Below are 56,416 nucleotides of genomic sequence, written 5' to 3' on the forward strand. Positions count from 1 at the left end.
TCGCCGCAGCCTGGCTCCAGGCAACGCGCCACGGCGCACCGTAGGCACAGCGGACCTCGAGCTGGCCGGTAACGGTGATGATTTGCAAGAGATGGCTTAGCCAATCGACTTCGGACATAGGGACCTCGAATCTCGAAACGCACAAGTATCCTATCCTAGTTGCACACCGGCTGGACCGCACATGGACTTGTGTACGATCTGGTCGGATACACGTCGGGGACGTCTGATAGCGAGACTATACGACTGACTCCATACTTATACGTAAGGCGTGAAATGTAATGGCTATCAACGGCTATTGAAGAGAATTGCAGTGGCTATTGGCGGGGAGGTCGATGCTCTGATTGCAGAATCGGCGGAAGAAGGGAGCAAGCACCCTGTCCCGAAAACAATTGGCGACTTCATCTCGCGTCGTGCATAAAGGGTGCGAAGGCTTGCTGAGCAGGGAGTCTAACGTACCTTTGAAGGTCGGCATTTAGCGCCAAACGACCGGGCAAGGATTCGTATCCGTTCAAAGCGAACACCAATTGAAAAATACTCGGCCATGTTTCGAGGCACACTTTTATATGTGCAAGCTAAAGCAGCTACGGTTCGGTACCTAGATACGTTGAAGATAAAAAGCAGGAATTTTCAATGGGGCGAAGGCGAGCCGTCCGGAAATCTGTCCGGGTGACGCGATCGGGCCATGGTTTAAATCGTTGAAACGTTTTGGATAGCGGCCTCGTCGAGGCTGAAGGCTGCGCACGCTTGGACATCCGGATTGAGGAGCCGATCAAGCGTCTCTCGCTCTAGCAGCTGCTTTTCGAGGACGATCTCGTAGACGCCACGCCCAGTCGCGAGCGCCTCGGTGGCGACCGCCGTGGCGGCAGCGTAGCCGATATGCGGATTGAGCGCGGTCGCAATACCGATGGATCGCTCCAGTGCGGCACGCATCACCTCGCGGTTGGCGCGAATGTCGCGAACGCAGTTGTCAGCGAGCGAAACGCAGGCCGCCCGCAGATGCCGCAGGCTGTTGAACAGGCTGTAGGCGATGATCGGTTCGAAGGCGTTGAGCTGCAACTGACCGGCCTCGGCGGCGAAGCTTATCGTGACATCGTTGCCGATCACCTCAAACGCCACCTGATTGACCAGTTCGGGAATTACGGGATTAACCTTGCCGGGCATGATCGGCGAGCCCACCTGCCGGGCAGGCAGGCAGATTTCGGCAAAGCCGGCGCGAGGACCACTGGAAAGAAGCCGCAGATCGTTGCAGATCTTCGAAAGCTTGACAGCGATTCGTTTCAGGACGCCTGACAAATGGACGAAAGCTCCACAGTCCTGGGTCGCCTCGATGAGATTGACGGCCGTCGTGACCGGAACGTCGGTGATCTCCGCGATATAGGTGCGAACGAGCGAAGCATAACCTGGCGGAGCGTTGATTCCAGTGCCGATTGCCGTCGCTCCCATATTGATCTCGCATAAGAGCGATGCGGCCTCCCTAAGGCGAAACTGGTCCTCGGCGAGCATATGGGCGAAAGCACCGAATTCCTGTCCGAGCGTCATCGGCACGGCGTCCTGCAGCTGGGTTCGCCCGATCTTCACGATGTCCGCAAACTCATCGGCCTTGCCGGCAAAGGCGATCCGCAAGAGGTCGAGCGCCTGGTCAAGGCGTGTGGCTCCGTTCCAGGCGGCAATCTTCAAAGCCGACGGATAGACGTCGTTGGTGCTCTGACTCATGTTGACGTGCTCGTTGGGATGCAGGACATGGTAGTCGCCACGGTCATGCCCCATTATTTAGAGGGCGCGGTTGGCGATCACCTCATTGGCATTCATGTTGGTCGATGTTCCGGCACCGCCCTGGATGAGGTCGACGACAAACTGACCGTGCAGACTGCCGGCCCTGATCTCACGGCAGGCTGCCACAATCGCCTGCGTGCGTTCTTCGTCCAGTCGTCCCGACGTGTAGTTTGTGAGCGCCGCCGCCTCCTTGATCGCTGCTAGCGCGAAGATAAGATCAGGGCAGGACGAAATCGGTTGGTCGGTGATCTTGAAGTTCTCGGTCGCCCGCAATGTGTGGATACCGAAATATGCCTCGCGAGGAATACCCCGTTCTCCCAATAGATCGTGCTCGCGCCGCATCTCTCGACCTGACATGCAAATCCCTCCTGTAATCGCAGTCTCTTAGCGCGGCACCTACAGCTGGCCAATTCATATCCGGTCTGATCTATTCCGATGTCGCATAGTCTGGCTTGTCAAAGGTCCCAGCGGCACGCCACACTCTCTCCAAAAACGCACGTGAGCGATTGCGGCTGCGATAGAGGCGGATTTCCATCGGCATGTCGGGACCGACGATCATAAGATCCCCTGCCGCGACCTCGCGCCTGACGAGGCTGCGTGGTAGCCAGGCAAGGCCATGCCCCCCCAACCGCCATGGACCTCAAGCCTTCCGCCATAGAATTCTCGTTCCGATGGGCAGGAAAAGTTTCCGGAGCTCCCTCGTGGTTCTGCGCGACCGAGGCCATCAAGCCAAGAAACGAGCCTCTGGAATATTGGAGAAGCGGAAAGGCGCCGCTTTCCTTACCCCATCGGCGGCGATCTGGCGGCGAGGCGACTGCCGACAATGCGTCATGACCGACGACCTGATGGAGATGCTCTGAAGGATCAAGCGGCATCACCACGCTGGGATTGTGGTAGGTCAAAAGGACATCATATCCGCCATCGATGAGAGCTTGCACGCAGATGTCGAGATTGTCCGGAAGTACCCTGCTGCGTGTCGGCCCGAATGTGGTCTCCACTTCAGCGAGCCAGGTCGGAAGGAACGTAAGACATAGCGTATGCAGACCCGTTACTGCGATGCCCTGGCCGTCTGAGACATTGTTGCGGCTTCGAAGATCGGATCGCGCGAGCGCCAGCATGCGGACCATCTCTTCCGCGGTCTCTCGAAATTGACGCCCCTCCTCAGTCAAGGAAACCGGATAGGTGCTGCGATCGAGGAGTGGCACACCCAACCACACTTCGAGCGAGCGGATCCTGCGGCTGAACGCCGACTGGGTGACGTGGCGGGAGATGGCGGACTTCGAAAAATTTCTTGTCTCCGCCAGGACGAGGAAATCCTCGAGCCACTTCATTTCCATCGCGCAGCAACCATCCGAGAAGAAGATCGGGCGATGGGTGGGATCAAGCGGTCGTAAGCGATGCTGGCCGAGCGGCTTGCTCTAGACTTTGCGCCGGGCCGGCCGCGCCATCGCATGGCATCGCCTCTTCAGTTGTCTGCCGAGAGATGCCCACGCCGATACTCGCAGGGTGTCATCCCGATAATGTCGCGAAACGCATTTCCGAAGGAGCTTTGTCCCGCATAGCCGACTTCCTGTGCAATGCTGGTCAATGAGGCCTGCGTCGTCGACAGAAGTCGGCATGCCACTTCCATACGCTTTGACAGCTGCCATTGGACGGGAGGCTTGCCGGTGGCACGATGGAAGCCGCGACAGAGGTGCTCCTTGCTGACGCCGAGCAGATCGGCGAGCTCCTCGAGCCGAACGACGCGATCGAAATTCTCCTCGAGATAGGTGCAAATGCGACGCACCTGCCAGGGAGCAAGTTCCCCTTTGGCCGACGTGGGGTCATCATGCCGCAACCCAAGGCTATGTTGGAGCAGTCGCAAAGCAATGAGATTTGCCCGGCTTTCCATCTCGAATTTCGTTGGTCGGTCGGTGGCTTCGAAGGCGCGGCGGACATAGGATTCGAGATTGAACATCATCTCGGAATCCTCATACATGACGCGGTCGTTTTCCCCGAGATCGCCTTCATCAGGCGCGGGGTAGGCGGCCAGCCCCGCAACGTCCCGAAGAAATGCTTCGCTGACATAGATGTGGGCAAACCGGATGGCGGAGGGAGCAACAAATCGCAGGTCGCGTCGAGCTGGATGCACTGAAAACCCGCGCGGCCGCAAGCGCTCGCGCCTTTCTCTGGCCGAACCCACCCTATGAACCAGCGAGCCCGACAGTCTGAGTGCGATGACGCAGCATGGTTGGTGGTCCGGTTGGGCGCTGGTGTCAAACCCCTGAGGCGCGTTCCAGATCGCCACGGGCATTGGCCACGAGGCGTTGATACCGGCCATGTCGACAAGATCAACGCCTTCTCTTTTTGAAAGTTCGTTCAACGAGACCATGCCATCCTCCCGACTTATGCTCTCCTCCAATGTTTCTTATCGGTTACATTAACATGTCATAATTCTGCAGCAATCCCTCGGCGTCGCGCCATCCTCCGTGCCGCGATTAAGCGAGCACGGAAGCGGTCGGTTCATTGGGTCACGAGTGGGCAAGTGCTTTCGGCGAGGGGGCGAACCGCCTGATCACCGGGAATGGTTCTGATAATATTGTAGTAATCCCAGGGATAGCGCACTTCGCTCGGCTTTTTGACCTGGGCCAGATACATGTCATGGACCAGACGCCCGTCCGCCCGGATATATCCGTCATCTGCGAAAATATCGTGGACGCGCGTTTCGCGCATTTTTTGGGCGACCCGTTCTGGATTGTCGTCCTTCAGCGCTTCGACGGCCTGAAGATAGTGTGTGACGGCAGAGTAGACGCCGGCTTGCGCCATCGAAGGCATTGCGCCGTGCTTTGCAAAGAAGCGTTTAGACCATTCCCGCGTCTTATCGGTTCGGTCCCAGTAGAAACCTGTCGTCAGCACCAGGCCCTGGGCGCTTTCGAGGCCAATTCCGTGGATATCAGTGATGAACACCGCGAGGCCGGCCAGCTTGGTTCCACTGGCGCCGACGCCGAATTCCGCAAACTGCTTGACCGCGTTGACAGTATCCGAGCCGCCATTGGCAAGGGCAACGACGTCGGGATTCGCCCCCTGGGCCTGCAGGATGAAGGAGGAGAGGTCCGGCGTGTTGATGGGGTGCTTGGTGACGCCGACGACGGTACCGCCGCCAGCCGTGACGACCTTGCTGATGTCGGCCGCCATCGTCTGTCCGAAGGCGTAGTCAGCGGCGATAATGAACCATTTCTTCGAACCCTCGTCGAGCAGTGCCCGACCGGTCGAAGCAGCGACCGAGTACGTGTCCCAGACCCATTGGAAGCTGGTCGGTATGCAGCCCTTACCGGTGAGGTCGGCCGTCCCGGCGGCCGCGTAGATCACCAGTTTTTTCCGTTCCTTGGCAATCGCTTGAACTGCTAGCGCAACCGATGAATTCGGAACATCAAGGACGAGATCGACACCATCTTCGTCATACCATTTGCGCACGATGGTGGACCCTAGGTCGGGCTTGTTCTGATGGTCCGCTGTGATGACATCGATCGGTATACCGGCGACCTTTCCTCCGAAATCCTCGACGGCCAAGCGTGCCGCGACCGCGCCGCCCGGCCCGGAGAGCGCGGAGAACATGCCGGAATAGTCCGTCATAACGCCGATCCGCACGACACCGTCGGTGATTTCCGCATTGGCGCTGGTGGCGCCGAGAAGGCCGCATACCAGCAAAGTCAGCGTGAGTTTTTTCATGTCCGTTCCCCAACTGTATTTGTTGCCGCCATTATGAAGGCAGCAGCGAACGTGTTGCGCAACAGGCCGTGGGGACGTTTGCGGCTCCTCCAGCCATTTCGTGTCAATCGCGCGAAAAACGCATCAATCCGGCGCAAACGGCCTTCAGGGTTATCAATAGCATTGGCCGCCATCGAACGATCCGCACGAAGGGGAGAAGAGATGATCAACGACGATGGCCTTCCAACCGGAACACATAAACCGGCACTCATGAACCATCTGGAGCGGCTTGTCGCTTTTATCGGCGGCAGTCCGTTGAACGAAGAACTCGAGAAGCGTTTGAACCGCGACTATGGGCCGGAAACCGCCCGTTTCCAGGAAATGAAGCAACTGCTGCGAAGCGGTATCGAAGAGAACTGGGCCTGCTATCAGGTTATCGACGGAGCGGACTACCGGCGCGGGCGCCTCGGCATTGCGGCCGATGGTGTCCACGATTTCGTGATCGAGAGCGCCAGGCTCAAGGACGTCAAGGGCAAGTATCACAAGCATCCCCTCGGCGAGATCAATATGATCCAGCCCGTCGATCCGCAAAGCCGGTTCTGCGACACGGGCGAGGGGTGGAAGGTCTTCCCGCCGGGAACGAGCCACTATCCGACAGTCTCGGGCGGCACCTGCACCTTCATATTCCTGCTTCCGAAGGGCGAGATCGAATATCATGAAGATTGAGATGTTGGAGCAACGGTCCGATCGACCGCTCGCCGGAAACGTGCTGGCGATTTGCGGAAGTGTTCGGCGGGGTTCATGGAATGGACTGTTGCTGCGCTTCATGTCCGACCTCTTGCGCATACAGGGCGTCGCTGTTCAGACGATCTCGCTTCGCGACTACGTGCTACCGTTTTACGATGGCGACCTCGAGGCTGAAGACGGCGTGCCTGCCGCGGCGATCGAACTACGTGAGCTGATCGACGAACATGACGGTCTCTTGATTGCCTGCCCGGAATATAACGGATCGGTCACGCCGATCCTGAAGAATATGATCGATTGGTGCTCGCGTCCAACCGAGGGCCTCGGCGGCTTGGCGCCATTCCAACTCAAGCCGGTTTTGATCGTCGGCACTTCGATTGGGCCTTTCGGCGCTCTGCGGGCCATCAGTCATCTGAGGGCCATTCTTAGCAAAATGGGCGCTCTGGTGATGCCAGAGGATCTGGCGGTGCCCAATGCACCAGCCGCCTTATCCGAGGAGGGCTTTTCCGATCAGAATTTGTCGATTGCCGCAACGCGGTTGTCGGCGATGATGGTCACCCAGTTGGGACGGATCAGAGAGGCAAGAGCATGACCGACTTCGCAATGGCTGATCTGAGCTTACGCGAACGCTATTGGCTTATCACTGGAAGCGTGGGGCCTCGTCCGATCGCGCTTGTCACGAGCCTTCGGGCGGATGGCAAATGCAATGCGGCGCCTTTCAGCGCCTTCAACTATATGTGCGAGGAACCGCCGCTTTTTGCCATCGGCATCGATCTGTATGGCGACGAGAGCCATCGCTGCGGCGAGCGTAAAGACACCTTCAACAATATCGAGGCGGGCGGTGAGTTCGTCGTCAATATGGTCGACGAAGCTATCCTTGGCCCCGCCGTCCACTGCGGGACGGATCATCCGGCCGAGGTATCCGAGGTCGAGGCAGTGGGGCTGACGCTCGCGCCATCCCTGACGGTTGCAGTGCCACGAATAAAGGAAGCCCCGATTGCCTGGGAATGCAAGCTCTTCAAAGTACTGGAGGTTGGCCGTTTCAGAAGCATCGTGCTTGGCGAGATCGTCAGCATGCATTTCCGCGACGACCTCGTCGACGAGGAGAAGGTCCGCGTCCGGGTTGATCGATATCACCCGATCGGACGCCTTGGCGGGCCGACCTATTGCCGGACGGAAGACCGCATGATCGTGCCGGTTCCTCCCTTTAATCAAGAAGGCAAGCCGCGCGTTTGAGGTCCGCTTCCCAAGATCGACGTGGGATTGACAGGGTTATTTTTGGTCGGCGTCCGAGGACACGCCGAGCTTGAGCGTTTCCTCGCCTGTCCCCGACGGAGCAGGCGCCAGCCGCCTGGCGCAGCGCCTCACCACCGTTTCGAATGCCAACAATGCCGGTGACTTCGATCTATCGCTCGGACGAATCATGATGATATCGCGGACAATCGACGGATGAAGCAACGGCTTTGCAAGCACCGTGTCCATCTCGACGGCACGCGCGTAGGTAGGAAGAACGGCGACGCCGAGGCCTGCACGCACCAGCGCGAGCGCGGTGGTGATCTGCGTGACTTCATAAGCTGGTTCCAATGCCACCCGGACATGTTCGAAGCCGACTTCGACGAGCAGCCGAATGCCGCTATCGCGCGTGAGCGTGATCAAGGGTTGACCGGCGAGCTCCTCCCAGTCGACGCTTTGGCGGTCGGCAAAGCTGCTGGTGTGGTTGCAAAACACCATAAGTTGGTCATGCGTCAGGGTCGATCGTTCGATGTTTCGTTCGAGAGCGGAGAAGGTCCCAATACCGCAGTCAACCTGACCGTTGCGAACGGCTTCGACGATAATGTCGCTGCGCGCATCCATGATGCCGATCTTCAAGCCTGGATAGTCACGGTGGAGCTCGGCGATCGCCTGCGGCAACATCACCGCTGCCAGCAAAGGCGGAGCGGCAACCAGAAGACGGCCGCGTTTGCGCTGGGCGATCTCCCCGGCATTGGCGATCGCCGCCTGCAGATCCTCGATGATCTTCGCGCTCGCGCCCTGGAATTCCCGACCCGCCTCGGTGAGTTCAACCCGCCGGGTGGTCCTGTCGAGCAGCCGCAATCCGAGCTCGGCCTCGAGATCGCGCACAAGGGCGGACAGTGCAGGCTGGGCAACCCGCAACGCCTCGGCGGCCTTGGTAAAATTGCCCCATTCGACGACTGCCAGGAATGCCTCGATCTGACGAAGGGAAACGGCCATGTCCACTCCAATTCATAAGAAAATCCTCTTAATTAATATCAATACCCCGCATTGTTGTATAGCTGCAAGGATGAGAACATCATCTCGTTCGAAAGCGGGGAGGAGCAACGCGCGATGAACGAAACCGTTGCCGACGCGGCTCTCGAAGCCCAATCGCAATCTCTCGACGGTCATTGCCCGGCTCCGACAAATGCCGGCGAGTGCCGCCAATGCCGCCGGCCATGCCCCCAGTTCCTGGCCGGCGGCGCGGACACGGCCAATCCAGTGGTCTCGATAAGAAACGAAGGTAGGTTCAATGAAATATGCCAAGAAAGATGCCAAGGCTTATGCCCGCCAGAACATGCGAGGGATCTGGGCTGCCGCGTTGATGCCCTTCACGTCGACGCTGTCGATCGATGAAGACGGGTTCCGCGACAATATCCGTCACTGGACCCAGGATCTGAAAATCGACGGCCTGTTCATTGCCGGCAAGCAGGGCGAGTTTTTCTCGATGTCCCTCGACGAACGTAAGCGGGCGTTTAAGCTCGCTGTCGACGCCGTCGGACCCAATGCCTCGACGATCATGTCATGTTCCGATCAGAACATGGACGTGGTCATCGAACTTGCACGGCACGCCCAGGAGGTCGGAGCCGACTATATCGTCGTTCACGCGCCGACGCTGCACTTCTTCAAGGCCCAGGACGAGACCGTCTACAATTACTACCGGACGATCGCAGACAGCGTGGATATCGGTATCGCGCTGTGGAGTCATCCAGACAGTGGCTATCTCATGTCTCCGCAACTGTGCAATCGCCTTGCCGATATCGAGAACGTCGTCGCGATCAAGTACAGCGTGGCGCGCCCGATGTATGCGGAGCTCACCCGGCTTGCCGGCGACCGCATCCTTGTCAGCACGGCTTCGGAGGAAGAGTGGCTGGACAATATATTGGAGCTCGGTTGGCAACTCTATCTCTGCTCGTCGCCGCCTTATCTGCTGCAAACCGCAAACGATCTCCGGATGCGCGAATATACCGATCTCGCCTTTGCCGGCGATGCGGATAAGGCACGTGCCATTCGCGATAGCCTGCGGCCCGTTCGAGACGCATTGCGCAACACCCGGCCTCCGGAAAAGCCGCATGCCCATCAGAAATACTGGCAGGAGCTGCTCGGCCAGGTCGGCGGCCGGGTCAGGCCGCCGCTCCTGGAGCTGACCGATCAGGAAAAGGCAATCACGCGTGCGGCGTTCGAAGCATGCGGACTGAAATTGTAAGCGCACCGGCGCCAGGAACGAAGAGAGGTTGAGCAATGTCTATTACAGGTCGTCTCAAGGCATTCAATTTCGCGAAATGGATCGAGGAACACCAGCATCTGCTGAAGCCGCCCGTCGGCAACCAGCAGGTCTGGACCGATGCCGATCTGATGGTGACGGTCGTCGGCGGCCCGAACAAGCGAACCGACTTCCACGACGATCCCGTCGAGGAATTCTTCTACCAGTTGAAGGGCGACATGGTCCTCAAGGTGGTGGACGACGGCAATCACTACGACGTACCGGTCCGCGAAGGGGAGATATTTCTGCTTCCTGCGCATGTGCGTCACTCGCCCCAGCGGCCCCAGGAGGGCTCGATCGGGCTGGTGGTCGAACCGAAGCGACCGGAAGGCTGGCTCGATGCATTCGAGTGGTATTGCTTCGAATGCTCCAACCTCGTCCACCGGGTCGAAGTCGACCTCGTGAGCATTGTCGACGATCTGCCGCCGCTTTACAGGGAATTCTACGGCAACGAGCAGGCGCGAACCTGCAAGCATTGCGGCACGCTCCATCCCGGCAAGGAACCGCCCGCCGGCTGGGTTTGCCTGTAAGGCCAGCCGGCCGGTAGGCCTGTTCACCAACTCATTCCAGACATCACCGCATCATCTGCGGGACGAACTCATGCGGGGTAGATCCAATGAGCGCGCTGAATCGCGTCCGAATGCCGCTTCGCCTATGTTTTGTAGGCTGGGGCGCCATCAATCGCCGTGTGGCGGAACTTCTGAAAGAACGGCACGGCGACGATGTGGTCTTCGCCGCCGTCGCACTCGCAGACATTGCCGACGCCATCGGGGTACCTGACAGCATTCCCGTTATCACTGACCCGTCGGTACTTTGGCAACTCGAGCTGGACCTTGTGGTAGAAGCTGCGGGTCGCGGCGCCGTTGCGCAATGGGGTGAGCACGCTTTGCGCCACTCCGGCGGTTTCGTGGTCGCCTCCGCGAGTGCATTTTGTGATGATGGGCTGTTCGAACGCCTGCAAAAAGCGGCGCGGGAACATGGCAGCCAGTTGATCGTGCCTCCGGGTGCGCTTGCGGGCATCGACGCCATTGCCGCCGCCGCCGCCCTGCCGCTTGAAGCAGTGACGCATCGGATCATCAAGCCGCCGCGTGCCTGGGCCGGCACCGCGGCGGAACAGATTATCACGCTCGACGGTGTCGCCGGCCCGACGACGTTCTTTTCGGGAAGTGCACGCGAGGCTGCGTCGCGCTTTCCGCAAAACGCCAATGTCTCGGCGGTAGCGGCACTATCGGGCATCGGCCTCGACCGCACGCAGGTCGAGCTCGTCGCCGATCCGGCTGCGGAGACCAATCGCCATGAGCTTGCCGTCAGTGGCGAATTCGGTCGCTTGAACGTTGTCATTGAGAACCGGCCTCTCGCTGCAAATCCGAAATCATCGGAGATGGCCGCCCTGTCGCTGGTCCGTCTGGTCGAGAACAGGTTCGTTCCTCTCGTCAGATGACCTTCCCTATCGTCTCGCGCCTCCGACAAAGACCTGAGACCATCTTCTAAGCCACCATCCGCTGTCATTCGCATGGACGCGATGCGGATCTCGACAATCATCAGGAGCGGTTCATGACCAGCCATTCTTACCCCGATCTTAAGCTTTACATCGATGGCGCCTGGCGCAAGACCAAGAGCGACCAGCCCGTCATCAACCCCGCCGATGAATCAATTCTGGGTGCGCTCCCGAAGGCCGAAACATCCGATCTGGACGACGCGCTCGAGGCGGCTCGCCAGGGCTTCCGGATCTGGAGCAAGACCGCACCAAGACGGCGTGCCGAAGTGTTGCTCAAGGCTGCGGCCCTGATGCGCGAGCGCGTCGAAGAGATCGCCACTGCAATCACGCTTGAGCAGGGGAAGCCCCTGTCAGAATCACGCCTCGAAGTCATCAGGGGCTGCGAATTCTTCGAATGGGATGCGGGCGAGGCGCAGCGCACTTATGGTCGTGTTATTCCAAGCGAACCGGGCATTTCCTACATCGTCCACCATCAGCCGATCGGCATGGTTGCCGCCTTCTCGCCATGGAATTTCCCGATGAGCCAGCCATCCAGAAAAATTGCCGGGGCATTGGCGGCCGGGTGTTCCATCATCATCAAGGCAGCCGAAGAGACGCCGGCTGGAGCGCTTCATATCGCGAGGGCCTTGCATGATGCCGGCCTCCCACGCGGCGTGTTCAACCTCGTCTTCGGCGTACCGGCAGAAATATCGAACTATCTTATTCCGCAAGAGGAGACCCGCCTGATTGCCTTTACCGGCTCGACCGCGGTTGGCAAGCATTTGACCGAGATCGCTGCGCGGAACATGAAGCCGGTGCTGATGGAGCTAGGCGGACACGCCCCGGTCATCGTCTGCGACGATGTCGACCCGGTTGCCGCCGCCCATATCTCGGTCACTCGCAAGGCCAGAAATTGCGGACAGGTCTGCACGTCGCCGACGCGCTTTTTCGTGCACCAGTCGCTGTATGACCGGTTCGTCCAGGCTTTTGCAGAACGGGCGCGCGCTTTCGCCATCGGCAACGGTCTTGATCCATCTGTGCAGATGGGCCCGCTCGCTAACAGCCGCCGGATCGATGCCATGCGGGCTCTGGTCGAGGATGCGACCGCCAAGGGCGCGCGATTGCTGGCCGGTGGAGAGACGCTCGGTCGCCGTGGTTACTTTTTCCCGGTAACCGTCCTTGCTGACCTGCCTTCGGACGCCCGGGTGATGCACGAAGAACCATTCGGACCGCTCGCCGTGATCAACCCGGTCTCGTCTCTCGATGACGCGATCGAAAAGGCAAACAGCCTGCCCTTCGGGCTCGCAGCCTATGGCTTCACCCATTCGGCCGAAAATGTCGACCGGCTCTCTCGCGAGATTGAAGCTGGAAACGTCTCCATCAACACCCTCGAAGCCTCCGTTGCCGAGACACCCTTCGGCGGTGTCAAGGATAGCGGCTACGGCCGCGAGGGCGGAGCGGAAGGGTTGTTGCACTACACGCAGATCAAGACGGTGTCGCATCGGATCGCACTGTCCTGAGGCACCGTCTCGTTTGGAGCTGCAGTCATAGGGACTGCTTGCCCATCAAGCGCCGCCGGCGTCCCGTTTCCGTTTCGATGGAGTCGTTCCCATGAGTGACATTATTCTATCCACCTCTGGCCTGACGAAACACTTTGGTGGTTTTACCGCTGTCAATAACGTTGATCTTCAGGTCAAGCGAGGTTCGATCCATGCGTTGATTGGACCGAACGGGGCCGGCAAGACGACCTGCTTCAATCTCCTGACGAAGTTCTTTGCCCCGAGCCGCGGCAGGATTGTCTATAACGGGCGCGATGTCACTGGGCGCAAGCCTGCGGAGGTCGCTCGTCTTGGCCTCGTACGCTCGTTTCAGATTTCGGCGGTCTTTCCCAAGCTGACGGCTCGCAACAATATCCGGATCGCGCTGCAGCGCAAGCGCGGCAGTTGCTTCGATTTCTGGCGGTCGGAGCGGGTGCTCCATGCACTGGATCAAGAGGCGATGCATCTCATTCAAGCCGTCGGCCTGACCGGTTACGCGGAGGTCCCGGCCGGCGAGCTTTCCTACGGACGAAAACGCGCGCTCGAAATCGCAACAACGCTTGCCCTCGATCCAGAGCTGCTGCTGCTCGACGAGCCGATGGCGGGTCTCGGGCAGGAAGATGTCCATCGGATCGAAGCTCTGATCCGGACGGTCTCGGCGCAGCGCACGATCCTGATGGTCGAGCACAATCTTTCGGTCGTCGCCTCTCTTTCCGACAGGATCACGGTTCTTGCAAGAGGGCAGGTGCTGGCCGAGGGGGATTACGCCTCAGTCTCCAAGGATCCCCGCGTGATCGAGGCCTATATCGGTTCGGGGGGTCATCATGTCCATTGATACCGCAGCTATTCTCGCCACCTCGGCATCCGCGGATCCTCTGCTAAAGGTCGAAAATCTGCACGGCTGGTATGGCGATAGCCATGTCTTGCATGGCATGAATTTCGAGGTGGCCCCGGGCGAAGTGATCACTCTTCTCGGCCGGAACGGCGCGGGAAAGAGCACGACATTGAAAGCCATTATGGGCATACTTGCCCGGCGTCGCGGCTCGATCCTCTTCGAGGGTAAGGAAATGGCGAAGATGTCGTCGTGCTTGATCGGCAGGCACGGCATCGGCTATGTCCCCGAAGACCGGGGCATTTTTGCCTCGCTCTCGGTTAAGGAAAATCTTCTTCTGCCGCCTATCGTGCGGGCAGGGGGTATGAGCCTCGAGCGCATCTACGAACTGTTCCCCAATCTTCTGGAGCGGATCGCAAGTCAGGGCACGAAGCTCTCCGGCGGCGAGCAGCAGATGCTCGCAATCGGCCGCGTTCTTCGCACCGGCGCGCGGCTCCTGCTTCTCGATGAACCGACGGAAGGACTTGCGCCAGTCATCGTCGATCAGATCGGCGCCATCATCGCCCACCTCAAAGAAGACGGGTTCACGATCGTGCTCGTCGAACAGAATTTCCGTTTCGCGGCGAGCCTCGCCGACCGGCATTACGTCGTCGAACAGGGTCGTGTCATCGACGTGATCGATGCCGATGCGGTCGCGGCAAACAGCGACAAACTTCACGCCTATCTGGGAGTTTAGGCCATGCTGGATTTCCTCGGTGTTCCAACGCAGGTGTTGCTCGGACAGGTCCTTCTTGGCCTGATCAACGGGGCGTTCTATGCGACCCTCAGTCTCGGTCTCGCAATCATCTTCGGACTGCTGAACATCATCAATTTCGCCCACGGAGCACTCTATATGATGGGCGCCTTCATCGCGTGGATCGGGCTTAATTACCTCGGAATTAACTATTGGTATGCGCTCCTGCTCGCACCCGTCCTGGTCGGCGCGATCGGCATCCTCGTCCAGCGAACATTGATTGTCCGCATTGCCCATCTCGATCATCTCTACGGATTGCTCTTGACCTTCGGCATTGCACTGATCGTGCAGGGGCTGTTTCGGAACGGCTTCGGATCAACCGGTCTGCCCTACCAGATCCCCAATGCCCTGCAGGGCGCAAGGAATCTCGGCTTCATGATCCTGCCGATCTATCGAGGATGGGTGATCTGCGCATCCTTTGTCGTCTGTCTTGCGACCTGGTTCCTCATCGAGAAGACCAAGCTCGGAGCCTATCTGCGCGCGGCAACGGAAGATCCCGTCCTGACCCAGGCTTTCGGCATTAACGTGCCGCTTCTCGTGACACTGACTTACGGTTTCGGCGTGGCGCTCGCCGCCTTCGCCGGCGTGCTCGCCGCTCCGATCTACTCTGTGGACGCCAATTTGGGTGGCGATCTGATCATCGTCGTCTTTGCCGTTGTGGTCATTGGCGGCATGGGATCGATCATGGGTTCGATCGTGACCGGTTTTGGCCTGGGTGTCGTCGAGGGCCTCACCAAGGTCTTTTATCCCGAGGCGTCGTCTACGGTGATTTTCGCGATCATGGTGCTCGTACTCCTCATCAAGCCGGCCGGTCTGTTCGGACGGATCGCTTAGGCCGCTGCCATGTTCGAAAGGGAGGACTCGGCAATGACAACAATCACGACCACACTCTTGCCCATGGCGAATCCGTCAAACAGAGACACCGAAAGGGCGGTCGCAAGACTACATCGCAGGGTTATTCTCGGGCTCGTGGCGTTCCTGGCAGTTGCACCGTTCTTCTTGTACCCAGTCTTCATCATGAAGGTCTTATGCTTTGCGCTGTTTGCGCTGGCATTCAATCTGCTGCTTGGCTTTGGCGGCCTTCTCTCCTTCGGTCACGCCGCCTTCTTCGGCATAGCGAGCTATACGACCGCCTATGCCGCCAAACATTGGCATTTCACCCCGGAATGCGCGATTCTGGCCGGAACCGTTGTTGCTGCGGTCGTCGGTTTGATATTTGGCGCTATCGCCATTCGCAGACAGGGTATCTATTTTGCGATGATCACGCTGGCCCTGGCACAGATGCTCTACTTCTTCGCGCTGCAGGCGCCGGAGTTCACGGGCGGCGAAGATGGAATTCAGGCCGTTCCCCGAGGCGCGCTGTTTTCCTTGATCGATCTTTCGAGCGACATGACGCTTTATGTGATGACGACTGTGATTTTCGTCGGCGGCCTGCTGCTCCTTTACCGCGTCATCCATTCGCCGTTCGGGCAGGTCTGCAAGGCGATCCGGGATGACGAACAGCGCGCGACGTCGCTCGGTTATGACATCGATCGTTACAAGCTGCTGATCTTTGTTCTGTCGGCCACACTTGCAGGCGTTGCCGGCTCCACCAAGGCAATCGTCTTCCAGCTGGCTTCTCTTACCGACATCCACTGGTCGATGTCGGGCGAGGTCATCTTGATGACGCTGGTCGGCGGCCTCGGGTCCATCTTCGGTCCGATCCTGGGAGCGGCAGTGATCGTCTCGATGCAGAGCTACCTGGCCCCGCTCGGCGCTTGGGTGACGGTGGCGCAGGGAACCATTTTCGTGGTCTGCGTCCTCAGTTTCCGCCAAGGTCTCATTGGGTTCGCGAAAAATTTCACGAACAGGCCATTGTAGCTGCCCCCCACGGTATCGTCGCTGCCTGCGGTGTGGGCCACGACTATCAAATTAGGTAGGTGACGTATTTTCCGATGCCTTGGATCTCCATGACTTCTTGATGGACATCCAGAGAGCTCTCTCCGAGCGCCTCGTACGTGCTTTGCGATATCTGAATTCGTCCGGGGATGCCGCAAGATTCCATGCGGCTCGCAACGTTTACCGTATGGCCCCAGACATCGTAGACGAAGCGTTTTCGGCCGATCAGGCCGGCAATGACCGGCCCGCTGTTTATGCCAATGCGCAAGCTGAGCGGCGGTTCCGGACCGGTCTCCTTGGTCATTTCCGCCAGCAACGCCTTGCCGAAAGCAACCGCTGCCGCGGCATGATCCGGGCGAGGGTCCGGTAACCCGGCCGCCGCCATATAGGCATCGCCAATAGTCTTGATCTTCTCCATTCCATACTCGTCGGCAAGTTCATCGAAACGCGAGAACAGCGCGCTAAGCCTCCCCACCAAAACAGCTGCCGGGGTTCGCGCTGCAAACTCGGTAAAATTGACGATGTCAGCGAAGAGGATCGTCGCCATTTCAACGCGGTCTGCGATCACCTCCTCGCCTTCTGCCAGGCGCTTGACGACCTGCCCCGGAAGAATGGCATGAAGCAGCGCATCGGCCCGCTCCTTCTCGAACTCGATCTCGGAGAGATATCGCTTTTCACGTTCACGCCAGCGGCTGCGCTCAAGGCACGCCTTGATACGCGCACGCAGGAGAACCGGATCGATCGGCTTTGGAAGGTAGTCTTCAGCTCCAGCCTCGATGCAGCGGACGACGGCATCATACTCCTTGAGGCCCGAAATCATGACCACCGGGATCTCGCGCCAACGCCGGTCCGATTTGAGATGGCCGAGAAGCTCGATGCCATTCATGTCAGGCATCAGGATGTCGGCCAAAGCAAGATCGAATTTCTGCGTCTCCAGAATCCGCAGCGCCTCTGCGCCTGAACCTGCGGCGACCACTGTATGTCCGTCGCGTCCAAGGCGCCTGGCGAGGAGATCACGGCTCGACATCGTATCGTCGACGACCAGGATGTGGCCGACCTCCCCGGGCGATGCCGGCGACCGCGCTGCCATGGTTCGTGCGAAGTCGGCCGCGAGGATCGCGTCCGCCTCGTCCGCGGACCTCCCATCCGAATAGAAAGAGGAGGGATCTCTCGCTCTGTCGAGCTGTGCGAGGAGAGCGCGGGTTTCGTCAATGATCCTTGATATGTCCGCCACGAGGCGTTGGGAGAGCGAACCATTGAAGTCCTCCATGACCATTTCAGAGTAACCGAGAATCGCGTTCATCGGCGTTCTGAGGTCATGCCGCAACAGCGAGAGGCTCCGGCTCTCGGAAGGCTCCGCGTCGAGGAACCGCTCAATCTGCGCATTCAATTCCCGAGCGGCGAAGAGCACCTTTTCCAGATCGGGCAACGCCCCGCTTGGTCCCTGCCGGCGAACCTCTTCGAGGATCAATTCCTGATAGCCGAGAATCGCCTGCGCCGGATCGGCGAACTTTTGCGCGATTCTGGCGATCTGTACGCGATGACCGATGTCAGCAGATTGGGCCACGGCCATCACCCTCCGGTCAAACGGGAAATCTTTTCGAGCAGTCCCGGGAATTCGATGGGTTTCGTATCATAGTCATCGCAGCCGGCATCCATCGCTTTTTGACGGTCGCCGACCATGGCATGTGCCGTGAGGGCGATAACAGGGATATCGGCGGTGGCAGGATTCTCCTTGATGCGCCGTGTTGCTTCCCAACCATCGATCTCCGGCAGGCTCATGTCCATTAACACCAGATCGGGCTTCGCGCTCGCCGCCGCCTCTACGCCGGCAAGACCGTCGGTCGCGACGACCACTTCATATCCCCGACGTTCCAGCCGGCGGGAAAGCATGTCGCGGTTCATCTCATTGTCTTCCACGAGAAGAATCTTGACCATCCTGTTCGCGCTCCTCAGGCATCCTCGCTCAGCGGCACGTGCCGCTTCAAAGCCGCTATCAGTTCGGCGCGGCCTTTCGCTCCTTTTCTGATGACATCCTTCGCCCGCACGCCAAGCCAATCCAGCTCATCGCGGCTCAGATCCTTCGATGTGACGACAACGATCGGAAGGTCAGACAGGTCCTGTCTTTCCTGAATGACGTTCAGCAACTCGAAGCCGTCCATGTTCGGCATCATGAGATCGAGAACCATGATTGACGGGCGCCCGGCGTCGAGCTGCTCCAGGCCGCGCCGCCCGTCGGCAGCCTCCCGAACACGCCAGCCTTCGCGAATGAGCACCCTGCGAAAGAGTTCGCGGGTCGCCGGGTCGTCGTCGACCACAAGCACGTCATGTCGCCGATCGCCTGCGACAGCGTTCAAGGTGTCGATGAGCTGTTGCGGATCGATCGGTTTGATCAGGTGATCGGTGGCACCGAATGCGAGACCCATCTCACGATCCCCCACAACTGTGGCGAGGATGACCGGTATATTGCGAAGCGCTGCATCCGATTTCATTTCGCGCAGCACCGACCAACCATCCTGTCCGGGCATGATGACGTCCAGGATAACGGCATCCGGGCGCAATTTCCGTACTTTTTCGAGGCCCTCCTCACCGCCCTTGGCCTCCACAACCTTAAATCCTGCGCCGCGGACCACGTCAGAGACAAACCTGCGCGCCTTGGCTTCGTCGTCGATGACGAGAACCGTTCCGTGGGTTTGCACCTCCTCCCGCGCCTCAATTGGCAACAGGATCTCCTCGACCTCATGCGTCTTGCAGATCGCCGGTATCTTGAAGCGAAAGGTCGAGCCCTTTCCGAGTTCACTCTCGACCTCTATAGTTCCACCCATCATCCGGACAAAATGCTGGGTAATCGCCAGGCCGAGACCGGTTCCGCCATAGTTTCGCGTTGTCGAGGAATCGACCTGCACGAACGCCTGGAAGAGCTTTGCCTGCTGCTGCTCGGTCATTCCGATCCCGTCGTCGCGGACACTGAACTCCAGCCAATCACCGTGCCGGTCGGACTTGCGTTTCGCGCTGAGCAGGATCTCGCCGTGGTTGGTGAACTTTGCAGCATTCGATAGCAAGTTGAAAAGGTTCTGTCGGAGCTTGGTCTTGTCGATCTCGACCTCGTCTGGTTCGACCGAGACCTTGAGCGTCAACCGATTGCCCTTTTTCGCGACCAGTGGTGTGACGGTGCTTTCCACATCGCTGATGAGTTGCATCAGACTGAAACGCTCGACATAGAGTTCCATCTTCCCCGCCTCGATTTTCGACAGATCGAGAATATCGTTGATCAGTGCGAGCAGATGGCGTCCTGACCCCATGATTTTTCCAAGGTCGGCAACGAGGCCCGGCTGCGTCAGCTCGTTTGCGTCTTCGATGAGCATCTCGCTGTAGCCGATGATGGCATTGAGGGGCGTACGCAGCTCGTGGCTCATGGAGGCGAGAAAGCGGCTCTTTTCTTCACTTGCGACCTCTGCGCCGCGTCTGGCGTCTTCCAACTCGGCCTGGCGCAGTTTCAAGTCGGTAATGTCGGTGTAAACGGCAATCGTGCCTCCTTCGGGCGTCTTGCGCTTGGCGATGCGAAGCCATGTTCCATTGTCGAATTGCCGCTCGATCATGCCCTGCGGCTCCCGGTGGCGCCGGATCGCCTCCTTCACCCAGGCTTCCGAGCCGCCGGCGCCGATCTCGGCGGTGGCGCGCTTCGCCTGTGCGCGCGCAATATCCTCGAAGGACCTTCCGGGCGTCATGAGTTCCGCAATATCCGGGAATATCTCGAGGTAACGCTGATTGACAAGGACCAGCCTATCCTGCGCATCGAAGAACGCGAAGCCATCCGGGATGGTCTCGATTGCCGTCATGACGGTATTTCGCTGCCGTACGGCGGCCGCTTCGAGGATGCGCCGCTCGGCTTGGCTTTCCCGCAGCAGTCGCAGCGTCGTTGAAAGCCTGCCGAACTCGTCGCTTCCGTCCGGCGGCAATTCGACATCCTGCTGCTCCTCCATCAGCTGGATCATCGCTTTGTCGATACGGGCGAGGGGAACCAGTATCGACCGCAGCACCAGCCAGGTCATGATGGCGCCCGTTATCGTTATCAATGCGACCGCAATCAGGGCGCGAGTGTAGGTATTCTTCGCTGCCGCGGCAGCTGCGTCACGTGCCCCATCGGCCTCTGTCCTGAGGCGGGCTTCGAGCCCCTTGAGCACGGTGTCGATGTCGTCGCTGAATTTCTTGGCGGCGGCCAACTGCGTGTTTCCGATGACCCGATTGCCCGCCGTATAGGCGTCGACTGCCTGCATCGCCTTTGCATAATAGGCCTTTGAGCCTTGCTCGATGGTGTTGGCGGCATCCGGCGCAAAACCCCGGATATTCGCTAGATTTTCCTCCAGCGCGTCGCGAGCGGTTTCGGCTCGTCGCTCCGAGAGTGTCAGCAGACTGACCGACAAGTCGGTGAGCCAGTAGCGCATCTCGCCAAAATGCCGGTACGCCTGCACGGCTTCATCGAACATATGAAAGCGCGTATTCGCTTCCTCGACGCGCCGCTGGTTCTCAAGAAGGTCATGCGCCATGAAAGCAACGCTCACCAACAGGGCGCCGAGCAGCCCAGCGGAGAGACAAACGAGGCGGATCGAGATTTTCCGATCCATCAGGCGGCCGAGCCTGATGCGAAAGAGATCCAAAGCGCTCATTGGAAGAGCGTGATGCTGATCGCGCCCCCCAAATCCCCCTCGGCTGCGCCCTCTTTCGGATAGCCTGAGATATCAATCTCGCCCTTGGGCTGGCCATGGCACGTCAGGCAGGAGGGGGAATAGTATTCAGGAATGAGCATACGAAATGCCCGGCGGCCGTCCATTTCGCTCTCCTCGACAAAAGGTTTGCCCTTCGGCCAATCCGCTGACTGGAATTTACTCTCGATGACCTGCCGTTCCCAATCGTCCGGAAGCGCCTTTCTATTGCGTACCAGGTCCTCTGGGGCGGTGACCTTTATCTTTGCCGTTTCACCGACTTTTTTCTCCAGACGCTCGTTGACCAGGCGGGCAAAAATCGCGGGAATGAATCCTTTAAAGCCCACGCCCTTAGCATTGATGACCTCCTGGTTTTCGTCGACGACTTCCCGTATCGCCGCAATTTGAGCATCGAACAATTGCTGCTCCGCCGGTGTAAAGGTCTGGTCCGGCAACGATTGTTTGTTGTTCTTGCTGTAAAGGGCGAGCGACTCTTCGACCACACGTCCGCCCGTCAGATGCTTGTCTCCGATCGACGCATCGTTGATCAGACCCTGATAGCTTGAGATGACGCTGCGACTGGCACGCACCAAGGCCGCAAGCCGCTCCCCCGTGGCCACGTCGTCCTGGTTCGCAGCACCGTAGGCTATGGGTGCACAGAAGGCGGCCATTGCCAGAAGGACGCCGCATTTTAGGCCGCGCTGCATAGTACGCCTCATATTACCGCTATGATTCGGCGAGTATATCAAAAGTACCTAAAATTCAAAAATCGTTTTCAGCCTATACTTCAGCGGGCATTGTAAACTCATCGGAAGCCGGCAGGACAGGGCGGGGAACCTCCGCGAAGACGGCCTGAAGATGGGAGATCTCATTCCACATTTGCATGGCAGCTGCTCGCAGCTCGCGATGATGATGAGATAGTATGTCATGTCGGGGTATGTGGAAGAGGTTGGCGGCTGGATCGTGGACGGAGACGAAACGCTGGCATAGTGCTGGTGACTTGAACCGGATTATACCCGCTCTCGTCGTCGCGCTCGCCGCGCAGCTCGAGATCCTCGCCAAATGACCAGGGGACGCGAGGTGTTTCGTATCCTCAATGCAAGTTTGTGACGGAACCAGATCCCTTGCCTTGCATTCGGCGGGGCCGTTCTCAGCAACTCGATGATACGCGCAAGCCTCTCAGCTCATCTCTTCCAGTACAGATTGACGGACCTCATATTCTATGAGGTTCCAAATGCGCTCGACCAAGGCCACGAATTCCGGTGTGCGCTTGATCGCGAGGGAACGGGGGCGGGGCAGGTTGATCTCTATCACCTCTTGCAGGCGCCCTGGGCGACGAGCGAAGACGAATACCCGATCGGAAAGATAGACCGCCTCATCGATCTGGTGAGTAACGAAGAGGACGGTCTTACGCCCTTCTTCCCAGATGCGCATCAGCTCGGTCTGCATGATCTCGCGTGTCTGGGCATCGAGCGCTGAAAAGGGCTCGTCCATCAACAGGATTTCCGGGTCGACCGCCAAGGCGCGGGCGAGATTGACTCGCTGGCGCATGCCGCCGGAAAGCTGTTTTGGATAATAGTTCTCGAAACCTTCGAGCCCCACCAGCTTCAGCAACTGACGTGTCGCCTGGACGCGAGCCTTGTCACCGAAGCCGCCGATCTCCGGCCCGATCATGGCGTTGGCCAGAATGGTCCGCCAGGGCAGCAGATTGTCCTGTTGGAAGACGAAGCCACGGTCGCTGCCGGGCTTGGTGATTGGCCTTCCATCAAGCCGGATCTCGCCGCTGCTGGCCTGTTCGAGTCCGGCGACGATGCGCAGGAAGGTCGTCTTGCCGCAGCCTGAAGGGCCAACGATCGAAATGAATTCGCCGGCAGCGATCTCCGTATCGATATGACTGAGGGCTTCCAGATCGTTAAATCGCTTGGTGAGGCCGCGAACGGCAAGTTTCGGTGAATTCGTCATGCTGTTACTTCCGCCAGTGCAACAGCCGGCCTTCCAGCCAACTGAATGCTGAGGTCATACCGACACCCGCAATTGCCAGCAGGACAACGCCAGCGAAGAGCTGCGGCATGTTGAAAGCGTCGGCCGCTTGGGAAATCAATTGGCCGATACCAGCCCGCGAGCCGAATAACTCGGCTACGACCACGCCGATCAGGCCGCGACCGATGCCCAGCTTGAGACCGGCGAAGATGAATGGCAGAGCCGAAGGCAGCGATACCTTCATGAACACCTGCGCCGGGTTTGCCCCGAAACAGCGGACCATTTCGATCAGATTGACGCTCGTGGTGCGCAGGCCGGCTTCGGTGTTGATGATGACCGGGAAGATCACGAGGGTCGCGACCATCACCACTTTCGACCAGATGCCGACACCCATCCACAAGATGAAAAGTGGGGCAAGCGCGATGGTCGGGGTGGCGTAAAGGCCGGAGATCCAAGGCTGCAATGTCTGCTTGGCTGCATGGGAGTGCGCGCCGTCAGCGTCGATGTCTTGAAGCGGATGAGATTGGGTCCACCATTCTATTTTCTTCGCAGCAGCTTTGGGTAGGCGAAGCGCTGTTTTTATCTGCATTCTTTTTTGGGCGACGTATACCGGTAACGCTGCGGCGTTCGGGACTGATGCCTCTCCACGGGGCGGCTGTTGTCGCGTTTTGGTCCGCCTTGCTGTTTTTGCCCATTTATCTTTTGGTTCCGATGCCGCGCGGGATAGTAGAGGCCAGTTATGGCAGCATAGCATTCGCAGTGTTCTTCCAGGGGATTCTGACGAGCGTCGTTTCTTTGATCGCGTTCAACCGAGCAGTTGCAATGCTTGGCGCATCAAGCGGGGCAGTTTTCGCGTGATTGGTACCAGTCTTATCGACGTTGTTGGCCGCGCCGATCTTAGGTGAGATTCCGACTATGTCCGAATGCGGAGGCGTGGCTCTCGTTTCTCTTGGGGTCCTCTTTGGTTCAGGAGCTCTTTCACGGGCCTTCCAGGGAAGAACGCGTTGTTACGTTTTCCAGCCCCTCGAAAAGTTCCATAAATCAACGATAGCGACACGAGGGAAATCGCTGGTCGATGGTTCGAACCCTTTCAAGAGCTTGCTCTAGAACTTTCGCTCGCAAAGGCGCCGCGCATGGGACGCATCGTTGTGTGACCACGAAGCGTGTCGTGCCACCTATGTCCGCTCGGTTTTTGTGTCCGCTGCGATACCATCTGCAAGATGTACGATCGCAGACACGCCATTTTTTCCAAGCAATTCCTCGGCTTTTAGTTGCGCAGAGCGCCAGCCCGAGGCAGCCGAAACTAAAAGTTCGCTTCCGGATCGTGAGATGACGATCGGCCGGCTTCGCCCCCCTTCGGCGGAGGGAATCTCCTCGATCCATCCCTCACTCAAAAGCAAGCCGAGATTCCGACTGAGCGTGGAGCGATCCTGGTAATTGGCACGCCCGATTTCGGCACGAGTGGCTCCTCCCAGCCGGGCGACAAGAACCAGCAGCGAGAATTGAGGTGCGTTCACGCCGTAAGGTCGTAACTGCTCGTCATAGATGCTGGTGATGATGCGCGAGATTCGCCGCGTGCGGGTTAGAACGCAATAGCGATTGACCTCGCGGGCAACGTCGGAATGACTTTTTTTTAAAGAGCGGTTTATCTTGGTCATACATTTCACATGGTGCATATGCATCGATACGTCAAGGTTCAGTTCCTTGAGGTATCGACGCAGTGATTTGCTTCCCTACGAGACGTTCTGCTGCAGTACTTCGGTGACCCCTTCAAAATGGGATGCCGCGGCTCCGAGATGTGCAGATCGCTCATGGACGTGCGCAGTGGGGGTGCGGTCGATCAGCAAGCTCAGCAGTTCGGGACGGCTGTAGTGGCCACGCGAATCCATCAACTGCTTGCGTTTGTCGATAAGACCAAAATCGAGATCGGCGATCGCCTCACCTTCGCCAGCGCGGAGCGGTTCGCCGATCAACATGCCTTCCGGCGAAACAATCGCCGTGAAGCAGCCGCCCGAGATCGGACCGATATGGCAACCCGTGTCTTCAACGATCTGGGCCTGCTGATCAGGATCGAGCCATGCCGTGGCATTCACGACAAAGCAAGCGGACTCGAGCGCGTGCTGGCGAATGTTGACCGCCATTTGTTCGGCAAAAATCTCTCCGGCGAAGGAGCCGGGATACATCGCCGAATGAATCTGCTCGCCGTCGGCCATCAGGGCATAGCGGGCCAGAGGATTGTAATGCTCCCAGCATGCCAACTGGCCTATGCGGCCCACCGCGCTGTCGACGGCGCGCAGGCCCGAACCGTCGCCTTGTCCCCAGATCATCTTTTCATGAAAGGTCGGGGTGATCTTGCGGCGACGCTGAATGAGCGTGCCATCGGCATCGAACAGCAATTGAGTGTTGTAGATCGTGCCGCCGTCGCGCTCGTTGACGCCGATCGATACGACCATCCCGGCCTGCCTGCAGGCGTTGCCGATCGCCTGCGTGGCGGCCGACGGCACCGTCACCGACTGATCAAGCAAACGCTGATATGCCTTGCCGACCTTTATGTCATAGGCCGATTGCACGAAGGAGAAATATGGATAATACGGGATCACGGTCTCAGGGAACGTAGCGAACCGAACGCCCCGTTCGCCGAGTTCTGCAATTTTCCTGACGACTTTTTCGACTGTGCCTTCACGGCTATAGAGCACCGGGCTGATCTGAACAGCGGCGGCCTTTACGAGCATGCTCATTACGATTTCCTTTCCGGATATAGGTGTTGCATATGCAACATAGGCTGGCCAGTTTCTGATGCTCGGTGCGAAGCCGAGATAGCCCGGTACACTTCCAGCGTTCCGATACACTCACATCTATGGTGCATATACACTATATTCAATGGGATTGAGAGAATGAACAATGTTTTTGCTGGATCCACTGGACGGCTGATGGTCGTAGCGGCATGGGCGCTCGGCGCCGGCGACCTAAATTTCCCGTCGCAGGCAGGCAAGAAAATCGGCGACCGCTTTCTCATTGCGGCTGTAAAAGACCCATTGGCCTACTCGCCTGGTGGAGACGAGGCCGGCGCGTTGAAGCACGCCGAGGTGAGAGGAGACAGTCGATTGCGGAAGGCCGGAGCGTTCGAATTCGCCAGCGCAAATACCTGGCTCTAATGGGAATTCCCGCACCGGAAAGTGCTTTTCGGGCTTTTTCAGCCAGGTCAGCATTTCAAGTCTCACGGGATTGGAAAGCGCCTTGAGTATTCGATTTTTGTCCATGCTGCACCTGTGGCGGATACTTCTTCATGCCGGCGAAAGCCACTCACTAACTGCCGCGTGGGGGACTTGGCGGCTTTGCCGGCGAGGCGAGATCTTCCTTATGCGCGGGGATGCGCGTGAACTGCGCCACTGGGATCTCGGGCGGCCGGAAGCGCTGGCGGTATTCGACCGGCGTTACATTGATCCGCCGCACGAAGGCCCGGCGAAGCGCCCCTTGATCGGTAAAGCCGCACAACCGTGCCACCTTCTTCAAAGGTGTGTCGCCTTCCTCGATCATACGGCGGGCGGCCTCCACCCGCACGGATTCGACATAGTCGCCCGGTGTCATGTCGGTTTCACGCTTGAACAGCCGCGCGAAATTGCGGCTGCTCATGGCGAGCCGTGCGGCCAGCGTTCCCACCGAGAGATCCTCCGAGATGTTGTCGAGAATCCATTCGTGAATGTCGCGGATCGGGCCGATCTCGGCGACCTGCGCATCGAGATGAATGCTGAACTGCGATTGGCCGCCGGGACGCTTGAGGAACAGGATCAATTCCTTGGCGATCCGCAGGGCCGTGCTGCGCCCAAAATCCTCTTCGACGAGGGCCAGTGCAAGATCCATGCTCGCGGTGACGCCGGCGGTCGTATAGATCGGCCCGTCCTTCACGTAGATGGTGTTCGGCTCCAATCGGACCGCCGGAAACAATTCCGCAAGCCGTCCTGTCGAGTTCCAATGCGTTGTTGCGCGGCGGCCGTTCAGCAATCCCGCATGACCCAGTAAAAACGCCCCTGTACAGACGGAGCCGACGCGCCGCACATGCCGGGATTCGCGATGCACCCATTGCACCAGTGCCGGATGGTTCTCGTATTTGCGGATGCCCGGGCTTCCCGCGATCAGCAGCGTATCGAAGCCTTCAAGCGAGGATTCAATCGTCGCATCGGGCAGGAAACGCGTTCCGTTGAGGGCGGTCACCGGTGGTTCCGTCGCAAACTTGGATTGGGGATACGAAATACGATCCGGTCTATGCTCATCCAACAAGGATTTCGAACTGGGCGGCGAGCGATGGCGATAGATCGTAGGCGAACCTCGCCTGTTGTTTCCGCATCATGTGGATCATCTCGATGCCTGACAAAATGGTGGCGGCTGTGGCCGTGGACTTGAAGCCGAGCATCGAGCGAACCCGATGCTTGATGCTCCGGTGATCCTGCTCGATCCGATTGTTGAGATATTGGCTCTGCCGGATGCGGATCGGCCTCAGTGGCCGCGGTGATCGATCCTGCAATCGGCTCTCGGCATCGCAGGCAATGATTGCCTCGCGGTTGGTATGACTGCCGTCGATAACGATGCGTTGCGGACGTCCATGACGCTTCATGGCCTTCCGGACAAAACGCTTGGCCGCCAACAGATCGCGGTGCGCGCTGAAGAAGAACTCCACCGTGTCGCCAACATTGTCTATGGCGCGGTAGAGATACATCCAGCGACCGCGAACCTTGATATAGGTTTCATCCATATGCCACTTGCCGCTGACGGCCCGCTTTCGCTGATTGAACTGCTCGAGCAACAGGGGCGCGAAGTGGATGATCCAGCGGTGGATCGTAGAATGATCGACGCTCAATCCGCGCTCGATCATCATCTCCTCCAGATCGCGCAGGCTGAGATTGTAAGCCAGGTACCAGCGGACACAGAGCAGAATCACTGAGCGGTCAAAATGGCGGCCTTTGAACATGAATCCTCTCCTCCGTTGAAAGGCTTTCATTCTCCAACCACCGTTACTGCGCGGTTTGCGACAGAGCCCTCTCAAGCCGAAGTCGCAGTGGCGGCCAGGTGTGACGACCGACAGCTTGAAGCAGGAGATGGACGCCCGCCCTGCAGTTTCCCGGGGTCTCAAACGCCTGGACGATGCCGATCCGCGCCCGTATCGACATGCTGTCGACCGGTACGAGGACCCCTGTAGGTGTCAAAGTCTACGGTGCCGACCTTGGCGAGACAGAAAAGGTTGCTCGCCAAATCGAAAGCGTCCTGAAAATATCCCTGGCACCTCCAGCGCCTACGCTGAACGGGTCATCGGGGGCTACTATCTCGACATCGTTCCCGACAGAAATGCTCTTGGCCGCTATGGCTTAACAGTTAACGACGTTCAGGATGTCATCAGCATGGCCCTCGGCTCTGAAGTCGTCACTTCGACAGTCGAGGGACGGGAGCGCTACGGGGTGGCCATCCGATATCCACGAGCCTACCGAAGTGATCCTCAATCCATTGCCCGCGACGTGCAGGTATCGCTGCCTGGTGGTGGCACTGTCCCTCTGGGAGAGATAGCCGATGTCAAGCTCACGCGCGGAGCCACCACGATCCGCACGGAGAATGGTCAGCTTGCCGTCTACATCTTCGTCGATATCGCCAATCGTGATTTGGGTGGCTACGTCGCTGAAGCCCAACAGGCGGTCGCCAAGAACGTGAAGATGCCAGCAGGCTATTCCGTCGCCTGGAGCGGGCAGTTCGAGTATCTCGAACGTGCGAAAGCCCGGTTGATGATCGTCGTGCCGCTGACCTTGGCGCTGATCTTCCTGCTGCTCTACCTGGACTTCAGGGCGTTGACCGAGACGATGATTGTCATGCTGTCTCTGCCGTTCGCGCTAGTCGGCGGCATCTGGCTGATGTGGTGGCTCGGTTTCAACGCCTCCGTGGCGGTTGCCGTCGGCTTCATTGCGTTAGCTGGGGTCGCGGCCGAAACAGGCGTAGTCATGCTGATCTATCTGAGAGAACGGCTAACGATGTGCGAGACGGAGAGACGCGAGTTCAGCAAAACCGACCTTCATCAGGCGATTATGATCGGGGCGGTCGAACGCGTCCGGCCGAAGATGATGACGGTTGTCGCATCATGGCGGGACTGGTGCCGATCCTCTGGAGCACTGGGACCGGATCGGAAATCATGCAGCGCATCGCCGTGCCGATGATCGGCGGCATGATCTCCTCGACGCTCCTCACCTTGGTGGTGATCCCGGCGATCTATGGGCTGGTGAACGGCTGGCAGCTACGCGCCAACGCAGGACTTCCGCTCCTCGACGTTGAGGCTGGCTCCGACGCCCTGAGGGAAGCGGCCGAGTGAAAGGAGGTGTCATGATGAATGATATGATGGGCAGCGGGATGATGTGGGGAATGGGTCTTGCGGCGCTTATCGGAACCGCAATCATGGTTTTGGTGATCGCAGCGCTTGTAAAATATGTGTTCTTCCGCTGAGACAGATGCTTGTCCCGTAAGCGGGGCAAGCGCTCTCCGAAACGTGGTTTGACGACCCACAAACTTAACTCCGATAATACCATTCTGACGTCGAGAAGTCCGGCACGATGGTCGCCTTTGGCTCTGCTTCCGTCTCCGGACACCTCCCAAAAGGACAACCAAGTCGAAACGAAGACAGTTCCTCTGTTCCGTCGTTGCCGCTGGATCGATGTCGTGGATCGGAACAGCGCGGGCGGCGGGTGAAAGCATGACCGTGTACAAGGACCCGAACTGCGGCTGCTGCGAAGCCTGGGCGAACGCGATGGCCAGCGCTGGCTTCATTGTCACAGTGAAAGCTGCCGACGACCTTACCGCCATCAAGGCGAAATACAAGATTCCTTCGGAGTTGCAGGGCTGCCATACAGCCGTCTCCGGTCCTTATTTCTTCGATGGGCACGTTCCGTTGCAGGCAGTCAAAACAGTTTTGAGCAAGCGCCTGGATATTGCAGGCGTAATGGTTCCAAGGATGCCAGCAGGATCACTTGGAATGGGAAACGATCCCCAAGCATCATACGATGTCTACCGTCTGTCGAAGGACGGGAAGGCGGAGATTTTCATGAGCGTCCGGCCGTCTTAGTCGCGGAGCCTGCCCACGGCGAGGGGACAGAGGAAGAGCAGAACCGCGTCGTGTGAAAACGCTTCTTCTTTCCTGACGTGCCTGTCTCTCTTTAAATCTAAAGGAGCTTCAGTTTCTCGGCAGACGATTTACCTGATCGGCGATCCTGAACAACCTCGTAGCTGACCTTCTGGCCTTCGCTTAAGGTGGTAAGACCCGACCGCTCGACGGCGGAGATATGAACAAACGTATCGGTCGATCCATCATCCGGCTGGATGAAGCCAAAGCCCTTGGTCTGGTTGAAGAACTTCACTGTCCCGTTCGGCATTTCCGATTCCTTTTTTTAGCGTTGGCTCAAACATAGGAGGAATAACAGTGGGATGGCAAGCGGCTACATCATCAGCCAGTGTCGTCGTCGCGATGCGCATGTTGTCGGCGGCCTGCAGAAGGGTGTGTCCCACCCGCCCCGATCTGATCTTGCAACCGGATCAGCCGGTCAGATCGGGGCTGCTCGTCGTGCCGTGTAGCGGCCGAAAGTGACATTTCTACTTTGCACAAAAGCGGACATTCCAACTTCCACGCCACAGAATCGAATTTATAGGCCTGCGGTTCGACTCTCTTCAAAGCGAGCACCATCCTTTCAAAGGATCGCGAGCAGAAGCGCCGGATTGCTGATACGCAAATGGTATACAGTTGGCGATATCATGGTGTGCACCGGCTTTGCCCCAACCCCTGCCTTGACCCTGCGCCCGATCGTTTCCAGCAATTCATCGAGAGTCGCACGACGCAACCTGCGTAACCCAATAGATATTCACAAATTTGCTCACGCTACCTGCGAAGTTGTTCTACAATCTCTGGGTAGGCCCTATGACAAGGACGGCGAAGTCGCCTCCAAGGGCAAGGTCGCCGACATGCTGATGGCGAGATTGAAAGAGCACAGTTCTTCAAGCGACCGATCCCGCGGAGCGCCTGGCGTCTCGACCTCGGCTCCTCCTATCTCGACCGCCAGATGGAGGAGTTCAGTCATCTTTCGGCAGGGGATTTGCTGGCGACTTTGACCGAGTTTGCCGCGTACGCGATCACGCGTTCGATCACCGACAACGTCAAAATGCTGAGCGAAATATCGGTGATCATGGCCAGCGGCAGAGGCACCCGGAATCATTACCTGATGAGTAGGCTGCGGGAATACATGCCGAAAGGTCGGCGCCTGACGACATCTGACGAGTTTGGCGTTCCGGCGCAGTTCAGGGAGCGATCAAGTTTGCGACGCTTGCCTACGCCACGGTCAACCAGCTCGCCAACAACATACCCGCTGCTTCCGGCGCGACCCGGTTCGGAATCCTTGGCAAGCTGGTGCAGCTGCCCCGCCTTGCAAAGGGAGTAACCGAATATGCGGCTTAACGAGTCGAGCCAACCTGGCCTTGATGGAGGATCGGCGAAAGGACAGGCTTACGGCTCGAAGACCACAACTGTCAGGAGGGGAACCGCCAGGCGAAAGACACGGCTAGCCTAACCATATCGAGGCCCGACGGTATCTAGGCCCGTGAAAAGGCATTGGCGTAGGAATCAATGACATCAGGGCGAGCGAACCAACAAAGGGAGGTAACGAATGAACCACGTTGGAAGACTTTTGAGCCCACTCCTTCTCGGTGCAATGGCCATGGCCGGTGTCGCGGTGAGCGGGCCTGCGGCAGCGCAGAAAATGTATGACGGCGTCACGGTCAGGATCATGACCCGGCCCGGACCGGTTATTGCCCAGCGTCTTGTCGAGCGCGGCAAGGAATTCACCGAGATGACCGGGGCAAAGATCGAGGTCGCCGAGGTCCCGTTCGCGGAGCTGTTCCAGAAACTTCTCACCGACTGGGCGACCGGCACCAACTCCGTCGACGTCGGCGTCTTTGCTTCGAGCTGGGCGCCCGAATATGTCGACGCCGGTCTACTCCAGGATCTGACCGACTATGTCGCGAAGGACACCAAGATCGACATCAACGACATTGCTCCATTCTTCCGCGAGTATAACCAGAAGGTCGGCGGCAAGACCTATCTGATCACGGTCGATGGCGACTTCCAGATGGTCTATTACCGCAAGGACATTCTGGATCAGATGGGCTTGAAGCCGCCGCGCACCTGGGACGAGTATCATGCGGTTGCTGCAGCGACCAACGGCAAGGACCTGAACGGCGACGGCAAGCCGGATTTCGGCTCCTGCATGTTCAAGAAGCGGAACGCGCAGTCATACTTTGCCATTATGTCGATCGCTGCCGCCTACGTTCAGACTCAGGGCACCGGTGAGGGCATGTTCTTCGATCCCGCGACCATGAAGCCCTTGGTCAAAAACGAAGCCTGGGCTGAGGCCTTCAAGATCTACAAGAAGAACGGCGAATTCGGACCACCCGATGAGCTCAACCACGACATCGGTGACACCCGGGCGCTCGTCACGACTGGTCGCTGTGCATTGGCCATCGACTGGGGCGACATCGGCCCCCTTTCTCTCGACCCGGGCGGCAAGGCGATCAAGAACAAGATGGGCGCTACCGTCATGATGGGCACCAAGAAGGTGCTCGACAAGGCCACCGGCAAGCTCGTCGACTGCGATGCCACCCGTTGCCCGCATGCGATCGACGGCATCAACTACTCGCCGTTCGCGGCGTTCGGTGGCTGGACCGGCGGTATCAACGCCAAGGCTGACGACAAGGTGAAACAGGCCGGCTATGACTTCCTGTCCTACATGAACCAGGCGGCCCAATCGAATGTCGACGTGACGATAGGCTGGACTGGTTACAACCCGTACCGCAACTCGCAGCTCGACAATCTCGAGCCGTGGATCAAGGCCGGGTTCACAGAGGAGTCAGCCAAGAACTATCTTGGCGCCATCAAGGACAGCCTGAACAACCCGAACATGGCCTCGGACCTCAAGATCCCGGGGACCGCCGAGTATCAGGGTGTCGTGCTTGACCGCGAGCTCGCTCGATTCCTTGCCGGCGAGATCACTGCTGAAGAGGCGGTGACGAACGTCGAGACCGGCTGGGAAGAGATCACCGAGCGTTTGGGCCGGGACAAGCAGAAAAACCTGTACAAGTCCTCGCTCGGCATCACCAACTGAGGGTTGAGAGTCAGTGACCTCCGGTACTGGACCAACGACAACTAGTCAGCTGGGGCGTGTCGCCCCGGCCGGCCTCAATGCTTCCGTCACGACGAGGGCGAGGCTGAACGAGTGGCTCGACCGCCATTCGCGCCAGCTTTTCATCGCCCCCGCTGTGATCATGATTCTCATCTTCTCGGTATTCCCGACGATAGCGTCGCTGGTACTCGCCTTCTCCAACATTCGCCTCAGGGCCGGTTCCTATCAGGTCCAGTTCGCCGGCCTGAGGAACTTCCGGAAGCAGTTGTTCGGCACCGAGCAGTTCCATTTCCTCGGGACCTTCACCAGCATCAGCTTGCTTGGCTGGATCGTCACGATCGCGAGCGCGGCCGGCCTCATCTGGTGGCTCTACCGCTACGCCAGGCGCGGCTTCGCGATCCTCGGCTTTATTGGCCGGCTGATCACCGCCAGCGTGGGATTCGGATTGGCGCTTCTTTTTTCCGCGACGCTGTTCAGCGGCAATCCGTTCGGCACGCTCGGCGTGACCATCTTTTACGTGCTCGTCGGGTGCACCATCCAGTTCCTGATCGGCCTTGGCCTCGCCGTTCTTTGCGCCCAGCCGATTAAGGGCCGGACCTTCTTCCGCGTCGTCTTCTTCATCCCCTTGATGATAACGCCGATCGGCATCGGCTACAGCTTCCGCATGCTGGCGGACACGACCAAGGGTCCTTTCTCGCCGGTTTGGCACTGGATCGGCCTCGGTGACTTCGGCTGGGCTAACCATGCCTGGACTGCTCGCTTGTTCATCGTGATCGGCGATTCCTGGCAATGGATCCCGTTCATCTTCGTCATCCTGCTTGCGGCGCTTGAGAATGTTTCCCGTGATCAGGTGGAGGCCGGCCAGGTCGACGGTGCCAGCGGTTGGCAGGTGTTCAAGGAAATAACCTGGCCGCAAATTGCACCGGTTGCCGCCACGGTGATGTTGATCAGGATCATCGAGGCCTTCAAGCTGGTCGACCTCCCCAACATCATGACATCCGGAGGCCCCGGCATCGCGACCGAGTCAATGACGCTTCATTCATTCTTTGCATGGCGGGCGCTGAATCTCGGGGATTCTGCGGCGATCGCCTACCTACTTCTGTTCGTGTCGGTGGTGTTGTGCGTCTCCTTCTTCAACCTCCTCGTCGTCAAGCAATTGAGGCCGGCATGATCACGCAAGACATCCGGATGTCACCCCGCAGATCCCTGCTCAGGCGGTGGTTCGAGCCGAAGTCGATCAAGGAGATGGCGCCGGCCACGGCCGTCATCGTCTACGGCCTCCTGATCCTTTGGGCGGTGTTCGTCCTGTTTCCACTCTATTGGCTTCTGATCACGTCGTTCAAGTTGCCAGCCGACGTCAACGCCGGCCCAGTCTACCTGCCCTGGGTCGACTTCACGCCGAGCCTGCATGCATGGCGCGAGTTGTTCGTCTTCGACTACGAGGACACGCTGAGGGCCTACATCAACTCGATCATCATCGCGCTTCTCGCCACAGCCCTTTGCGTCACCATCGGCTCGATGGCCGCCTATGCCTTGGAGCGGATTCAGTACAAGCCCAAATTCGCAACGATCGTTCTCTTCGTTCTCTCCTTGGTCGCGATGGCGGTCGTGGTCGGCCGTTGGGGGGTCGACTGGCGCCTGTCGCTTGCCGTTGCGCTCGCGGTCTTCTTCGTTCTCGTCCGCGCCGTTGGTCGCCATTTCAGGGCCACGCTGGGGAATGGAGATATCCTGTTCTGGATGATCTCGCAGCGCATTCTGCCGCCGATCGTCGCCGTCATTCCGATCTACATGATGTTTCAGAGCGTTCGGCTGCTCGACACCCACATCGCGCAGATCCTCGCCTACACGGTAGTCAACCTGCCGATCGTCGTTTGGCTGATGTACGACTTCTTCGCCACCATCCCGACCGACCTCGACGAGAGCGCGCAGCTCGACGGCGCCACCCGCTTTACCACCTTTGTCGAGATCATCCTGCCCTTGGCGAAGCCCGGTCTGGCGGCGACGACGCTGCTGGTGCTGATCCTGTGCTGGAACGAGTATCTGCTGTCGCTGTTCCTTTCGACGTCCAATGCGCAGACCATGCCTATCCTGGTCGCCGCCATGAATGCGGGCGAGCGCGGCATCCTGTGGTGGAGCATGGCGGTGGTCATCATCGTCATGATCATTCCGGTCGTACTGATGGCGCTCGTGCTTCAGCGCTTCATTTCCAAGGGGATACTGTTGGGGGCGGTGAAGGGATGAACGCGGAAGCGAGGGGCATCGACACCGGTCATCGAGCGCAGCGGCTGTCGCTGCGCAGCCTGAACAAATCGTTCGGTGCGGTTCATGTCGTCAAGGATCTCAGCATCGACGTCGCGCCGGGTGAGTTTCTGGTGCTGCTCGGGCCCTCCGGTTGCGGCAAGACTACCGGGCTTCGGATCATAGCCGGCCTGGAAACCGCCGATTCGGGGCAGGTAGTGCTCGGCGATACCGACGTCACCAACATACTGCCGAAGTACCGCGACGTGGCGATGGTGTTCCAGTCCTATGCCCTCTATCCGCACAAGACCGTCGCCGAGAACATCGATTTTCCGCTGAAGGTCCGTGGTGTGTCGAAGCAGGAGCGGGAGCTCGCTGTCCGCGACGCTGCTGCGCAGGTCCATATGGAGGATCTCCTCGACCGGTACCCGCGCCAGCTGTCCGGCGGCCAGCGTCAGCGCGTGGCCCTGGCAAGGGCCATCGTGCGGCGGCCCTCGGCCTTCCTGATGGACGAGCCGCTTTCCAACCTCGATGCGAAGCTCCGCGGCTTCATGCGCGCCGAGCTCAAGCGCATGCAGCACCAGCTCGGGGTGACCACCGTCTACGTCACCCACGATCAGGTCGAGGCCATGACCCTTGCGCATCGCGTTGCGATCATGGACCGCGGTGCGCTGCAGCAGATCGGCACCCCCCGCGAGGTCTATGATCGCCCGGCGAACCTGTTCGTCGCCGGCTTCATGGGCTCGCCGCCGATGAATTTCCTGCGCGGGCGGATCGAGAACAATCGCTTCGAGAGCCACGTTGTGAGCCTGCCGGTGGCAGCAGATAAGGGAACCATGGCCAAGGATGTGGTCATGGGCTTCCGCGCGGAAGACGCCGACATCATCAAGCCCGGCGCTGGTCTGTTCGATGCTACGGTCTACGCCGCTGAACCTACCGGCGACGTGACGTTGGTCACGCTCGTGGTGGGCAAGGAGAGCCTGTCAGTCAAGATGCCAAGGTATTACGACATCGACTTCGACAAGGCCGTTGCCGTGCAGTTTCCGCTCGATCGAGGCTTTCTGTTCGACGCCCATTCGGGTGTGCGCCTGGCGGCCCGGCTCGTGTCCGTATCCTGACCGATTCCTGCAGGGCTGCAAGCCTGCATCTGGTGAGCTGGAGATCGTGTCCCCGGAAGCGTTGGTGCGGGGATCGGGACTTGGGCGGATGCCGGTCTTTGGTGGGGCTGTCTATGTGGTCGTTCCATTGCGGCGGACGGATTTCGGGCGTGCGCAGGCAAGCATGCGGTTGATGACGGCGCAGCAGATGGCTTCTTCCGTCTGCCGAGCGGTAAGCGATCTGGCCCGCAGACGCCGGCCGATGATGGCCTGTATCGCGCGATGGCGGTCGACCAGCGCGCGTTTGTCGTAGCCGGTGGAAGCCTGCCATTTCATTTGACCGTCTCTGTTGATTGCGGCGACATGCTGATCCCTTTGGCCGGGACGGCTATCGCCGGCCGGTTCGACCGCCTTAGCACGCGGCGGAATGACAATGGCCGCAGCGAATTCAAGGCCTCACGTCAACGCGTATCATCACCGACAAACCGCGCTCATACCGCGGGGCAAAGCGAGACATCTTGCCAGCTGCCGAGCATCGATCGCACAACGGCCTCGACGGCCGGGCGGAAAACTCTCACCTACGCTTGCGAAAATGATTGTCTCTTTCTTCTCGGCACTTCGGAATCTCTTCTTCCTCACCGCATCACAAACGTTCCACTCTCGCCACCCACGTCCATTATATCCACGCCATGGCGCAACTGGAAGGCCGTGACCGACCCCGAAAGCGGTGGCGCTTATAACGATGAGGTGCGAGATCGGTCGGCGGGAACTTGGTCATGCCAGCAACTACCACCGCATCCGTTAAGGCGACGCTTCCGTTCGAAAACCTGGCCGGCGCCTTCAGAGCAGCCGTGACCATCGGCTGACTTCGCGGCCGCCTCAAATTTGCAACAAAACCCGCGACATTCGTCCGCACGCTGGACAAGCCGCGGTCGCACTGCCTCCGGAAAGCAGGATGCAGGTCTCATGATCAATGCACGTAATGCGTTCGGCGATGAAGCCAGCCGGTACCGGATCGGGCAGCGGGAGACCGCAAGGTCCGCCTGTGCGCAGATCCGCGCTGCGCCCCGCACCTTCGCCGCATATTGAACGGTTGGAACGCGAGAGCCCGTGACGTGTTATAAGACGGCTGAGAATTGTGAGGCGCAAGCATGGGGCCTCACAATGGAAGGTCTCGCCCGGAGGGTGGGATTGTGACCATTGCATTGACACTCCAGGCATATCTCGATCGCAAGGGCGTCGAGTACGATCTGGTCGAGCACAGGCCGACCAGATCATCGATGGCCACCGCGCGCGCCTGCCACATCGCGGCCCGCTGCCTGGCCAAAGGCGTCGTGCTGCGCAGACGCGACGGCTATCTTCTGGTGATTCTGCCGGCCCCTCACCATGTGCGGCTCAGGAAACTTAAAGCAGCACTAGGCGAGGAGGTGACACTCGTCACAGAGCATGAGCTCGATCAGCTGATCCCGGATTGCGCACACGGCGCTGTTCCCCCGATCGGCGAGTGCTACGGGCTGGACGTTGTCATCGACGACCACGTCTGCGCCCAACCGGAGGTATACTTCGAGGGCGGCGATCACACCACCCTCGTCCATATGAGCCAGGCACAGTTCGGGCGGCTCATGCGGGAGCCGCTTCGTGTGAATTTCAGCGCTCGCAACCGAGGCCCCACGCCCACGGGCAGCTGATCGAGTGATGCTGCACCCGATCGGCGGAAGAAGGGTCGACGGCGCAATCTCGGTCCGGCCTCGGGTCGACGGATGGATATGAGGAAGGGAGGCGGCGATGTCTTCCAATAGCTACGCCAGCCCGGATGACATTCTCCGGACGATCAAGGACGGCGAGATCGCGATGATCGATCTGCGGTTCGCAGACCTTCCCGGTCTGTGGCAGCATTTTTCCGTGCCGCCGGGCGCCATCAGAGCGGACAGCTTCACCGATGGCATCGGCTTCGACGGCTCGTCCATCCGGGGCTTCCAGGAAATACAGGAAAGCGACATGCTCGTCGTGCCGGATCCGACCACCGCGTTCCTGGACCCGTTCACGGAGGCGCCGACACTCGTCCTGATCTGCAATATTCTCGACCCGGTCAGCGCCCAACCCCATAGCCGGGACCCCCGCTTTATCGCACAGAAGGCCGAAACCTATCTCAAGGCGACGGGTATCGGCGATACGGCCTATTTCGGCCCGGAACTCGAGCACTTCGTCTTCAACGAGGTCCATTACGATCAGGGCACCAACTACGGTTACTACGAGATCGACGCCGTCGAGGCGAACTGGAAGTCGAGGGGTGGAACTGGCCTCGGGCACAAGCTGCGCCCGAGAGAGGGCTACTTCCCCGTCCCGCCTGCCGACACCCTTCAGGACGCCCGCACCAAAATGGTGACGCTCCTCGAGCGAATTGGCATCGAGGTCGAGGCACACCACCACGAGGTCGCGAGCGGCGGCCAGGGCGAGATCGATATGCGCTTTGCGACGCTGACGCGCATGGCCGACAGCGTGATGATCTACAAATATGTCGTCAAGAATGTCGCGCGCAGCCGCGGCATGACCGCAACCTTCATGCCGAAACCCCTGTTTGGCGACAACGGCTCGGGCATGCACGTCCACCAGAGCATCTGGCAGGATGATCGCCCGATCTTTGCCGGCGACGGCTATGCCGGCTCCAGCGAAGTGATGCGCTACTATATCGGCGGGCTGCTCAAGCACGCGCCGGCACTGCTCGCCATCTGCGCTCCGACCGTCAATTCCTACCGGCGGCTCGTGCCGGGTTTCGAAGCGCCGGTTAATCTCAGCTATTCGCGGCGCAACCGCTCCGCGGCATGCCGGATCCCGATGTACTCGCTCAACCCCGGGAGCAAGCGGGTGGAATTCCGCTGCCCGGATCCCTCCTGCAATCCGTATCTGGCCTTCGCCGCCATGCTCCTGGCCGGCCTCGACGGCACCCGCAGCCGCATCGATCCGGGAGATCCGATCGACAAGGACCTCTACGATCTGCCGCCGATAGAACGCGCCGCAATCCCGTCGACACCGGCCTCGCTCGGCGAGGCTCTCGATGCGCTGCAGGCGGACTGCAAGTTCTTGCTTGCGGGAGACGTGTTCACCACGGACGTCGTCGAGACCTATGTGGACTACAAGCGCTCGCACGAGATCACGGAGATACGCATGCGCCCGCATCCATACGAGTTTGTTCTCTATTATGACGTTTAGGCCTTGGGGATTTGACTGTTTGACTTTGCCCCCGCCGGACACGCACAGGAATCGCAAATAAGCGCGCCTCGCCGAGTATCAATATGCCTAACATCTGTTGTATTTCAGTGCCTTACTTGCATACGCGCATCTTATCAGGTATCGATTGATCTCGCCAAATCGCACCCGTAAAGGTGGATGGATGGGTAAAATAGGCTGACAGCTGTTTCAGTGAGGAAATTGAGACCAAGCAAGTCCGCCGACGGCGGCGATCTCTGATATCGATGGCGGGAAGCGGTTCACCCGTAGCCGAGGTGACCAATATGCGCCAATTCGCCCGGCTGCTGATCTCCAAGCCGAATTCGGCAACTCAGCCAGAGTAGCACAAGGCCGGCGCCAAAGATCAAATGCAGGATCTTGCTGATCCATGCTATAATACGTGCGTATCATTGCATGCGTTACAGGTTAAATGGCCCTGAGCGGCGACGACGGAACGTTGCGGCGCTATCATTGAAGAGACTTATCGAGTGGACACAATCAAACGCTCGGCTTCCTGCAATCAGCGATAAGCGCTTCAAACCATGCAGCATTGCAACGGATTCCTCCGTCTGATTTTCGCCGCCAAGGGCAGTCGAAGGGAGGAGAGAAAAATGCTGCGGAAACAAGCAGTGTTTGCAGTCGCGGCTGCACTGGCTCTGGCCATTGCGTCACACGGCGCCCACGCTGCCGCGAAAATCAAGATCGGCTTCCTTCCGGGTGTCGTCGATCCATTCTATCAGGTCATGCAGATCGGGGTTGAGGCTGCCGCGAAGGACCTCGGGGTTGACGTCGTCACGCAGGTCCCGCCGACTTGGGGCGTCGATGTTCAGACGCCGATCCTCGATGCGATGGTTGCCCGCGGCGACCTGAACTACATCGTTACCGCGCCGACCGACAAGGATCAGATGGTCGGCCCATTGAAGGCAGCTGTCGACGCGGGCATCAAAGTCATCACCGTTGACACCTTTCTCGGCGATGGAGACTATGTCAACGGCCCGGTGAAGTTCCCGATCAGTTACATTGGTTCGGACAATACGGAGGGCGGCCGTATCTCAGCGCGCGGGCTCGCGAAGGCAATCGGTGGGAAAGGCACTGTTTATATCAATTCGACGAACCCCAACGTCAGCTCCGTTGAAGGCCGCGAAAAGGGCTTTAAAGAGGTGATGGAGAAGGAGTTCCCGAATATCAAGGTGCTCGGACCAGACTACAATCTCGACGACCCCAACAAAGCCACGCAGCAGACCGCCGCGGTGCTCGAACGCGAACCCGGACTCGGCGGCGTGTTCGGCACCAACGTCTTCAGCGCGCAGGGGGCGGGCGCTGCGGTCGTAAATGCGGGCCTCGGCGGTCATGTCCAGGTCGTTGCTTATGACGCAACAAAGCTGGCCATCGAGTTGATGAACAAGGGCGTGGTTACGCTGGTGCTGGCACAGAAGCCCTACGATATGGGCTACATGGCGGTGCAATTTGCGGTAGCCGACGCGGCCGGGGTGACCAGCCTGCCACGCCGCGTTGAGACAGGCTTTGCCATCATTGACAAGGAGAACGTAAAGGACCCGAGCATCGCTCGCTTCATCTATCAAGTTCCGGGGAAATAAAATCGTCGGGGTGGATTAGAGTAGGGGTGCTTTTGCACGGTGCCCTCGATTTGATTTCGGTTCCTATTCACTGTTCCATATTTTCGAGGAAACCGGTACGTGACCGATCGCGGGTCGAGAATAGTTTTGCCCGCCGGGGTGAAGCCCTCGGGTATGCGGACGCCTGCGCAGCGATTCGCTCTATTGGCTAGCCGCATCTGGGCGTGGCTCTTCCTTGCTCTTATGGTCCTTTTCTTCGTCATAACGGTGCCGCTGGTCAGCGGCGGTGCGGTTCATTTCCTAACCATCCGGAATTCCCAGAACATTATGGTCGCAATCATTCCGGTGCTGCTTCTCGGATTAGGCCAGACCTTTGTTATCATCGGCGCCGGCATCGATCTGTCGGTCGGATGGGTTATGAGCCTCGCCTCGGTCCTTTCGGCACTCGCTATTCGTTGGGCATTCGATGGCGGGGTGCCGCTCTTTCCTTCGGTGCTGGTCGGACTGATCGCGGGCGTGGGCGGCGCAGCGGTGGTCGGCTTCATTAACGGTGTCATCATCGCCAAGCTGAAGGTTCCGGCGTTCATCGTGACGCTCGGCACCTCGTTCATCGTGCGTGGCGTCGCCTACCTTATGTCCGAGAACACGACGGTGATCGGATTGCCGGCGGGAATTCGCGCTTACGGCAATGACGCGCTCCTATACTACATCCGGGGTGAAGGCGGCGGCCTCTATTTCCTCAAACGGCCGGATGTGAGCGGCGACCTGCTGCGCCGGATGGACACGATCCTACCCTATCCCGTCATCGTGACCGCTTGCGTCGTCACTTGCGCCATGTTCCTTCTTCGCAAAACCCAATTCGGCCGACATACTTACGCAATCGGCGGCAGCATGGAAGCGGCCGTGCGTACCGGTATCCCGGTAAATCGTCACATCATAAAGCTCTACATCCTTTCGGCTTCGACCGCAGGGATAGCTGGTTTCCTGTCGACGCTTCGGTTCACCGCCGGTTCTGCGGTCATCGGCGATCCCCTTCTTCTGTCCTCCATCGCGGCGGTGATCATCGGCGGCGTGAGTCTGTTCGGTGGCGCCGGAACCGTGATGGGGACGGTGATCGGGGCGCTTATTATCGCGCTCTTGACGACGGGGTTGGTGATGCTCAACGTGGAGGCCTTCTTTCAGTTCATCGTGGTCGGAACGGTCGTAATCGTCGCAGTGCTGATCGACCAGTCCCGCGACTTGATTGCTGGTCGTCACCGGAGGAGTGCTGAGACATGACTGAGCCGCTTCTCTCGGTCAGGAACATCACAAAATGCTTCGGCGGCCTGATTGCGGTGAACAATGTGAGCTGCGAGATCAATCGTGGCGAAGTCGTGGGCCTTCTCGGAGACAACGGGGCCGGAAAGTCGACACTGATCAAATGCATATCCGGCGTCTACCACGCCGACGAAGGCGAGATGTTCTTTGAAGGCAAGCGCGCACACTTTTCGCATCCGATCGACGCCCGCCGCCACGGCGTCGAAACCATCTATCAGGACCTCGCCCTCGCTAACAACCTCGATGTGGGCGCCAATATCTTTCTCGGACGCGAGGTGAAAAAACGTCGTTTGGCCGGGCTGATCAAGACGCTCGACGACCAACACATGCTGCGCGAATCACGCCGGACGCTCGATTCCCTCCACATTCATTTTCCCAGCCTCATAGAGCCGATCGAGAGCTTGTCTGGCGGTCAGCGCCAGGCGGTCGCTATTGCACGGGCGGTCTACTGGGACGCTAAGCTCATGATCATGGACGAGCCGACGAACAATCTTGGCGTCCCTGAGCAGCAGAAGGTGCTTGAGCTCATTTGCAAGCTGCGCGAGCGTGGCGTGCCGGTGATCCTGATCACGCACACTCTGCCCGATGCGTTCGCAGTTACCGATCGCCTCATTGTCATGCATCGCGGGCGTAAGGTGACCGAGAAAGTAACCTCTGAGACGAACATGGAGGAACTCGTGCAATACATGGTCGGCGCCCGCGATGACACGAACAAAGGCGTCCCGAGTCCGCAAGGAGAAATTGGATCGCGCGGCCCCTGAGAAGGTCGAGATGCTGGGCTATCACCTGAGCTATCCGGGCATTGGGTGCCGGGAAGCAGACAGCCCTATCGCACCACCGTGTTCCGCTTCAAAGACGTAGAGGCGGTCCTTCGACAAGGCTCTGTTGCAAATTTTTCGGTAATGGCTTTGTGGCATCGTCTGCCCGGCGCTTCGGGAGAGTTCAAATGTTCAAAGGCCGTCACTTCGACCCATCTGTCATCCTGCTGTGCGTTCGCTGGTGTCTGGCCTACGGGCTGAGCCTACGCGATCTTCGGGAAATGATAGCAGAGCGCGGCCTCAGCATCGACCACTCGACGATCCATCGCTGCCTTGTTGTTGAAGCGCTTCAACCGGCGCAATCGCGCGGTGACCGGAAAATGGCACATGGATGAAACCTATATCAAGGTACGCGGGCAATGGCTGTATCTATCGTGCCATCGACAGCGTCGATGGCACAGTCGAATTCCATTTCAGTTAACATCGCGATTTACCGGCGGCCAAGCGGTTCCTCAGACAGGCGCTGGGTCGTCATGGCAGGCCGGAGCGTGTTGTCATCGACGGGAGCCAGACAAACCGCGAGGCGATCATCTCCTGCGACACGACAAATCGATTGCAGGACCGATCCCCGCACGGACTGAAACCCATCCACATTCGGCAAAGCCAGGGCACTGTAAAGTTAATGTTTCCCGGCCGGAATCATGGAGGATAGCATTGGCTCAGGCGGCTTCGATGCGCGCGATTGCAGTCCACATTTGCATGGCAATTGCTCGCAGTTTGCGATGATGGACAGATGAAATGTCGTGTCGGGGAATGTGGAACAAGTTGGCGAGCGGATCGTGGATGGACACGAAACGCTGGAGCTGTCGCGCTGACTTGAAGCGCTTCATGATCTTCTAGCGTCGTCGGACCGGCTGATGAGAATTCTCCGCCCGATTGTTGAGGCCCTTGTGCGAACGGTGCTCGACGCCGGGCATGATCTGGCACTTCGCCGCGCCATAGGATCGGAGCTTGTCAGTGATCATCACACGCGGTGAACGGCCTTGACCCTTGAGAAGCTTTCGCATCAGACGCTTTGCGGCCCTGGCATTGCGGTGGCTTTGCACCAGAACGTCGAGAACAAAGCCCTCCTGATCCACGGCGCGCCAAAGCCTGTGTTTCTTTCCTTGAATGGTGATGACGACCTCATCGAGGTACCATTTGTCGCCGAGCTTTCCGGCTGAGCGCCTCCGGATGTCGTTTGCAAAGTGCCTGCCAAATTTCTCCGCCCACAGACGCACGGTCTGGTGGGAAACGATGATCCCGCGGGCTGCCAGCATATCCTCGACCATCCGCAGGCTGAGCGGAAACCGGAAATACAGCCAAACCGCATGGGCAATCACCTGAGCGGGAAACCGGTGACGGCGATAAAGGGGATCACGAGCAGATCTGGTCATGCCGCCAGATTTCACATTTCGATGGCCGACCGGTTAACGTTACAGTGCCGGCGCCGCTGCTTCGTCCAGTGCGTCACCTCATGGGCGAGGGTGGCGTAATAGGACGCGGCGTCACGGAAGGTTTCAAACGGCGGCATCTGCACGCGGTCGGCGCCGGCCGCATAATACGCCTGATTGCCACCATGGCGGATGTCCGCGCCCTGGCCCACTCGAAAGCCGTGACCGGCACGCTTGCCTGATTTCGCAAAACCACGCCCTCTTTGGTCATTGACGAGATAACGTGACATCGGCCTATAAAGGCATAGTTTATGCCGCCCAGATCGCTTTTGCGAGTGCGCGCAACGATCTGGGTCGGGTTGACGAAGCGTAGGGCGACGATCAACGAGACGAGCGAACTGACTGTGTAGATAACGGCCATGGCATCGATGGACTGGCCGGCTCTCACGCCCGCCGCGAACACGGAATAGTAGAGCGAGACGACGAGCGTCTGGCTGGCCGGGCCTGCCGTGGCTACGGCAAGCGTTCGCTGGTCGAGGCCGCGATCGGTCGCTACAAGTCGATCATCGGTGGCCGATTGCGCGCACGAACCTTCGGAGCGCAACAGACCGAGGTTGCCATCGGCTGCGCCGTTCTCAATCGGATGCTTGCGTGCGCACACCCGAAATCCATCCGTCGCATTGCAACCACCTCGTAAACGACGGCATCAAAGATCAGAGTCCGAAAACTCTCCGATCCCCGCACCAACGCTCATCGGCATAATTCCTTTCCTCAAGAAATTCGCGGTTCATTCTGTTCGCGTGAACGCGGACCAAACTCCGAGTGGTGGTTCCACATTCTTCATTTGGGAGACCAGCCTTGAGATATTTCGAGTATGCGCATGAAAGCATGCGGAGAAGAACGGCGCGGCCGCTGGCGGCTACGGCGCGGCCGCTGGCGGCTTGAGCCTATGCCCGTCGCCACGCACAAAAGCGATCCCTCTATGCCTTTGCCAGCCACATATAGGCCGCCGCCGTCCACGAGAAGCCGAGACCGCCGCAGCCTTCGCCCGTCACCGGATCGAAATATTCCGCAAAGCCTTCCGCCTCGATCGCCGAGATCGTTGACTTGCGCAGTTCCTCGGCCGCATCCGGGTTGCCGTTGCGCTTCAGGCCGTCGATCAAAAGCCAGTTGATGATCGCCCAGGCCGGACCGCGCCAATAGCGCTTCGGCTCCCAGCTTGCAATGCCCGGCTTGGTGGTCGGGAAGGCGACCTTGAGGCCCTTGGACCACGCCTTCATCTCCTCGACCAGTGAATCTGTGATGGGCTTTTCGAGATCGAGAGAGAGGAGAGGTATGAAGCCCGCCTGGGTCGCCGCTTCGATGTCCTGGCCCGATACGAGATCGCGGGAAACGAAGCGGGAGAGGGCGGGACGCCACTGGGCGAGGATCGCCTTCCTTGTCTTGGCGTTAAACGCGACGATCTCGGCGATGTCTTGCGTGCGGCCGAGTTCGCGGGCGAGAACTTCCAGGTCTTCGCCGGCCTTCAGCAGGATCGAGGTCGTCTGGATCTCGGCGACCTTGAACGCGGCTTTCTGCCACTGCTTGGCGGGGTCCCAACCACAGGCGGCGTAGGTATCGACCAGGTGGATGAAGCGCTGGTAGTCCTCATTCCGCGGGCGCATCGAAGCGTTCACGTGGCCGGTGTCCTTGCGGACCACCGGCGTGTCGGTGGTGGTCGGGACGCGGGCGAGCGCGACGTCCCAGGCAGGAGAATTGTCGCTGCCGCTTTCCCAGGGGTGGAGCAGGGCGATCAGGCCGGTGCCTTCCGGATCGCGGGCGGAATACCACCAGCGGTGCCACTTCAGGGCCGCCTCGTAGAGTGGCAGGGTGCGGGCCGTGTCACCTGCGGCCTCGTGCAGCTTGCGGAGCGCGATCGCAAAGACCGGCGGCTGCGTGATGCCGGAGGTCGGGATCGTGTGGCTGGTGCGCCAGACGTTCGGGCCAGGGAAGTAGGTGTCGCTTGGCTGATGAAAGACGATGTGCGGGATCATGCCGTCCGCCCACTGGCCTTCGACCAGCCGCTCCAGCTCGCGATAGGCGCGGTCGGTGTCATAGAGGGCGAACCCCATGGCGACGAAGGCGGAATCCCAGTTCCACTGGAAGGGATAGAGCCGGTCGGTCGGCACGGTATAACCGCCGCGGTCGTTTGAGACGAGGATGCGCTTGGCCTGGTCGATATGCATGTTCATTTCGGGTACTCCGGTATCTCAGGCTAAAACGGCCGGAAAGGATTTGCCGTTTTCGGGCGAAAGCCAGGTGATACGCTTCTGATCGAGCTTGAGGCCGATCAGATCGCCGCTCTTCACGGTTTCCGAGGCTGGCAGGATGACGCGCACCGGCTGGTCGTGGATCGAACCGGTCAGAAGCAGGTGCGAACCCATCGGCTCGGCGACGCGCACCTTCATTTCGAGGCCCTGCGGCAGTGGCGAGAGTTCCACCGCCTCGCCACGCAGGCCGAGGATCACTTCATTGCCAGTCTCCTGCGGCGCAGCAAGCTGTTCGGCACCCGCTGCCACCCGGCCGTTCGAGACCGGCACCTTGATGAAGTTCATCGGCGGGTTGCCGATGAAGCCGCCGACGAAACGCGTTGCGGGATGATTGTAGACGTCGACCGGCGAGCCGACCTGCTCGACGACCCCGCCATGCATGACGGCGATGCGGTCGGAAAGGCCCATGGCCTCTGTCTGGTCGTGGGTGACGTAGATCGTCGTCGTGCCAGCCGATTGCAAGACAGTCTTGAGTTCAGTGCGCATTTCGAGGCGCAGCAGCGCGTCGAGATTGGAGAGCGGCTCGTCCATCAGGAGAACCTTCGGCTCGACGGCAAGCGCACGGGCGACGGCGACGCGCTGGCGCTGGCCGCCGGAGAGCTTGTTCGGGTAGCGGTCGAGATATTGTTCGATATGCAAGAGGCCGGCAGCCTTTTCGACCTGCGCCTTGATCCGCGTATCTTCGGCCTTCTGCATGCGAAGGCCGAAGGCGACGTTTTCGTATACGGTCATGTGCGGGAAAACGGCATAGTTCTGGAAGACCATCGCAAGCCCGCGATCCTTTGGAGCGAGGCCGATAACCGACTTGTCGCCGATGAGTACATCGCCGCCGGAGGCGGTTTCGAGGCCGGCGATGATGCGCAGAAGCGTGGTCTTGCCGCAGCCGGACGGACCGAGCAGCGAGACGAACTCGCCGTCGTTGATCGTCAGCGAGACCTCCTTCAGCGCCTGGAAGGACCCGAAGCTCTTGCGAATGCGGTCGATGACAATATTGGCCATGGATATGGTCCCGTTATTTGGAGGAAATGCCCCAGATCGCGAAAAGGTAACGTCTGACCGCGAAGATGAAGACAACCGAGGGAAGGATGAGCATCAGGCCGCCGGCAAAGCGGTAGTGCATCGGGCTTTCGGATAGCACCGTCAGCAGGTAGGCCGTTAGCGTGCGATTGCGAACCGTGAGCACCGAGGCGGCGAAGACCTCGTTCCAGGAGATGACGAAGGCGAAGACGGCGGTCGCGACGATGCCGGGCAGTGCCAGCGGCGCCACGACCTTGAAGAAGGCCTGGATGCGGGTGCAACCGAACACCCAGGCGGCCTCCTCCAGTTCCCGTGGTACGCCGAGGAAAATGCCTTGCGTTACGAGTACTGCGAAAGGCAGCGCTAGCACCGTATGGATCAGCCCGACGCCGACGATCGTGTCGTAGAGGCCGAGCCTGATGAAGGAGACGGTGAGCGGCAGCGCCAGGATCGCCAGCGGGAAGGCGCGGGTGAGCAGAACCAGCAGCCGATAGCTATCCTTGCCCCAGAAGTTATAACGGGCAAGCGCGTAACCGGCCGGTGCGCCGAGCAGGATCGATAGGGCGACGGTGATGGCCGCCGCACCAAGCGAATTGAGGAAGGACTGGACGACACCTTCCGTCTTCAGGAACAGGATGAATGGCTCCAGCGAAATGCCGGTCGGCAGCCCGGTCTTTGGCCAGAGATAGACGCCCTGACGGCCCCCGAGGGCGCCGAGCGCCACGAGATAGATCGGCACCAGTACCCAGGCGCAGAGTGCGGCTATACCGCTCCACAGCAGCCAGCGGCGGGAGGAAACGAAGCCAGCAGAGTTCGCGGCCGAAGCTTGCGAGATCGTTGATGTCGAGCTCATGGCAGGCGCTCCGGATCGACCTTTATGGCCTTGAGATAGATAAGGGTTGCGGCGAGCGAGATGACCATGATGAGCACGGCGTAAGCCGCCGCGACGCCATAGTTCTGGTTCTGGTTCTGCCAGTTGTAGGCCTCGCCGACGAGGACGGGGAAATTGCGCCCGCCGAGCGCATAGACGACCGCGAAGACCTCGAAGGCGAGCACGGTGCGCAGGATGAGCGCCGATTGCAGCGCTGGACGGATGAGCGGCAGGGTGATCTTCCAGAAGCGCGTCCAGGGACCGGCACCGAAGATCTCGGCGGCTTCCTTGAATTCCTTCGGCACCTGGTTGAGGCCGGCGACGATAATGACCATGACGATCGCCGTGCCGCGCCAGATTTCGGCGACGGCGATGGCGATGAAAAGTGCGACCGGCGTCTGGTAGGAGAGCCAGCTCGCCTGCCGGCTGATGACGCCGAGGCTGAAAAGCAGCGAATTGAAATAGCCGGTATTCTGTAGGATCGACAGCCAGACGAGGCCGGCCGCCAGATCGGAAATGCCGAGTGGAATCGTCCAGATCCACAGGATCGTCTCGCGCCCGCGTCCGATCTTGGCGACCATCGTTCCCATGGCAATCGCGATAGCGAGCTGCACTGGCACGACCGCGATCGTCAGCAGGAACGTGTTCTTGACCGAGCGGCCGAAATTGATGTCGGTCACCATGCGCTGCATGTTGGCGAGTGACGGCGCACCATTATCCGATACGGACAGCCAGATCGTCTGCACCAGCGGCACGATGAAGAGGAGCGCTAGGAAGACGACGGAGGGCAGGATCAGCAGATAAGGGATCCAGGGTCGATTTTGGGTCATGGGCTCCCGCCTCGGAAAGCAGGTTTGCAGAAGGAGTGCCCGGGCATTTGCGCCCGGACACCCGCGGGAAGATTATTCGACCGGGCAAGCGCCATCGCTCTTGGCGTCCGGAGCCCAGCAGGGAGCCTTGGTGTCGCTCATCAGCTTGGCCATGGTTTCGCCTTGGGTTTTCAGGACATCGGCGACCGGTTCGTTCTGGAGAACGATGCGCTGGAACGAGTCCATATAGACCTTGTTGAACTCGCCGCCCTTGTCGCCGAGGCCGACCGGGAGCAGGGAGATCACGGCATCCTTTGAGGCCTGGGTGGCGGTGACCGCGCCGGCGAGAAGCGCCACGCCCTTGTCGAGATCCGGCGGTAGCTGAACGTTCAGCGTCGGGAAGAAGCCGACCTTGGAAGCCGTCAGAAGCTGGGTCTGCGGGGTCGTCAGCGTTTCGATGACCTTGGTGGCGCCATCCTTATCCGGCGCGCCCTTCGGGATCGCCAGGCCGGCGAGAACCGGCATGTAGCCGCGGCCCTTCGGGCCAGCCGGGGCCGGGAACACCACGTAGTCGTCCGGCGAGGCGGAGATCGCGGTCTTCAGGCGGGCGATGTGATCCCAGGCGACCATGACTTCACCGGCAGCCAGCGGCTCCTGCATGAAGTCGTAGCTGGTCGAGTTTGGGTTCACGTAGGTCCAGAGTTCTTTGAGCTTTTCCCATCCGGCGGCGGCATCGGCATTCTTGAAGGTGCGTACGACGCCCCCGGTGAAGGACGGGTAGAAATAGCCCTGGAAGTAACGTGCCATCAGGCCCTTCGGACCGGCCGGGAAGCCGATCTGCGGCTGGCCGGTGGCTTCCTGCATGCTTTTGCCCCAGGCGATGAGCTGGTCGTAGGTGAGTGCGTTTACGTCCGCGCCGGCTGGCAGATATTGCAGAGCTTCCTTCTTGGCAGCCATTACATAGGTTGCCTGCATCCAGGGGATATATTGCTGGGTGGACTTGCCTAGCTTGCCGAGATCGAGAACCGATTGCGGCATGCCGCCGGCAGCCAGTTTCTTGGCGAGATCATCGAGCGGCTCGAGCTGCCCCTTGTCGGCTAGCGGCGAAAGCTCACCGTGCAGCGCACCGACGAGGCTGACGGTGTGCTTGCCGGCCTGACTTTCCGCCTGCATGCGCACCGCGAACTGCGGCGGCTCCTCGACCACGTAGTCGACGTCGCCGGCATCCTTCAAGAGTTCTTCGCGCACCACCGTCGCCTCTTCAATCGGCCGAAGCTGCGTGGACACGAAGACGGTCTGGGCGAGCACCGGCGAGGCGAAAGCCAGCATCGTGGAAGCCAGAATTCCGAATGACATGAGATGTTTCATTTTCTCCTCCTTATTGTTCTCTATCTGCAATGCACTGCTTTTTCATGCCGCCTTCAGCGGGCGGCGATGGCTGTCGCGATCGACGAATTCGAGCGGGTGAAGTTCCTGGAGTTGTTCGGCTGGCTCGCCGGCGATGGCGCGAAGCAGGAGAGATGCAAAGCTTGCGCCCAGGTTCTTGCCTGTCATCCGCATGGTCGAGAGCGAGGGGCTCGTATAAGCACTCATCGGCAGGTCATCATGACCCACGATGCTGATTTCGCTGCCGCCGTCGATTTCGCGGAGCGCCCGCAATGCGCCCATCGCCATCTCGTCCGTGGCGCAGATGAGAGCAGTTGGGCGCGAGGGCTGGCGCAAGAGCTCAAGCGCGGCGAGATAACCGCCCTGTTCGGTCGGCGCGCCCTCGGCACAGAGATCGGCTTCCAGGCCGGCCTCGTCCATTGCCGCCTTCCAACCCATGCGGCGCACATGCGCGAAGTAATATTCCTGCGGGCCAGCAATGTGGCCGATGCGGCAGTGGCTGGCGGCCTGAAAACGCCGGGTAGCAGCAAAAAAGCCGGAAAAGCCGTCGCCGTCGATATAGGGATGAGGCACGATGCTTTCTGTGCGGCCGTTGGTGACAAAGGGAATGCCGCGCGACTGCAGAAACTCGACCCGCTCGTCGCGCCGCTTGGTGCGGACCAGCAACATGGCGTCTACACGGCGGCCGTCGACGAAGCGGCGGCAGATTTCGAGTTCGCTCTCGCCGCGCGGCACAGGTGCGATTACGAGATTGAGGCCGGCAGTCGCGAGATGTTCAGCACAGCCGGAGAGCATGTCGAGGAAGTGAGGCGGACCAATGTGGCCGGGATCGCTTGGCAAGGTGATGGCGACGAGTTCGGCGCGCTGTTTGCGCAACCTGCGGGCAGAAGCGTTCGGTCGGTAGCCTGCTTTCTCAGCGGCGTCACGCACTCTCTGCCTAGTGGCTGCGGAGACGTCGGAATAACCGTCAAGCGCACGAGAGACGGTGGTGATCGACAGTCCGAGCGACTGCGCAAGCTGCTTGAGATTGGCCAAAGATCGTCCTCCGAACTGGAGAAAGATTCTTCCGAAACGTTTTGGGAGTCAACCCAAAACGTTTCGGAAACCTGCGGCGTCGCCGCCCCACCAATCTGGTGACCGCAGCACGATTTCCGAAATGCAAAAGGCTTTGCCGAAGGCGGGATCCTTCAGGCATTCGTTCGGCATAGCCAGGATCTCAGACGTCAGGTTTTGCGCGGACCCGGAATGAGCCATTCCCAGTGCTGTTTCCTCATCTTCAAGCGAAGGCTTGCTGGTCCGTCAAACCGTGACGTGAGACGAATTAGCATATTATTGAGGTCTGGAAACATTAACAGCCTCACTCAGGCGTCTTAGGTTCGCTCCCGTGAAGACGATTTCAATCCAAGGAGTGAGCCAATGACCTCTCGTATTTCCACCCCCGCTGTTTCCGCAGCAACCGGCGAAACCGCTGACCTCTTCGCCCAGATCAAGAAGGCCGCCGGCGGCGTGCCGAACACCTTCGCCGCCATCGGTTCGCTCGGCCCGACCGCGCTGAAGTCGATCCTCGATGCCGACGCCGTCCTTGCCAAGGGCACGCTCGGCAAGCAGGATCTCGAAACCATCAAGCTGATCGTCAGCGAACAAGCCGGCTGCGATTACTGTGTGGCTGCCCATACCATGCTGGGCAAGCTGACTGGCCTGAAGCCTGACGTCCTCAAGCTGATGCGCGCCGGTGAACCGACCGGCGACGCAAAGCGCGATGCGCTGGTGCGCTTCGTGCGCAACCTGCAGAAGACCAGCGGAACGATCTCCGAAGACGAATTCAATGCGATCAGGGCGGCTGGCTACACTGACGAACAGCTCGTCGAAATCAGCCTTGCCATCTCGGTGACGATCTTCACCAACGTCTTCAACCGCATCAACGACACGACCGTCGACTTCCCGGCTGTCGCTTGATCAGAGCGACGGAGGGCGCCTTGCGCGCCCTCATGTTGGGCAGCGACCAAATCAAGGAGCAAGTTCATGACCTCTGTTGCGAGTGTAAAAATCGATACCAATAACTTCGAATCGGAAGTTCTCGAATCCGACATCCCCGTCGTAGTCGATTTCTGGGCTGCATGGTGCGGCCCCTGCAGGCTCATTGGACCGAGCCTCGAGGAGATTGCGAGTGAAATGGCCGGGAAGGTCAAGGTCGCAACGGAACCGCTGCGACAGTCAGCATTAAAAAATAATTTGAATCCTAACTATTTTAATGCAATATGTATTTATGCAATCACTCAACTCGCTCCAAAGAAACTTCACTACAAATCTTCTGTCGACCGGTCGCCGGTGGCGAAAGGCGGTCGATCAGGTTTTGAGCTCGCATGGCATTTCTGAGGCCTGCGCCCAACCCCTGATATGGATTGGCCGCCTCGGCGGCGGCGTGCGGCAGGTCGTCCTGGCAAACTATGTCGGTATCGAAGGGCCTTCGCTCGTGCGGCTGCTGGATCAGCTCGAAAATCTCGGACTGGTCGTGCGCAGGGACGATCCGACTGACCGCCGTGCGAAAGGTCTGTGGCTGACCGAAGAGGGTGAGAAGCTGGCCGCTCACATGGAAGACGTTCTCGACGAACTGCGCGGCAGAATTCTCGCCAGGGTCGACAAGGCCGACATTGAAGCGGCCAATCGTGTGTTGAAGGCATTCGAGGATATCGATACGCTGCAGGTTGCGGCTTTCAATCAGCAGATCGAGGCGGCATCGTGACCTTCCCAACCTGGCGCGACTGGCTATTCTCCGGCAAGGCCTTTCTGGCATCGATGGCTGCGCTCTTCATTGCGCTGTCGCTTGACCTGCCTCGGCCCTACTGGGCAATGGCGGCCGTCTACGTCGTCGCCAATCCGCTTGCCGGCGCCACCAGCTCCAAGGGTCTTTTCCGTGCGCTGGGCACTCTGATCGGCGCCGCCGCCGCCGTGCTCTTCGTGCCGCTCTTCGTGAACGCACCTGTATTGCTGAGTTTGGTCGTCGCGCTATGGACCGGCACGCTGCTTTTTATCTCGATGCTTGATCGCTCGTCGCGCAGCTATGTCTTCATGCTCGCCGGCTATTCCCTGCCGCTGATCGCCCTGCCCACAGTCGGATCTCCGGAAACGATTTTCGACACCGCGCTCGCCCGCTCCGAGGAGATCATCATCGGTATCGTTTGCGCGAGCGTCGTCAGTGCCGTCGTCTTTCCGACCAGCGTCGGTACGGTGCTTGGTCCGCGTATCTCTTCCTGGCTCGACGACGCCGGCACCTGGGCCGACGAAATCTTGCGGGGCGAGGGGGCCACTCCCGCGACGCCGCTCAAGCGCCAGAAGCTGGCGGCCGACGTCACTGGACTCGACCTCATCATCAGCCAGCTCGGTTATGATGCCGGAACGAGGGATATCGTGCGCCATTCCCGGGAGCTGCGCGGCCGGATGCTGATGCTTCTCCCATTGTTCTCCTCGCTTGCCGACCGCTTGCATGCGCTGAAGATGCAGGGCGGCGGCCTGCCGAAAGATCTCGTATCGGTGCTGAACGCGGCCGCTGACTGGCTGAAGCAGGGAGGCAGTTGCTCGAACGAGACAGCCGACGGCCTCAACCGCGAAATCGCGCGCCTGCAAGAGCGCAATCGATCCCTTGAATGGAATGATCTGGTCCTGTCCAGCGCACTCACGCGCCTGAAGGAGATCGTGGATCTCTGGCAGGATTGCCTGACGCTGCGCGACGAAATCGTCAGCGGCCGGCACTTCGGTCCATGGCGATACGTCTTCCGCCACCATGGCGTGGTCGGCCCTGCCAGACATTACGATTACGGTCTTTTGGCGTTTGCCGCCGGCACGGTCGTCGTCGGCACCTTCGCCGCGTGCATGTTCTGGATCTGGACGGGTTGGGCAAACGGTGCCGGTTTCGTTACGCTGGCGGCCGTTGCCTGTTCTTTCTTTGCCGCATTCGATCGTCCCGCGCCCTTGATCACGTCGATGTTCATTTGGTGCGGCGTCAGCGTTATCATTGCTTTCGTCTACATTTTCGGCATCCTGCCCGCCATCAACAGCTATGAGATGCTGGTGGTCGTCTTCGCGCCTCCCTTCCTGCTTCTCGGCCTCCTGGTTCCGAAACCGCAGTTCAACCTGCTCGCCATGTTGATGGCGGTCAACAGCGCTTCCTTCATTGCGCTGCAGGATCATTACACCGCCGATTTCACGACCTTCGTCAACGAGGGGATAGCAGCTGTCGGGGGTGTCGGTTTCGCACTTGTCTGGACCCTTGTTACGCGGCCCTTCGGTGCCGAGATTGCCGCCCGCCGCCTGGTTCGTGCCGGATGGAAGGACCTCGCCGAGACGGCATCCGGCGAACGGCATGACGACTACGAGCGCCTGTCCGGGCGCATCCTCGACCGCTTGGGGCAATTGGTGCCGCGACTCGCTGCCATCGACCAACGGGAATTGAGGAAGGTCGACGGTTACGCCGAGGTCCGCCTAGGGTTCAATGTGCTGATGTTGCAGCAGGTACGTCCCGATCTGCGCCCGCCTGCAGTCAGCGCGATCGATTCCGTGCTGTCGGGCATCTCGGAATTCTATCGCGCCCGGCTGAAGGTGGGCGAAGCGATCGATCCGCCGCAGGCGTTACGACAATCGATCGATGATGCCCTGCGGACGATCCTAACCGAGGACTCTGGAAGTGGCAGCCAGGCCGTCGACGCGCTGGTTGGTCTCCGCCGCGCGCTGTTCCCGAACGATGCGCCGCCGGAAATCGCGCAAATGCCCGAATCAGAAACGTTCCATCTCCGACTTGCTGCCGAGTAACGCCATGCCTGCAGAGTTCGATATTTACGGCGTCTACGTTCCACGCCTGCTCATCCTCATGCTTCTCGCCTTTGTCGTCAGCATCGTCATCCGACGCGGGCTTGCCTGGATCGGCGCCTATGCGCTGGTCTGGCATCGCGGTCTCTTCGATCTCGCCCTCTATGTCCTGTTGCTTGGCGCTGTTTCATACATCACACGCTGGTACTTCACATGAAATCGCTCAAAACCGCCGCTCGTGTCCTTGTTACGCTTGTCTTCGTCGTCGCTGCTATATTCGTTGGCCGCGATCTCTGGGGTCACTACATGTACGAGCCCTGGACGCGTGACGCGCGCCTTCGCGCCGATGTGGTCGGCATCGCCCCGGACGTCTCCGGCCTGGTCAGCAAAGTCGTCGTCACGGACAATCAGGATGTGAAGAAGGGCGACATTCTCTT

51 protein-coding genes and 11 pseudogenes (1 of these 62 cut by a window edge) are annotated in these 56,416 nt (G+C 59.5%); 33 read left to right on the forward strand and 29 right to left on the reverse strand.

Annotation, left to right across the window (positions count from 1 at the left end; all coding sequences use genetic code 11):
• From HGP14_RS35945 to HGP14_RS30995, 5 genes and pseudogenes are all read right to left on the reverse strand, one after another.
• Positions 1-118, reverse strand: a pseudogene (locus HGP14_RS35945) (AraC family transcriptional regulator); the annotation flags it as partial.
• Positions 119-687: 569 nt separating this feature from the next.
• Positions 688-2,130, reverse strand: a pseudogene (locus tag HGP14_RS30980) (aspartate ammonia-lyase).
• A 98-nt stretch (positions 2,131-2,228) separates the two neighbouring features.
• Complete coding sequence (locus tag HGP14_RS30985) at positions 2,229-3,110, reverse strand: LysR family transcriptional regulator (protein ID WP_312862231.1); 882 nt, start codon at positions 3,108-3,110, stop codon at positions 2,229-2,231.
• A gap of 128 nt (positions 3,111-3,238) precedes the next feature.
• Positions 3,239-4,144 carry an AraC family transcriptional regulator gene (locus tag HGP14_RS30990; RefSeq protein WP_168833670.1) on the reverse strand — a complete coding sequence of 302 codons (906 nt, stop codon included), beginning with the start codon at positions 4,142-4,144 and terminating at the stop codon, positions 3,239-3,241.
• 131 nt (positions 4,145-4,275) lie between these two features.
• Complete coding sequence (locus tag HGP14_RS30995) at positions 4,276-5,481, reverse strand: ABC transporter substrate-binding protein (RefSeq protein ID WP_168833671.1); 1,206 nt, start codon at positions 5,479-5,481, stop codon at positions 4,276-4,278.
• Between the two features lie 201 nt (positions 5,482-5,682).
• On the opposite strand from HGP14_RS30995, the gene HGP14_RS31000 reads away from it, so the two are divergent.
• The 3 genes from HGP14_RS31000 to HGP14_RS31010 are packed head-to-tail and all read left to right on the forward strand — an operon-like array spanning position 5,683 to position 7,440.
• Positions 5,683-6,186: a DUF4863 family protein gene (locus HGP14_RS31000; RefSeq protein ID WP_168833672.1), complete on the forward strand. Its 504-nt coding sequence runs from the start codon at positions 5,683-5,685 to the stop codon at positions 6,184-6,186.
• Positions 6,176-6,796: an NADPH-dependent FMN reductase gene (locus HGP14_RS31005; protein WP_168833673.1), complete on the forward strand. Its 621-nt coding sequence runs from the start codon at positions 6,176-6,178 to the stop codon at positions 6,794-6,796. Before HGP14_RS31000 ends, HGP14_RS31005 begins: the two co-directional genes overlap by 11 nt.
• A complete protein-coding gene (locus tag HGP14_RS31010) occupies positions 6,793-7,440 on the forward strand; it encodes a flavin reductase family protein (protein ID WP_168833674.1) in 648 nt (215 codons plus the stop codon). Before HGP14_RS31005 ends, HGP14_RS31010 begins: the two co-directional genes overlap by 4 nt.
• Before the next feature lie 36 nt (positions 7,441-7,476).
• Here the strand turns inward: HGP14_RS31010 and HGP14_RS31015 are convergent, their stop codons facing one another.
• Positions 7,477-8,436 carry a LysR family transcriptional regulator gene (locus HGP14_RS31015; RefSeq protein ID WP_168833675.1) on the reverse strand — a complete coding sequence of 320 codons (960 nt, stop codon included), beginning with the start codon at positions 8,434-8,436 and terminating at the stop codon, positions 7,477-7,479.
• 295 nt (positions 8,437-8,731) lie between these two features.
• Here HGP14_RS31015 and HGP14_RS31020 point away from each other — a divergent pair, with 295 nt between their 5' ends.
• The 8 genes from HGP14_RS31020 (at position 8,732) to HGP14_RS31055 (ending at position 16,242) form a co-directional block, all read left to right on the forward strand.
• Positions 8,732-9,685 (forward strand): dihydrodipicolinate synthase family protein, encoded by a 954-nt coding sequence (locus HGP14_RS31020; RefSeq protein WP_168833676.1) that lies wholly within the window; start codon positions 8,732-8,734, stop codon positions 9,683-9,685.
• Positions 9,686-9,720: 35 nt separating this feature from the next.
• Positions 9,721-10,272 carry a 3-hydroxyanthranilate 3,4-dioxygenase gene (locus HGP14_RS31025; protein ID WP_168833677.1) on the forward strand — a complete coding sequence of 184 codons (552 nt, stop codon included), beginning with the start codon at positions 9,721-9,723 and terminating at the stop codon, positions 10,270-10,272.
• 86 nt (positions 10,273-10,358) lie between these two features.
• Positions 10,359-11,183 (forward strand): aspartate dehydrogenase, encoded by an 825-nt coding sequence (locus HGP14_RS31030; RefSeq protein ID WP_168833678.1) that lies wholly within the window; start codon positions 10,359-10,361, stop codon positions 11,181-11,183.
• 113 nt (positions 11,184-11,296) lie between these two features.
• Complete coding sequence (locus tag HGP14_RS31035) at positions 11,297-12,739, forward strand: NAD-dependent succinate-semialdehyde dehydrogenase (protein ID WP_168833679.1); 1,443 nt, start codon at positions 11,297-11,299, stop codon at positions 12,737-12,739.
• Positions 12,740-12,830: 91 nt separating this feature from the next.
• Entirely contained in the window at positions 12,831-13,592 is a 762-nt protein-coding gene (locus HGP14_RS31040; RefSeq protein WP_168833680.1) for an ABC transporter ATP-binding protein, read from the forward strand.
• Positions 13,582-14,325: an ABC transporter ATP-binding protein gene (locus HGP14_RS31045; RefSeq protein ID WP_168833681.1), complete on the forward strand. Its 744-nt coding sequence runs from the start codon at positions 13,582-13,584 to the stop codon at positions 14,323-14,325. The genes HGP14_RS31040 and HGP14_RS31045 overlap by 11 nt, the downstream gene beginning before the upstream one ends.
• A gap of 3 nt (positions 14,326-14,328) precedes the next feature.
• Positions 14,329-15,216: a branched-chain amino acid ABC transporter permease gene (locus HGP14_RS31050; protein WP_168833682.1), complete on the forward strand. Its 888-nt coding sequence runs from the start codon at positions 14,329-14,331 to the stop codon at positions 15,214-15,216.
• 33 nt (positions 15,217-15,249) lie between these two features.
• Complete coding sequence (locus tag HGP14_RS31055) at positions 15,250-16,242, forward strand: branched-chain amino acid ABC transporter permease (protein WP_168833683.1); 993 nt, start codon at positions 15,250-15,252, stop codon at positions 16,240-16,242.
• Between the two features lie 46 nt (positions 16,243-16,288).
• Here the strand turns inward: HGP14_RS31055 and HGP14_RS31060 are convergent, their stop codons facing one another.
• The 7 genes and pseudogenes from HGP14_RS31060 to HGP14_RS31085 form a co-directional block, all read right to left on the reverse strand.
• Entirely contained in the window at positions 16,289-17,833 is a 1,545-nt protein-coding gene (locus tag HGP14_RS31060) for an adenylate/guanylate cyclase domain-containing protein (RefSeq protein ID WP_168833684.1), read from the reverse strand.
• Complete coding sequence (locus HGP14_RS31065; RefSeq protein ID WP_168833685.1) at positions 17,833-18,198, reverse strand: response regulator; 366 nt, start codon at positions 18,196-18,198, stop codon at positions 17,833-17,835. Before HGP14_RS31065 ends, HGP14_RS31060 begins: the two co-directional genes overlap by 1 nt.
• Before the next feature lie 14 nt (positions 18,199-18,212).
• Positions 18,213-20,927 carry a response regulator gene (locus HGP14_RS31070; protein WP_168833686.1) on the reverse strand — a complete coding sequence of 905 codons (2,715 nt, stop codon included), beginning with the start codon at positions 20,925-20,927 and terminating at the stop codon, positions 18,213-18,215.
• Positions 20,924-21,670, reverse strand: coding sequence for a DUF3365 domain-containing protein (locus HGP14_RS31075; RefSeq protein ID WP_168833687.1), 747 nt, complete (start codon positions 21,668-21,670; stop codon positions 20,924-20,926). Before HGP14_RS31075 ends, HGP14_RS31070 begins: the two co-directional genes overlap by 4 nt.
• Before the next feature lie 145 nt (positions 21,671-21,815).
• Positions 21,816-21,997 (reverse strand): annotated as a pseudogene (locus HGP14_RS36865) (IS6 family transposase); the annotation flags it as partial.
• Between the two features lie 145 nt (positions 21,998-22,142).
• Positions 22,143-22,925: an ABC transporter ATP-binding protein gene (locus HGP14_RS31080; RefSeq protein WP_168833688.1), complete on the reverse strand. Its 783-nt coding sequence runs from the start codon at positions 22,923-22,925 to the stop codon at positions 22,143-22,145.
• Between the two features lie 4 nt (positions 22,926-22,929).
• Positions 22,930-23,406, reverse strand: a complete 477-nt coding sequence (locus HGP14_RS31085; RefSeq protein WP_168833689.1) for an ABC transporter permease — start codon at positions 23,404-23,406, stop codon at positions 22,930-22,932.
• Here HGP14_RS31085 and HGP14_RS31090 point away from each other — a divergent pair.
• A complete protein-coding gene (locus HGP14_RS31090; protein ID WP_168833690.1) occupies positions 23,406-23,801 on the forward strand; it encodes a hypothetical protein in 396 nt (131 codons plus the stop codon). The two genes, HGP14_RS31085 and HGP14_RS31090, sit on opposite strands and share 1 nt — an antisense overlap.
• A gap of 317 nt (positions 23,802-24,118) precedes the next feature.
• Here the strand turns inward: HGP14_RS31090 and HGP14_RS31095 are convergent, their stop codons facing one another.
• The 5 genes from HGP14_RS31095 to HGP14_RS31115 form a co-directional block, all read right to left on the reverse strand.
• A complete protein-coding gene (locus HGP14_RS31095) occupies positions 24,119-24,601 on the reverse strand; it encodes a MarR family winged helix-turn-helix transcriptional regulator (RefSeq protein WP_168833691.1) in 483 nt (160 codons plus the stop codon).
• A gap of 75 nt (positions 24,602-24,676) precedes the next feature.
• A complete protein-coding gene (locus HGP14_RS31100) occupies positions 24,677-25,681 on the reverse strand; it encodes a nitrilase-related carbon-nitrogen hydrolase (protein WP_168833692.1) in 1,005 nt (334 codons plus the stop codon).
• A 228-nt stretch (positions 25,682-25,909) separates the two neighbouring features.
• Positions 25,910-26,203 (reverse strand): helix-turn-helix transcriptional regulator, encoded by a 294-nt coding sequence (locus HGP14_RS31105; RefSeq protein ID WP_168833693.1) that lies wholly within the window; start codon positions 26,201-26,203, stop codon positions 25,910-25,912.
• 46 nt (positions 26,204-26,249) lie between these two features.
• Positions 26,250-27,155 carry a helix-turn-helix domain-containing protein gene (locus HGP14_RS31110; RefSeq protein WP_312862233.1) on the reverse strand — a complete coding sequence of 302 codons (906 nt, stop codon included), beginning with the start codon at positions 27,153-27,155 and terminating at the stop codon, positions 26,250-26,252.
• A gap of 55 nt (positions 27,156-27,210) precedes the next feature.
• Entirely contained in the window at positions 27,211-27,909 is a 699-nt protein-coding gene (locus tag HGP14_RS31115; RefSeq protein ID WP_168833694.1) for an IS6 family transposase, read from the reverse strand.
• 70 nt (positions 27,910-27,979) lie between these two features.
• Between HGP14_RS31115 and HGP14_RS31120 the strand changes: the two are divergent.
• Together HGP14_RS31120 and HGP14_RS31125 are read left to right on the forward strand one after the other, a co-directional pair.
• Positions 27,980-29,289 (forward strand): annotated as a pseudogene (locus tag HGP14_RS31120) (efflux RND transporter permease subunit); the annotation flags it as partial.
• Between the two features lie 339 nt (positions 29,290-29,628).
• Positions 29,629-30,036, forward strand: coding sequence for a DUF411 domain-containing protein (locus HGP14_RS31125; protein ID WP_168833695.1), 408 nt, complete (start codon positions 29,629-29,631; stop codon positions 30,034-30,036).
• A gap of 97 nt (positions 30,037-30,133) precedes the next feature.
• On the opposite strand, the gene HGP14_RS31130 is transcribed toward HGP14_RS31125, so the two are convergent.
• On the reverse strand, positions 30,134-30,343 hold the full coding sequence (locus HGP14_RS31130; RefSeq protein WP_168833696.1) for a cold-shock protein: 210 nt from the start codon (positions 30,341-30,343) through the stop codon (positions 30,134-30,136).
• 597 nt (positions 30,344-30,940) lie between these two features.
• On the opposite strand from HGP14_RS31130, the gene HGP14_RS36870 reads away from it, so the two are divergent.
• The 5 genes from HGP14_RS36870 (at position 30,941) to HGP14_RS31155 (ending at position 36,492) form a co-directional block, all read left to right on the forward strand.
• Positions 30,941-31,399, forward strand: coding sequence for an anhydro-N-acetylmuramic acid kinase (locus tag HGP14_RS36870; RefSeq protein WP_168833722.1), 459 nt, complete (start codon positions 30,941-30,943; stop codon positions 31,397-31,399).
• Between the two features lie 225 nt (positions 31,400-31,624).
• Positions 31,625-33,118: an ABC transporter substrate-binding protein gene (locus tag HGP14_RS31140; RefSeq protein WP_168833697.1), complete on the forward strand. Its 1,494-nt coding sequence runs from the start codon at positions 31,625-31,627 to the stop codon at positions 33,116-33,118.
• 13 nt (positions 33,119-33,131) lie between these two features.
• Complete coding sequence (locus HGP14_RS31145; protein WP_168833698.1) at positions 33,132-34,307, forward strand: carbohydrate ABC transporter permease; 1,176 nt, start codon at positions 33,132-33,134, stop codon at positions 34,305-34,307.
• Positions 34,304-35,377 carry a carbohydrate ABC transporter permease gene (locus HGP14_RS31150; RefSeq protein WP_168833699.1) on the forward strand — a complete coding sequence of 358 codons (1,074 nt, stop codon included), beginning with the start codon at positions 34,304-34,306 and terminating at the stop codon, positions 35,375-35,377. Before HGP14_RS31145 ends, HGP14_RS31150 begins: the two co-directional genes overlap by 4 nt.
• The gene (locus HGP14_RS31155) at positions 35,374-36,492 is read left to right on the forward strand and encodes an ABC transporter ATP-binding protein (RefSeq protein ID WP_168833700.1); all 1,119 of its coding nucleotides are present in this window, start codon (positions 35,374-35,376) and stop codon (positions 36,490-36,492) included. The genes HGP14_RS31150 and HGP14_RS31155 overlap by 4 nt, the downstream gene beginning before the upstream one ends.
• Before the next feature lie 111 nt (positions 36,493-36,603).
• On the opposite strand, the pseudogene HGP14_RS31160 reads toward HGP14_RS31155, so the two are convergent.
• Positions 36,604-36,915, reverse strand: a pseudogene (locus HGP14_RS31160) (IS5/IS1182 family transposase); the annotation flags it as partial.
• Between the two features lie 5 nt (positions 36,916-36,920).
• Between HGP14_RS31160 and HGP14_RS36875 the strand changes: the two are divergent.
• The 7 genes and pseudogenes from HGP14_RS36875 to HGP14_RS31190 all read left to right on the forward strand — a co-directional run.
• Positions 36,921-37,185 (forward strand): annotated as a pseudogene (locus tag HGP14_RS36875) (IS6 family transposase); the annotation flags it as partial.
• A gap of 491 nt (positions 37,186-37,676) precedes the next feature.
• On the forward strand, positions 37,677-38,159 hold the full coding sequence (locus tag HGP14_RS31165) for an aminoacyl-tRNA deacylase (RefSeq protein WP_246704692.1): 483 nt from the start codon (positions 37,677-37,679) through the stop codon (positions 38,157-38,159).
• Positions 38,160-38,256: 97 nt separating this feature from the next.
• The gene (glnA, locus tag HGP14_RS31170) at positions 38,257-39,681 is read left to right on the forward strand and encodes a type I glutamate--ammonia ligase (RefSeq protein ID WP_168833702.1); all 1,425 of its coding nucleotides are present in this window, start codon (positions 38,257-38,259) and stop codon (positions 39,679-39,681) included.
• Positions 39,682-40,310: 629 nt separating this feature from the next.
• Positions 40,311-41,297, forward strand: a complete 987-nt coding sequence (locus HGP14_RS31175) for an ABC transporter substrate-binding protein (protein WP_168833703.1) — start codon at positions 40,311-40,313, stop codon at positions 41,295-41,297.
• 183 nt (positions 41,298-41,480) lie between these two features.
• Complete coding sequence (locus HGP14_RS31180) at positions 41,481-42,554, forward strand: ABC transporter permease (RefSeq protein WP_168833704.1); 1,074 nt, start codon at positions 41,481-41,483, stop codon at positions 42,552-42,554.
• Positions 42,551-43,354 (forward strand): ATP-binding cassette domain-containing protein, encoded by an 804-nt coding sequence (locus tag HGP14_RS31185; protein ID WP_168833705.1) that lies wholly within the window; start codon positions 42,551-42,553, stop codon positions 43,352-43,354. The genes HGP14_RS31180 and HGP14_RS31185 overlap by 4 nt, the downstream gene beginning before the upstream one ends.
• 185 nt (positions 43,355-43,539) lie before the next feature.
• A pseudogene (locus HGP14_RS31190) lies at positions 43,540-44,018 on the forward strand (IS6 family transposase); the annotation flags it as partial.
• 52 nt (positions 44,019-44,070) lie between these two features.
• On the opposite strand, the pseudogene HGP14_RS31195 reads toward HGP14_RS31190, so the two are convergent.
• The 3 pseudogenes from HGP14_RS31195 to HGP14_RS31205 form a co-directional block, all read right to left on the reverse strand.
• Positions 44,071-44,787: pseudogene (locus tag HGP14_RS31195) on the reverse strand (IS6 family transposase).
• A gap of 47 nt (positions 44,788-44,834) precedes the next feature.
• Positions 44,835-44,987 (reverse strand): annotated as a pseudogene (locus HGP14_RS31200) (zincin-like metallopeptidase domain-containing protein); the annotation flags it as partial.
• Positions 44,988-45,106: 119 nt separating this feature from the next.
• Positions 45,107-45,307 (reverse strand): annotated as a pseudogene (locus tag HGP14_RS31205) (ABC transporter permease); the annotation flags it as partial.
• On the opposite strand from HGP14_RS31205, the pseudogene HGP14_RS31210 reads away from it, so the two are divergent.
• Positions 45,293-45,481, forward strand: a pseudogene (locus tag HGP14_RS31210) (IS5/IS1182 family transposase); the annotation flags it as partial. The pseudogenes HGP14_RS31205 and HGP14_RS31210 overlap by 15 nt on opposite strands.
• Before the next feature lie 283 nt (positions 45,482-45,764).
• On the opposite strand, the gene HGP14_RS31215 reads toward HGP14_RS31210, so the two are convergent.
• The 6 genes from HGP14_RS31215 to HGP14_RS31240 all read right to left on the reverse strand — a co-directional run bounded on the left by HGP14_RS31215 (position 45,765) and on the right by HGP14_RS31240 (position 52,211).
• Positions 45,765-47,015 carry an MGH1-like glycoside hydrolase domain-containing protein gene (locus HGP14_RS31215; protein ID WP_168833706.1) on the reverse strand — a complete coding sequence of 417 codons (1,251 nt, stop codon included), beginning with the start codon at positions 47,013-47,015 and terminating at the stop codon, positions 45,765-45,767.
• An 18-nt stretch (positions 47,016-47,033) separates the two neighbouring features.
• Positions 47,034-48,092 carry an ABC transporter ATP-binding protein gene (locus HGP14_RS31220; RefSeq protein WP_168833707.1) on the reverse strand — a complete coding sequence of 353 codons (1,059 nt, stop codon included), beginning with the start codon at positions 48,090-48,092 and terminating at the stop codon, positions 47,034-47,036.
• A 13-nt stretch (positions 48,093-48,105) separates the two neighbouring features.
• Positions 48,106-48,963, reverse strand: coding sequence for a carbohydrate ABC transporter permease (locus HGP14_RS31225; protein ID WP_168833708.1), 858 nt, complete (start codon positions 48,961-48,963; stop codon positions 48,106-48,108).
• Entirely contained in the window at positions 48,960-49,811 is an 852-nt protein-coding gene (locus tag HGP14_RS31230) for a carbohydrate ABC transporter permease (protein WP_168833709.1), read from the reverse strand. Before HGP14_RS31230 ends, HGP14_RS31225 begins: the two co-directional genes overlap by 4 nt.
• 72 nt (positions 49,812-49,883) lie before the next feature.
• Positions 49,884-51,158: an ABC transporter substrate-binding protein gene (locus HGP14_RS31235; protein ID WP_168833710.1), complete on the reverse strand. Its 1,275-nt coding sequence runs from the start codon at positions 51,156-51,158 to the stop codon at positions 49,884-49,886.
• Between the two features lie 42 nt (positions 51,159-51,200).
• Positions 51,201-52,211 (reverse strand): LacI family DNA-binding transcriptional regulator, encoded by a 1,011-nt coding sequence (locus HGP14_RS31240; RefSeq protein ID WP_168833711.1) that lies wholly within the window; start codon positions 52,209-52,211, stop codon positions 51,201-51,203.
• Between the two features lie 381 nt (positions 52,212-52,592).
• Here HGP14_RS31240 and HGP14_RS31245 point away from each other — a divergent pair, with 381 nt between their 5' ends.
• From HGP14_RS31245 to HGP14_RS31270, 6 genes are all read left to right on the forward strand, one after another.
• The gene (locus tag HGP14_RS31245; protein WP_168833712.1) at positions 52,593-53,132 is read left to right on the forward strand and encodes a carboxymuconolactone decarboxylase family protein; all 540 of its coding nucleotides are present in this window, start codon (positions 52,593-52,595) and stop codon (positions 53,130-53,132) included.
• Positions 53,133-53,198: 66 nt separating this feature from the next.
• The gene (locus HGP14_RS36560; protein ID WP_168833713.1) at positions 53,199-53,552 is read left to right on the forward strand and encodes a thioredoxin domain-containing protein; all 354 of its coding nucleotides are present in this window, start codon (positions 53,199-53,201) and stop codon (positions 53,550-53,552) included.
• Positions 53,443-53,919: a MarR family winged helix-turn-helix transcriptional regulator gene (locus tag HGP14_RS31255; protein WP_168833714.1), complete on the forward strand. Its 477-nt coding sequence runs from the start codon at positions 53,443-53,445 to the stop codon at positions 53,917-53,919. Before HGP14_RS36560 ends, HGP14_RS31255 begins: the two co-directional genes overlap by 110 nt.
• Entirely contained in the window at positions 53,916-55,982 is a 2,067-nt protein-coding gene (locus HGP14_RS31260; RefSeq protein WP_168833715.1) for an FUSC family protein, read from the forward strand. The genes HGP14_RS31255 and HGP14_RS31260 overlap by 4 nt, the downstream gene beginning before the upstream one ends.
• A gap of 4 nt (positions 55,983-55,986) precedes the next feature.
• Entirely contained in the window at positions 55,987-56,196 is a 210-nt protein-coding gene (locus HGP14_RS31265) for a DUF1656 domain-containing protein (RefSeq protein WP_168833716.1), read from the forward strand.
• Positions 56,193-56,416: the beginning of an HlyD family secretion protein gene (locus tag HGP14_RS31270; RefSeq protein ID WP_168833717.1), read on the forward strand. It continues 643 nt past the right edge of the window; the window shows 224 of its 867 coding nt (coding positions 1-224); the start codon lies at positions 56,193-56,195; its stop codon lies beyond the right edge, outside the window. Before HGP14_RS31265 ends, HGP14_RS31270 begins: the two co-directional genes overlap by 4 nt.

The sequence above is a fragment of the Rhizobium sp. P32RR-XVIII genome, from assembly GCF_012641395.1.
Lineage (GTDB): Bacteria > Pseudomonadota > Alphaproteobacteria > Rhizobiales > Rhizobiaceae > Rhizobium.

What these genes read in the sequence shown, in the direction of transcription:
- HGP14_RS30985 (WP_312862231.1), bottom strand. Translation starts at nt 3,110, where the DNA reads ATGGAAATGAAGTGGCTCGAGGATTTCCTCGTCCTGGCGGAGACAAGA.
- HGP14_RS30990 (WP_168833670.1), bottom strand. Translation starts at nt 4,144, where the DNA reads ATGGTCTCGTTGAACGAACTTTCAAAAAGAGAAGGCGTTGATCTTGTC.
- HGP14_RS30995 (WP_168833671.1), bottom strand. Translation starts at nt 5,481, where the DNA reads ATGAAAAAACTCACGCTGACTTTGCTGGTATGCGGCCTTCTCGGCGCC.
- HGP14_RS31000 (WP_168833672.1), top strand. Translation starts at nt 5,683, where the DNA reads ATGATCAACGACGATGGCCTTCCAACCGGAACACATAAACCGGCACTC.
- HGP14_RS31005 (WP_168833673.1), top strand. Translation starts at nt 6,176, where the DNA reads ATGAAGATTGAGATGTTGGAGCAACGGTCCGATCGACCGCTCGCCGGA.
- HGP14_RS31010 (WP_168833674.1), top strand. Translation starts at nt 6,793, where the DNA reads ATGACCGACTTCGCAATGGCTGATCTGAGCTTACGCGAACGCTATTGG.
- HGP14_RS31015 (WP_168833675.1), bottom strand. Translation starts at nt 8,436, where the DNA reads ATGGCCGTTTCCCTTCGTCAGATCGAGGCATTCCTGGCAGTCGTCGAA.
- HGP14_RS31020 (WP_168833676.1), top strand. Translation starts at nt 8,732, where the DNA reads ATGAAATATGCCAAGAAAGATGCCAAGGCTTATGCCCGCCAGAACATG.
- HGP14_RS31025 (WP_168833677.1), top strand. Translation starts at nt 9,721, where the DNA reads ATGTCTATTACAGGTCGTCTCAAGGCATTCAATTTCGCGAAATGGATC.
- HGP14_RS31030 (WP_168833678.1), top strand. Translation starts at nt 10,359, where the DNA reads ATGAGCGCGCTGAATCGCGTCCGAATGCCGCTTCGCCTATGTTTTGTA.
- HGP14_RS31035 (WP_168833679.1), top strand. Translation starts at nt 11,297, where the DNA reads ATGACCAGCCATTCTTACCCCGATCTTAAGCTTTACATCGATGGCGCC.
- HGP14_RS31040 (WP_168833680.1), top strand. Translation starts at nt 12,831, where the DNA reads ATGAGTGACATTATTCTATCCACCTCTGGCCTGACGAAACACTTTGGT.
- HGP14_RS31045 (WP_168833681.1), top strand. Translation starts at nt 13,582, where the DNA reads ATGTCCATTGATACCGCAGCTATTCTCGCCACCTCGGCATCCGCGGAT.
- HGP14_RS31050 (WP_168833682.1), top strand. Translation starts at nt 14,329, where the DNA reads ATGCTGGATTTCCTCGGTGTTCCAACGCAGGTGTTGCTCGGACAGGTC.
- HGP14_RS31055 (WP_168833683.1), top strand. Translation starts at nt 15,250, where the DNA reads ATGACAACAATCACGACCACACTCTTGCCCATGGCGAATCCGTCAAAC.
- HGP14_RS31060 (WP_168833684.1), bottom strand. Translation starts at nt 17,833, where the DNA reads ATGGCCGTGGCCCAATCTGCTGACATCGGTCATCGCGTACAGATCGCC.
- HGP14_RS31065 (WP_168833685.1), bottom strand. Translation starts at nt 18,198, where the DNA reads ATGGTCAAGATTCTTCTCGTGGAAGACAATGAGATGAACCGCGACATG.
- HGP14_RS31070 (WP_168833686.1), bottom strand. Translation starts at nt 20,927, where the DNA reads ATGAGCGCTTTGGATCTCTTTCGCATCAGGCTCGGCCGCCTGATGGAT.
- HGP14_RS31075 (WP_168833687.1), bottom strand. Translation starts at nt 21,670, where the DNA reads ATGCAGCGCGGCCTAAAATGCGGCGTCCTTCTGGCAATGGCCGCCTTC.
- HGP14_RS31080 (WP_168833688.1), bottom strand. Translation starts at nt 22,925, where the DNA reads ATGACGAATTCACCGAAACTTGCCGTTCGCGGCCTCACCAAGCGATTT.
- HGP14_RS31090 (WP_168833690.1), top strand. Translation starts at nt 23,406, where the DNA reads ATGTCTGCTTGGCTGCATGGGAGTGCGCGCCGTCAGCGTCGATGTCTT.
- HGP14_RS31095 (WP_168833691.1), bottom strand. Translation starts at nt 24,601, where the DNA reads ATGACCAAGATAAACCGCTCTTTAAAAAAAAGTCATTCCGACGTTGCC.
- HGP14_RS31100 (WP_168833692.1), bottom strand. Translation starts at nt 25,681, where the DNA reads ATGAGCATGCTCGTAAAGGCCGCCGCTGTTCAGATCAGCCCGGTGCTC.
- HGP14_RS31105 (WP_168833693.1), bottom strand. Translation starts at nt 26,203, where the DNA reads ATGGACAAAAATCGAATACTCAAGGCGCTTTCCAATCCCGTGAGACTT.
- HGP14_RS31115 (WP_168833694.1), bottom strand. Translation starts at nt 27,909, where the DNA reads ATGTTCAAAGGCCGCCATTTTGACCGCTCAGTGATTCTGCTCTGTGTC.
- HGP14_RS31125 (WP_168833695.1), top strand. Translation starts at nt 29,629, where the DNA reads ATGTCGTGGATCGGAACAGCGCGGGCGGCGGGTGAAAGCATGACCGTG.
- HGP14_RS31130 (WP_168833696.1), bottom strand. Translation starts at nt 30,343, where the DNA reads ATGCCGAACGGGACAGTGAAGTTCTTCAACCAGACCAAGGGCTTTGGC.
- HGP14_RS31140 (WP_168833697.1), top strand. Translation starts at nt 31,625, where the DNA reads ATGAACCACGTTGGAAGACTTTTGAGCCCACTCCTTCTCGGTGCAATG.
- HGP14_RS31150 (WP_168833699.1), top strand. Translation starts at nt 34,304, where the DNA reads ATGATCACGCAAGACATCCGGATGTCACCCCGCAGATCCCTGCTCAGG.
- HGP14_RS31155 (WP_168833700.1), top strand. Translation starts at nt 35,374, where the DNA reads ATGAACGCGGAAGCGAGGGGCATCGACACCGGTCATCGAGCGCAGCGG.
- glnA (WP_168833702.1), top strand. Translation starts at nt 38,257, where the DNA reads ATGTCTTCCAATAGCTACGCCAGCCCGGATGACATTCTCCGGACGATC.
- HGP14_RS31175 (WP_168833703.1), top strand. Translation starts at nt 40,311, where the DNA reads ATGCTGCGGAAACAAGCAGTGTTTGCAGTCGCGGCTGCACTGGCTCTG.
- HGP14_RS31185 (WP_168833705.1), top strand. Translation starts at nt 42,551, where the DNA reads ATGACTGAGCCGCTTCTCTCGGTCAGGAACATCACAAAATGCTTCGGC.
- HGP14_RS31215 (WP_168833706.1), bottom strand. Translation starts at nt 47,015, where the DNA reads ATGAACATGCATATCGACCAGGCCAAGCGCATCCTCGTCTCAAACGAC.
- HGP14_RS31220 (WP_168833707.1), bottom strand. Translation starts at nt 48,092, where the DNA reads ATGGCCAATATTGTCATCGACCGCATTCGCAAGAGCTTCGGGTCCTTC.
- HGP14_RS31225 (WP_168833708.1), bottom strand. Translation starts at nt 48,963, where the DNA reads ATGAGCTCGACATCAACGATCTCGCAAGCTTCGGCCGCGAACTCTGCT.
- HGP14_RS31230 (WP_168833709.1), bottom strand. Translation starts at nt 49,811, where the DNA reads ATGACCCAAAATCGACCCTGGATCCCTTATCTGCTGATCCTGCCCTCC.
- HGP14_RS31235 (WP_168833710.1), bottom strand. Translation starts at nt 51,158, where the DNA reads ATGAAACATCTCATGTCATTCGGAATTCTGGCTTCCACGATGCTGGCT.
- HGP14_RS31245 (WP_168833712.1), top strand. Translation starts at nt 52,593, where the DNA reads ATGACCTCTCGTATTTCCACCCCCGCTGTTTCCGCAGCAACCGGCGAA.
- HGP14_RS36560 (WP_168833713.1), top strand. Translation starts at nt 53,199, where the DNA reads ATGACCTCTGTTGCGAGTGTAAAAATCGATACCAATAACTTCGAATCG.
- HGP14_RS31255 (WP_168833714.1), top strand. Translation starts at nt 53,443, where the DNA reads ATGCAATCACTCAACTCGCTCCAAAGAAACTTCACTACAAATCTTCTG.
- HGP14_RS31265 (WP_168833716.1), top strand. Translation starts at nt 55,987, where the DNA reads ATGCCTGCAGAGTTCGATATTTACGGCGTCTACGTTCCACGCCTGCTC.